This is a genomic window from Methanoregula sp. (assembly GCF_028712425.1).
GTDB lineage: Archaea > Halobacteriota > Methanomicrobia > Methanomicrobiales > Methanospirillaceae > Methanoregula.
Window position 1 is genome coordinate 111639 of the sequence record NZ_JAQTQD010000003.1, and the last position, 56123, is coordinate 167761.

Genomic DNA, 56123 nt, shown 5'->3' on the forward strand with positions numbered 1-56123 from the left:
TGAATACGTAAGGGAAGATAGTGCATCCTCGGTCTCCTGCTGCTGCGCCTTGGTGAATGACGAGCCATCTGGATTGAACAGTTTTATGCCGTTATATTCTTCGGGATTATGCGATGCAGTGATCATGCAGCCTGAAGTGGTGAAACGGGAACTGAATGCGACAGTAGGTGTCGGGACGATCCCGGCAACCTGGGCAGTTCCCCCATTGCTCATGATTCCTGAGATGACAATGTAGGATAAAAGGGGGCTTGTTGTCCGCGTGTCCATCCCCAGGATAACCTCTGACGATCCTGCCGCGAGAACATTGCCGACCCTGAATGCAGTATCTATGAGAGTCTGATCAAACCGTCTCCGTATTCCGGAAGACCCAAAGAGCATACTACCAGATAGGGGTTTTTATCTTAAAGGATTTATGTGTTCAATCCTCCCCGTTCGTACGCCCCCAGTCAGTCCTGGCAGGTGCGCCCGTAGGGGCACCAGTGTTCCAGTTCATAGAGACGTGCGATACCAGCAGTTGAAGGTCCGACGCAGATGATCCTCTTTTGTTCCTTATACTGGTCGATGATAGTCCCGGTTTCCGAATCGATAAGCCCCTCTCCATTGATGATGATTACGTCCGCACCAGAGAGGTCCTGCGTTACGTGACCGAAGACAGAACCCCCGGCTTTTCCCATTGCCCCGATACAATACAGGTTTTTACCGGCAAGTTCCCGGCGGATCTCGTCCAGGCATGTGGTATGGGAGGATGTATGACAGGGATGAAGAACCCGTGACATGCAGAGAAATCCAAGGATCACGTTGATAATGGCAACAGCAGCGCCACGGACAGCTGCTGAATCCAGCGGTGCCCCGAACATAAATGCGATCTTCGTTGGCGCCCGTATCGGGTCGAAGGTGGTGAAAACCGCGCTTCTCCCGCCGAACGTGGCAGACATCGGAGCACCCTGCTCAAACTGGCAGATCCCTGCACCGGGATTTACATCCAGGACGATTCCGGCATCTGCACAACCTCCGTGTTCGGTAAGTTCCTGAATTTTATTTACAGCATCGACAATAATATCCATTATAACCCCCCGTCCTCCTCTAGGAGGACAACCCGGGCAGGAGCCCCATCGATACCAGAAAGTTTCAGGGGCAGTGCGACAAGGGTGTAATCGCCTTCAGGCACGCGGGAGAGGTCGAGCAGTTCGATGATAAGGCAGCCCGAACCCAGGAGATCACGGTGTACCGAACCATCGCAATCGAACCGCTCGATGGAGAAGGAATCGATACCAACGCAAAGCGAGCCCTGAGAGATAAGATAGTGTGCTGCACCCGGAGTCAGGGAGGGATAATCCTCCCGGAATACAGAACATTGCGAGAATTCTGTCCTGAGCAGGATCCGTTTGCATCCATCGATCCTGCCCTCAAGATCTGCTGCATCGATAAGGGATCCTGCACCTGACACATCCAGCACCCGGCAGGGTCCTATCAGGTGCGACAGGGGCAGCTCATCAACGGTCGCACCCGTTTTCAGGTAATGGATGGGAGCATCGATATGCGTACCGGAATGGCTGCTCATTCGGAGTTCGGAGATCAAGTATAAGCCTGCATCCCTTTGGGAGAACCGGGGGGGCGTGTCACCCGGATAAACGAGGGAATCTCCAGCGAGTGTTCTGGTGATATCAATTATCGTCATCAGGTATCCGTCCATCCATACTCCCCGATCAGGGGGACAAACCGCACCCCTCCATGGGAGGACTGAACGGTTCTGCCATGGTGTTTTTTCAGGATTATGAGTTCCTGGATATCCCTCCCACCAACTGGTGCCACCAGGATCCCTTCTTCATCCAGCTGATTGATGAGGGGAGGGGGGATTTGCGGGGTGGATGCAGTAATGATGATCCTGTTAAAGGGAGCGTTCTCTCGGTATCCTTGCGTTCCGTCCCCCACGATAATGCTGACGTTTTTCAGCCCGAGGCTGGCAAGGTTCTTCTTCGCGAGATCCGCCACGGCATGAATGCGCTCGATCGTGGTAACGTGGTTTACGAGACGCGCGAGGATTGCAGCCTGGTATCCGCTGCCGGCGCCAATCTCTAAAACCCGGTCTTCAGGTTGTGGTTCGAGAAGATCGGTCATGAGGGCAACGATATAGGGCTGGGAGATAGTCTGCCCGTTTCCTATAGGGAGCGGAGCGTCAATGTATGCAGATGACGTATGGGGCGCGGGAACGAAAAGATGGCGGGGAATCTCCCGCATTGCATCCAGGACCCGGGCATTCGTGATCCCCCGTGCCCGGATCTGTTGCTCCACCATCCTAGAACGCTCGTCAGATCGGGGGAAGGTCTCCATAGGGACTGGTATTAGAATCCTGATTTTTCCGCCTCATCGATCGAGGCATCGATCTGTTTCTGCAGGGCTTCGGGAAGTCCGGAGATTTTAACATCAAGGAATCCGCGGATAATTGTCGCTGTAGCTTCATCCTCGTCGAGGCCACGGGACATCAGGTATTCGATCTCTTCGCGGGCAAGTTTCCCGACCGCCGCCTCGTGCGAGAGTTCTGTTCCGATAACAGATCCTTCGATCTCGGGTATCGCATAGATAACGCCGTCCTTGAGGATGAGACCCTTGCATTCAAGATGCCCGCGGGTGCTCGCTCTCTTTCCGGCAATGTGGCCGCGGGAGATGATGGTCCCTCCCTTGGTAATGGCACGGGTGACCAGTTCTGCACTGGAGCCCTTCCCCTCAAGCACTGCCCGGGACCCAAGATCCATGTACGAGCCCTCGGGACAGATGACAACGCTGCTGAACCGGGCAACAGAGTTCTCTCCTTTGAGGGTGGCTGTCGGGTACATCTGGATCTTTTTTACCGGCTGCATGCAGACATAATTGGAGAGGAAGACCCCGTTCTCTTCGACAATAGACGCACTGCGCGGGTAGACCTCGATATTCTCGCTCCAGTTGTGGATCATCGTGAAACTGATCTTGGCATTTTTGCCGACATAGAATTCCGAGATGCCATAATGGGCAGCGCCGTGGCCTACTTTTTCTCCGCTCGAGCAGCCGGAGATAATATGGAGCTCAGCGCCCTCTTCGGCAATGATGATATTATGGACATGCTGGATCTGCTCCCTGCCGAGGAAGAGGCAGGCCTGGATGGGGAAGATGTTGCTTGAGCCCTTGTGGGCAATAATAACATAGCCTTTCGGATCTTTTTGGGCTGCCACATATTTTGTTATGTCATCTTTATCCGGAGAAACGACCTTCCAGACATACTCCTTCAGCCAGTCATACTTCTCCATCGCCTTTTTGTAAGGAAGGACTTCGATCCCCTGTTCGGAACATTCCGAGTGGACGATATCCTGGTCCATCTGGAGGTAGCTGCCGCACCGGTTTTGCAGGGATAGATCAATCCCCGTCTGGGCAAGCCGTTCCTGGTCGGCCTTTGAGATCTCGGGTACTTTTACGGGTTGCGGCATTCAAGGCACTCCCTGTATCCTCTTTCTTTGATATCCTTCATGATCTCGCGGGGATTCCCGTGGCACTTGATCTGCCCGTCGCACATCACGTGGCCACGGTCTGTCTCGAGATAATCGAGGATATATCCCGTATGGGTAATGACCAGCCCGCTCTTCTGGCGCTTGACGATACGCTTGTCTTTTTCCAGAAGGGAACCGATTGCGTTGCCAATGAGGGAAATATTCTCGATATCGACACCGCTTTCCGGCTCGTCGAGCATGATGAAATTCGGGTTCTGGATTGTCAGCTGGAGCACTTCGCTGCGCTTGATCTCGCCACCGGAGAATCCCTTGTTGATGTCGCGATCCAGGAACCTGTCCATATTCAGGGACCGGGCCAGTTCCGGAATATTCTCGCTCTTGGCACGGGAAATTGCCGTGAGAAGTTTGCCCAGTTTCAGGCCGGAGATGGTCGGAGGACGCTGGAAGAGCATACCAATTCCGCGTTTTGCCCTCTCGTGGGCCTTCATCCTTGTCACATCTTCCCCCTTGAAGATGATTTTACCCTCAGTGATGACGTATTGGGAATACCCCATGATCGTCATCAGGAGTGTTGTCTTCCCCGATCCATTGGGGCCGAGAAGGACATGGGTCTCCCCCTCTCCGATGTGGAGGTTGATGTCGTGCAACACTTCCTTGTCGCCGACCTTCACATGCAGGTCTTCGATATCCAGCATAAGATAATCGTAGACAATATGTCCATTGCTGCATTAAACGCTTTTCACCTTGCTATTCCGCTGGACGGATATACGGACTCCCAACCAGAGTATCGATCTCATCATCACCTCTCCCCCACCTTTATTACGTCTGAAAGATTTGCCGGAATAACCGCCCTGGCATTACCCTTCAGGCAGGTTCTTCTTCACATATTCCCAAGTCCCCTTGCGGTCATACCGATGCTCAAGGATGTAGTTATGCACTTCTGCATACTTCAGGCGGGACTTCAGCATGTCGTTGTAAACCGGAACCCGCTGGTTGTAATTCCCTGCATCGCGGCTTTGGTAATACTGGTCCATCTCGACTTTCAGGGCATCGATTGACCCGGAAAGTTCCTCCACCCTTTGTTCAGACAGCCCGACTACCGAGTTCAGGTACAGCGACTCGCTGCAGCGTTGGTAGGGAATAGATCCCTCCCCAATCCTGATAACGAATGGATCCGAGGAAAGCGGTTTACCGTCGCCGAAGGTATCCGTTGGCACCCCGACAAAGGAGAGATTGGTGGTCTCGATGAATGCATACCCTGTTCCCTTGTATTCTCCTTCCGGACAGGCCACCCCAACCGTCATATGCGCTTCCGGTGTAAACGAAAACAGTGACACGTTGTACCCTTCCCGGGAAAGGAGCCCGGCGAGGAGAAGGCTCTTATCGTCGCAGTCGCCGGACTTGTCCACGTAGGTCTCGATGGGGAATTTCGGCGGGTTCTCGCTTAAGGATTCATACGGCATTGACTGGACGAAGACTGCCATGAGTTCAAGGTACTCATCATCATCAAGGTGCTGCTGGCTCCGTATTGAGCGGAATGTTGCCATGAGGGAGGAGTAAAAGGAGTCCTGTGCGGGATCGTTGATCATCGCGAGGTAGGTCTCCCGGATCCAGGTGAAATCTGAGATGTTCCCCCTCACAACGGTCTCCTTCTTCGCAGCTTTTGCCCCGTAATAGACTGCAGGATCAACGGAACCCGAAAGGGATATGGTGACATTTCCGAAAGGAAACGAGTAATCGGATGAGGGAAGTGGCAGGGAAGTTTCCTGTACTTCGATACGCGGGGGGACAACTCCGGCGCGGTTGACGATGAGGGTAACACCAATGGCTATTATCAGGAAAATGAGGAGAAGGGGGATGATATATCCCGTTATTTTGCCCGGGCGACTCATGATTACCCTTCAAGGATATCCGGTACGTCAGCAACTGACCTGATAATCATATCCGGTACAACTGCGGATTTATGCAGAAGATCTTCACGGAATTTCCCGGTCCTTACAAGAATCCCCTTCATGCCTGCCTGCTTCGCGCCCGCGACATCCGTGATGAGATCATCACCGATCATCGCGACCCGTTCCGGGGGGAGAGCCATATCCTTAAGCGCGAGTTCAAAGAACGTTTTCGAGGGTTTTCCCATCAGGATCGCGGTCTTTCCTGTTGCATATTCAAGTGCAGAGACAAACGGCCCCGCGGAGAGTGCAAGGCCGTCCTGTGCCATCCAGTACCGGTCTCTCTCAAGGGCGATGAGCTCTGCCCCCTCCATGAGGAGCCGGAATGCGGTATTAAGTGTGTTATAGGTAGCTTCCTCCCCGGCATCGCCAACAATCACATAATCCGTCAATCCCTGGACGTGACTGCCAATACCATCAAAGTCGCGGCTCACATCTCCCGTCACGAGAAGGTGGAACCGCGTTTTTCTGTTCTGTTTCATGTATGCAATGGCTGCCAGCGGAGGGGTAATAATATGATCTTGGGGGATATCGATGCCCATACCCGACAACTGTGTGCAGATCGTCTGCCGGCATTTCCGCGTGGTATTCGAGATACAGCGAAACGGAATATCGTGTTTTGCCAGGTATTCCAGTGTCGTACGGGCCCCGGGGATTGCTTTTCCTCCCTGGTAAATCACGCCATCAAGATCGATCAACAGACCATCTATGTTCATCCTATCATGGCCGGAAGAGGCCCGGCCTGTCGTTGGTAGTTGTGTGTTGAATCGCCCGGCAGATTAAACGTCTCTTTAGGGTCAATGGGATCTCCTGTCACTTTCACCCCGCCCGCCCGGATCTTTAAACCGTCATGTCACGAGGGAGTATCCGGAAGATGTCAGTCATACCGGCCTCCTCTCGAATCGGTGCACTCTGGCAGCAGCGGATGCAGTCAATGCGGGAATATTCCGTTGTCCGCGACGGAAATGCGTTTGAGGCTGGTTTCTCGCACTCCGTGATCTTTTCATCGGAATATGACCGGGCACGGATGTATCTCGACACCCTCCTGGACCGGCATGAAGGATTGGCATTCGAGACGATCTTTCGCGGCAAGGAGATTGTCAATGAAGGCGGTACCTGTTTTGCCCTTGAATCCCGTCAGGGGTATTCTTTCCCTTCGCTGGACAGCGACCAGCTGAAAGCCCGCCTTCTTGGAGACCTGACTCTTGTTCATGGCATCGGTCCTGCGATCCGGAAACGGCTCAATGCACGGGGATATCATTCCATCCCTGACCTCCTGGAGCACCCCTGTTTCCGGCAACAGGCAAAAACGGTCCTTTCCAGTATCTGTGGCGGGGACAGTTCAGCCATTATGGACCTTGCCGGCAGCCGGCATTCCCGGTCCCATCCATCGGTCCTGGGTGCAGCAACTCTCCACGAGCCGGAAGATTTTGTGTTCCTGGATATCGAGACCCTCGGTCTCTTCTCCCGCCCCATCATCCTCTTCGGTATTGGTGTTGTCGAATGCGGGCACCTCATCGTCCACCAGTATCTCCTGCGCGATATTGCCGAAGAGCAGGCAGCGCTTATTGCCACGATGGATCTTGTGTCCGGAGACCGGTCGGCCCTGGTCACATTCAATGGTAAATCCTTCGATTTCCCCTATCTTATGGACCGCCTCGCGTACTATGGTCTTGGCTATCCGGCCACCATCCCCCATTTCGACGTCCTCCATTTCAGCAGGCGCCGGTGGAAAGGCCAGTTCCCTTCCCTTCGCCTGGCAGTTCTCGAACGCGAGGTCCTGAATGTCTCCCGGGAAGACGATGTCCCCGGCCAGATGGTCCCGGAATTCTACGAGAGTTATCTACGGTCCGGCAATCCGGGTCCCCTCGTCCCCATCGTGGAACACAACCGCCAGGATGTGGTCTCGCTCGCTCTTCTCTTCTCGTTCCTGCTGGAGGAGGCATATGGCGGTTGCTGATCTCCTCCGGCTCCTTGATACCAATCCGGTCTTCCGTGCACGCTGCGTTCACCGCCAGGTCTACGAATCGGAATCCCCGCGCTACGGCTGCCTTGATGCCCCGTTGTCCCCCTCCCTTGCATCCTATCTTGACCAGTGCGGGATCCGGCTCTACTCGCACCAGTGCGAGACGATAAACCATGCCCGGGCCGGAAAAAATGTCATCCTTACCACCGCAACAGCCAGCGGCAAGACCCTTGCGTTCAACCTCCCGGTATTCTGCCATCTTGAACAGGATCCGGATGCCCGCGCCCTGTACCTGTACCCGACAAAAGCGCTCGCAAACGACCAGCTCCTGTCACTTGAACAGATGGCGCAGTACACGGGGATTACAGCAAAATCGGCGATCTACGATGGCGACACCCCCCAGTCAAAGAGGGCCGCGATCCGCGAACATTCCCGGGTGATCATTTCCAATCCCCACGAGGTCCATTATGTCCTCTCCTGGCATGCCAAGTGGCAGCCGTTCCTCTCGAACCTGGACTATATTGTCATCGACGAAGCGCACCGGTACCGGGGTGTCTTCGGTTCGCACATCGCGTTCGTGATACGCCGCCTCCTCCGCCTCTGCCGGCACTACGGCGCAAGCCCGCAGTTTATCCTGTCGACAGCGACGCTGGCAAACCCCGTGGAGTTTGCACATGCCCTTACCGGGCAGGATTTTGTGCTGGTCGATACCGACGGGGCACCCCATGGCAGGCGGAATTTTGTCCTCTTCAACCCGTTTTACGATGGGATCAGCGAACGCTCCGTCCACCAGGAAACCAAGGATCTCCTGGTCTCCTGCGTGAAAGAGAATCTTCAGACACTCTGTTTCACCGGGTCGCGCAAGATGGCGGAGCTGGTGACGGTCTGGTCGCGGGACGATGCCCGGCGCATATCCCAGAAACTTGCCGACGCGATCTCCGTGTATCGCGCGGGCTACCTGCCGGAAGAACGGCGGGAGATCGAGCAGCAGCTGAAGGAAGGAAGACTCCGCGGCGTGGTCTCGACCAATGCCCTTGAATTGGGGATCGATGTCGGATCTCTCGATGCCGTCATCATTTCCGGCTATCCCGGCACCATGATGTCCACCCGCCAGCAGGCAGGGCGTGCCGGAAGAAAAGGGGGCGAATCCCTTGCCTTTCTCATTGCGCAGGCAGATCCGCTCGACCAGTACTTCATGCACCACCCGGACCAGTTCTTCTCCCGCCCGCACGAACTGGCGATCATCGACACCACCAATGCCTATATCGTTTCCGGGCACCTGCTCTGCACTGCTGCCGAGCTCCCCCTGCGCGAGGACCGCGACAGCGCGTTCTTCGGGGAAAACCTGTCATGCCTCCTGCCGGACCTCGGGGCAGCGGGGCTCCTTCGGAAAACGATCCGCGGGTGGGTCTATGTCGGCCGCGGGAGGGCTGCCGATGCCGTCCGGCTGGACGGGATTCCCGGGGAGTCCTTCCGGGTCATGTGCCATGGCAGGCTCCTTGAGACCATGGACCGCGGGCAGGCCTACCGCGAAGCGCACAAGGGCGCTATCATGCTCCACCAGGGCGAGACGTACGTGGTCAGTGAGATGGACCTCGACACCCACACAATCCGCGTTACGGAGACAGATGTCGATTATTACACGCAGCCACAAAAAGAAATTGACATATCAATCATCGGGACGCTGGAGACCCGGACGGTCAACAACACCCCGTGCTTCTTTGGTGAAGTGGAAGTGACAGAGCAGTATACCGGCTACAAGATCAAACGCGGCGACACGATCATCGGCCTTGAGCCGCTCACGCTCCCGCCCCTGACCTTCCGGACAAAAGCCTTCTGGTTCATCCCGCAGGAATCCGTTGAACAGACTATTACAGAATCCGGTGGCGATCCTGGAGGCGGCCTGCATGGCGTTGAGCATGCAGTCATCGCGCTCATGCCGCTGTATGTGATGTGCGACCGGTGGGATATCGGCGGGCTCTCTTCCCCCTCGTTTGGAGAGAAGGGAGAGCCCGTGGTCTTTGTCTATGATGGGTACGAGGGGGGAATCGGGCTTGCCGAGAAAGCCTTTGGTCTCCTCCCCGAACTTTTTACCGCAGCGCACGAGCTGGTCCGCGACTGCCGGTGCGAGAGCGGTTGTCCATCGTGCATCTTCTCGCCCAAGTGCGGGAACGATAACCAGCCTCTTGACAAGGATGCCGCGGTGCTCATCCTCCGCGAGCTCAGCCACGGGCCGGGGGAAGCAGATAATGCTCCCATCGCGGCTGGAAAAAGCGAGGTTCAGGCCGCTTAATACTGGTAGTGTCAGTCCACCAGCACGACCCGGCTCTCAGGCGTCTCTCCCTCATCATCGAAGATGAAGAGCTCATCGATCGTTGCATTCAGGGCCTTTGCAACCTCGTGGGCAAGTTTTAAAGAGGGATTATACTTCCCCTGTTCCAGAAAGACAATTGTCTCTCTCCGCACACCGACCTTTTTTGCAAGATCATCCTGTGTCAGGGAAAGCTGAGACCGGTACTCTTTGATCCTTGTCCTCATGCACGCTCCCACATTCTGTCAAATACCTTAATCAACATCTCCTTTCCGGAAAAGCCATGCCTGGTAGACCACTGCAGAAAGGGCAAGGACGAGAATGGAAATGGTCAGCGCATTCTGTACACTAAGTCTGATAAGACCTATGTAATCCAGCCAGAAGAGGCTGAACATGAAAAGGAGTCCGGTTAGCCATGCGTAAGATAATCCATATGCTCCGATCTTCTTTGATCGTTCATCAGATTCCGGTTCATCTCCGTATTTCCGGTGATTGATAATGCCGGTCATCGCAAAGACAATACCTGCAGCTATGAGCATCGATCCAATATTTGCCTCACCTTCTGCCAGTACAACTGAGACAATACCGCTGATCAGCATCAGTGCTCCTATTATCATCCGGTACATGTTTCTCGGTTTCATCTTCTCAACTCATTTGTTATTTATTTCTAACATTATTGCTTATTAATGTTATCTAAATCTAACACCAAATGAAATCTACAGATTATTATGTTAGGTTTTTCGAACAGGTATCGCGGCCCGGGTTCCAACCCTTTATACGGTACCGCACGTCAAGGGTACACAGGCCTATGGATCACGAGATCAACTTCAAGGAAACAATTGCCCACTCCCCCATTGTCTTCACAATTGGTGTTGCCGGTGACAGCGGATCGGGAAAGACCACGTTTACAAACGCGATCCGGCAGATATTTGGTCCGGCGCTGGTCTCCACCATTACGCTGGATGACTACCACAAATATGACCGGGAAGAGCGGAAGCAGCGGGACATAACACCACTACATCCCGATGCCAACAACATTGGCCTGCTGGAGGATCACATTGCACAACTCAGGCAGGGGCATACCATCCAAAAACCGGTGTATAACCACGAGACCGGGACGTTCGATCCCCCCATACCGTTTGCGCCCCGGAAGATCCTCATCCTCGAAGGCCTGCACACCCTCTTCACCCCGCGCCTCCGTGAACTCATAGACTTCTCGATCTTTGTCGACCCGGAAAAAGAGGTGAAATATGCCTGGAAACGTCTTCGCGACAGGGAACGCCGCGGCTATTCCGACGAGCAGGTAACCGAAGAGATCCTCCGGCGCGAGAAGGATTACGCGGAATTCATCGCGCCCCAGCGCTGTGAAGCCGATGCCGTGATCCGCATCGCTCATTCAAAGTACGGAAAGGACCTCGGCAAAGAGCGGAACGTGTACAATATCTCCCTCATGCAGAACCGGATGAGAAAGACCATCTCGGATATCGACCTGAGCATAGACCTGTACTCCCTCCTCTCCTTTCACGAACGGGACTTCTTGATCGAGTTCACCACGCAGTTTGTCGACTGCGCACGGATGCGGGCTCTCACTTTTGACGGCGAGATGAATTACGAGACAATCCATAAACTGGAAAAGACCATCGAGTACCAGACCGGCGTCCATCCCATCGCCATGTTCGAGGGCAGGAAAACCGTCACGCCCACCGATATCGTCCAGCTCATCCTCTCCTGGCGGATCATCCACCGGCGGGTCTTTATCCATGAACGCGCTTGAACTTCGCGGCAGGGCAGGTGTTTTTTGCGGGTGAACGGGGACCAGCAAAACGTTGTTCTGATCCCGCACCCAACTCTCTCTTAAACCGGCCTATGATCTCGCTCCTTCATGTCGATCCCGATGCCGCGCTCCAGAAGAACCTCAAGGATTACTTTGAGAGTTCCGGCGAGATCTGTGTAACTTCGGTTGCTTCGGCGCGCGAAGCCCATTACCTGCTCCGCTCGCAGCGGTTCGATATCATCATCGCGGAATACCAGCTCCCGGTGACGAACGGGCAGGCCTTTCTTGAAGCCCTGCGGCGCAGCCGGAAGAATTCCACGCCCTTCATCTTCTTTGCAAAGAAGGCCGACAACAAGGCGGTCATCAATGCCCTCAACACCGGCGCAACGCATTTCGTGCTCAAGGGACGCGACCCGGCAAAAGAGTTCATGGTCTTAAAGCATTTCATCAGCCAGGCCATCCAGCAGAACCGGCTTGCCGAGGCCCTGCGGGAGCAGGAGACGCAGTACCGGAATGTTGTCGAGGACCAGTCGGAGTTCATCTTCCGCTTCCTGCCGGATGGCACGATTGTCTTTGTCAACGAGGCGTACTGCACCTATTTTAAAAAACCGCGCGATGTGATCCTGGGGCGGAACATCCGTGACAGTATCTCACCGGATTACCGGGAGACCTTCTTCTCCCAGTTAGAGGAACTCACCCGCGAGAACCCGGTGCGTTCCATGGACTCGCGCATGCTTGCAGCCGACGGGTCCACGCTCTGGCAGCAGTGGAGTTACCGGGCCATCTTCTCCGATCTGCCGGAGCCCACGGGATACCAGGCAGTCGGCCGGGACATCACGGCACAGAAGAATGCCGAGGCAGCCCTTGTGCAGGCCCACCGGAACCTCGGCGTGATGAACACCATCACGCGGCATGACATCCTCAACCAGCTCACCGCGGTATTCGGCTATCTTGAGATCGCCCGGGATGCCAGCGCTGATGAAAAAGTTATCGAATGCCTCAATAAGGCCTTCCATGCAGCCGAGACCATCCGGGGCCAGATCACCTTCACGAAGGAGTACCAGGAGATAGGGAGCAATGCAGCCCAGTGGAAGAGCGTGGAGGCGCTGGTCAAAAAGGCTGAGTCCTCGCTGAACCTTGGGGGTGTCTCGGTTGAGTATTCTCTTGAGAACCTCGGTGTCTTTGCCGATCCGCTCATCGAGAAGGTCTTCTACAACCTGATGGAGAACTCGCTCCGGCACGGGAAGAAGGTCACAAAGATCCTGCTCTCCTGGCGCGAAGAACCCGACGGCCTCGTTATCGTGTACGAGGATGATGGCGTGGGCGTCCCGGAAGGTGTCAAAGAGAAGATCTTCCGGCGGGAATATTTCCAGAACACCGGTCTTGGCCTGTACCTGATCCGCGAGATCCTTTCCATCACCGGCATCCGGATCCGGGAATGCGGTGTCGAAGGAGAGGGCGCCCGGTTCGAGATGAAAGTCCCGCACGGGAACTACGGGTTCAGGACAGAAGGGGACGTCCTGTTACAGGACGGATAAAAAGAGATCAGGGAAGGATCGCGGAACGGACCGAGAGGAAGACCGGTCCCCGTACATCCACTTTCTTTTTGTTGTCGGTGATGAAACGCATCGCGTACTCATCGACCTTCAGGTTGATATCGCTTGGGAGCTTTGCCATCTTGACCTGGACAGTTGTCTCCTTTCCGCACCGGGCGGCCTCCTCGATCCGGGCGGCAGCAAGGGCCGATACCGCGGAAAGGTAGGAGAGGCCGGTTGGCACTCCCCCGGTCCGCACCTGCTTCCACTTCTCGGCATCCGGGACCCCGAGCACCGATCCATCGTGGACGAAGATCTCGTTTGCACAGGCCGGCCCGCAGAGTTTCGCATTGGCTTCGGTCTCTTCGATAACAACCTTCACGCGGGTGCCGCCCAGCATTCCTTCCCATGCATCGAACGAGCAGGGCCCCTGTGCCGAACCGTTCGCTGCCGCAATCTTCGCGATCGCTTTTGCGAGCAGTTTGCCTTCAGGGGATGACGGCTCCTCGCGGAGGTGAACTGACCGTGCGATCTCCCGGTCCGAGAGCGGGCGGGAGAAGAACTGCGGGTACACGAGCTGCCGGACATCGTTTGCCCCGTACGCAATCATCGCGAGCCTCTCAACGCCAAGCCCCAAGTTCATGACCGGGACGCCGACGCCGTATTCCGCGAGCGCCGAGGGGGAGTACATGCCGAACGTCGCCACCTCGACCCAGCCATGGACCGGATGCCGGGCGTAGACCTCGGTCTGGGTATCCGGCATGTAGTATTTCGAGCGCTTCTCGTCCGGCTGGAAGCGGAAGTCCGTGTATCCAAATGCGGAAAGGAGCGCTTCACTGACCGCTTTCCCGTCCTCGATCGTCACATCGTCCCCGGCAATGATACAGGATGCCGAATGGTAGGTCATCAGCCGTGTCGGCCCCTCGGCCTGCTCGCGCCGGAAGCAGCGGTCGACCGAGAACATGCGGATGGGAAGCGGGCTCTTGTCCCAGATCGATCCGAGCGTTAAGAACCAGCCGCTCGTCATGTGGCTCCGGAGCGTAGAGCGCGAGGACTCGGGGGCGAGCTCGCGGAACTCGGGGAAGACCTCGTCAAGGATGTGGACAACCACCCCGTCGTCAGCCTCCAGCACTTTTGAGAGTTCGAAGGTCAGTTCGTCGCCGTCGATCTCGGACTTCTTGTACGCGTGGAGCGTCTCGCGGAGTTTCTCCTCAATCGCAGGAGCCATCGTCTTGCCGAGAATCCCGTTGATCTTATCGAGCCGGTCCCTTGCGATCCCCACGTTCGGACGCGGGAGGCCGCCAAGATAGAAGACCCGGTCGAGCACGGCCATTGCCTCGGGCCCGAACTGCCGGTAGATATCCTTCTCATCGATGATGACCGGGACTTCTGCCTCATCAAAGCCCATCGAGAGGTAGGTCTCGCGGAGCCTGTTAATCGTGGCAAAGACCGGGTGGGCCTGCGCCCGCTTGTACACCCGGCACGGGTACGTATCTGCGTGCGCTGCGGGAGTCAGGACCGATGGGCCCTCGTGCCATGCCCCTTCGAAGTTCTCGTGCGCTTTCTGTTTCCAGTCTTCGGGATTGAATCTCATGTTTCTCGCTCCAGGACTACCACTCTGCTCAGTTCGTTCTCGTCCTTGTACCGGTAATCACACGCGGCCGCGACCTTCTCCGCAAAGGCGCGGACAAACGCATGGTCCGGCATGTTCTCTCTGACCAAACGGTTTCTACTGTATCCCAGATACATGTATCCTTTGATCTCAACGAACCGTGCTCCCGAATCCTGCAGGATCGCGGCATAGCGCTCAGGAGCGAGATCATTGAGCCCCTTCACGAGCGTGATCCGGACCACCGATCTCCGCGAACCGAGGAGACGGAGGCTCTCCTGCACGCGGTCCCAGTAGTCCCCGAGCGGCCGGCAGACGCGCTCGTAGGTCTCCCGATCGGGAGCGTCGAGTGAGACGTACATCTGGAACGGGTTGCACCGCTTCAGCATATCCGGGTTCGTCCCATTGCTGACAACGAATGTAGTGTATCCCTTACTGTTGAAGAGGTCGATCAGTTCCGGCAGCCGCGAGTAGAGCGTCGGCTCGCCGGAGAGCGATATCGCAACGTGCTTCGGGTCGAGCGCTTCTTTCCACCGTTCTTCCGTGACCGTGTTATCGAGCACAGCGTTGTACCCCGCAAGCGCTTTCTTCTGGAACCGGTGGATGCCGGCAAGGATGGTCTCGGGCGGGCACTCTTCCGCTTCCACCGGCTCGTGCTCGAACGAGCGCCAGCAGAAGAGGCAGCGCTGGTTGCACCGGAGGGTCGGCGTCATCTGGACGCAGCGGTGGCTGTCGATCCCGTAGAACTGGTGCTTGTAACACATATCCCCGCCGGCAAGTGCCCGTTTGCACCACATACAGGGCTTGAGTGCTGCTGTCGAAGTCTTGGAAAAAAACTGGTACCCCTGTTTTCTCAGGGGCTCACATGGATCGGATGGCATCGATCCCGAGCGTTTCGAGCGCTTCTTTTAAGGTGTTCTGTACCGCCAGAACGAGTGTCAGGCGCCGGTCCCGCACTTTCCCCTCGCTCTTTAAGACCTGCTCGAAGTGGTAGAACGAGTTGAAGGTGTCGGCAAGTTCGCGGGCATAGATGGCAAGGAGGTTCGGGCGGAGCTCGGCAACAACCCTCTTGATGATGCCCGGGAAGCGGGCGATCTGCTTTGCGAGCGCGATCTCCTGCTCGGTCTCAAGCTCGAAGCATTCGGTAACGTCATCGGCTTTTTCGAGGATGCTGCATGCCCGGGCATGGGCGTACTGGATATAGGGGCCGCTCTGCCGCTCGAAGTCGAGGGCTTCTTTCCAGTCAAAGACCGTGCTCTTCTCGGGCGAGACCTTCACGATGTCGTAGCGGATCGCGGCAAGCCCGACAGATGCAGCGATCTTCCTGCGTTCGTCTTCGGGAAGTTCCGGTCTCCGAACCGTGACCTCGTCAAAGGCACGCTTGCGCACTTCGGTGATGAGGTCGTCGGCCGAGATGAACTTGCCGGCCCGGGTGCTCATCGATCCCTCGGGAAGCGAGACAAACTCGAAGAAGACGATCTCGGGAACCTTCTCGCCCAGCACTTTCATGGTGCACTGGAGCTGTGCTCCGATCAGCTTGTGGTCCGCACCAAGGACATCGATAACCCGGTCGAAGTTCTTCCCTTTCCATGCATGGAAGGCAAGGTCACGGGCGGCGTACACCGAGGTGCCGTCGCTCCGGCGGATGACATACTTGTTCTCGAACCCGAACTCCGAGAGATCGAGGTAGAGCGTCTCGTCCTCGCGGGCCTGCGGCTTCTCTTTGAGCCTGCCGATGATCTCTTCGGTGCTCCCGTTCCGGATGAAGTCGCTCTCCCAGACGAACTTATCATGGGCAACATTGAGGTTCTTCATCGTGACCCGGAACCCGTCAAGGCAGCGGGAGACCTCCTTTTTGAACTTCTCCACGGTAGCGGGATCGCCGCTCTCCACGCGCTGCATCAGGAGATTGACCTGCTGCGTGATCCCCTCGTCTTTCTCGATCTCGCGGTTTGCCGCGATGTAGATCCGGGCAATGTGGGCATCCTCTTTCTCGCCCGGCAGCTGCGTACTGTCCAGGTTATTGAACCCCCAGACAACGATAGCGATCTGCCGGCCCATGTCATTGACATAGTACTCGACTTCCAGCGGGTACCCGGCCTTCCGGAACGCCCGGGCGAGCGTGTCGCCGATGATCGAGTTCCGGATATGCCCCACATGAAGCGGACCATTCGGGTTTGCACTCGTGTGTTCGAGCACCACCCGCTGCGTTTTTGTCTCCAGGTTCCCGTACCCTGGCTTAACCGCAGCACGGATCACGTCGCTGACATAGGCTTTCCCGAAGATGAAGTTGATGTACGGCCCTTTTGCCTCGATGGTGACCGTGGATAACTCCGGCCGCTTCTTCAGTTCTGCAACCAGATCCTGGGCAATTTTTACCGGTGCCTGCTTCCGCTGCTTGGCTAACGAGAAGGCAACGGTGGATGCAAGGTCTGCGTGCTCTCCTCCTTCAGCCAGGAGCGCATCGGTCACGCCGGCGGTCTCCCGGATAGCGGTGTCTATCGTAGCGAACATGTCATCGGGCATTTAGTATCCCGTCCTGTAGCGGAGAATGGCGGCGATCCCGCCGAATGCCGAGAAGAGGATCGAGCCCTCCTCGAAATCGTCCGATATGAGCTCGACCTTGGAGCTGCTCTGGTCGGCGATCCTGGTCAGCTCGTCCACGATATCGATCTCCTCTTCAATGATAAGGGGCGCCGAGCATTTCGGGCAGTTGCCAAGAGCGATATCGGCCACGGTCTTGCCCGGCTCGATATTGATCGTCTTCTCCGTGGTGTAATCGCAGGTCTGGCACTTGATCTTCAGCCGCGATTTCCGGAGTTTCGAGGAGAGGAGGAGGGTATCGACGGCCCCGATCTCGAGGTTGTGCCGGATGCTCTCCTCTCCGTAGGCAGCGAGCGCGTCATCCTTGACAAGTTCTTTCAAGAACTTCTCCATGATCGCCTTCTCCTTAATGACGGTCATGCCCTTTAAGGCGTCCTTTGCCGCGTCCACGAGCTCCGCGAGCCCGTCCTCGTTCGTGTAGGCAACATCGAAGAGCCCGATGATCCGCTTCTGGACCTCGTGGTGGAGGTAGGTGCCCTTCTCGAACTCCTCTTTCGTGGGGCTCGGGCCGCCGATCAATACGCCCTTGAACCGCTCGAAATAATCCTTCTCGGCAAGGAAGATTGCGCTTGACCGCTCGCCGACTTTCGTGTAGAACTCGTCAATCGCGATCTCGCGGAGCCGGCCGAACCGGGCTGCCGACTGGCCGCCTTTCCGCATCTTGCCGGGCACGGTGGAGTTTGCCCCGCCTATGGGCTCGATCCGGTTCCCGCGCAAAAAGCCCCAGTAGGCCTCACGCTTGTCGAGAACGAGGAGGCCGTACACGTACTTCTCCTCGAGCATCTGGAGGAGCGGTTCGAGCTCGAAGCTGGAGCTGCACCGGTACATGTAGAGGTTGATGGCCTCGGGCGGTTCGATGATGGTGCACTGGAGGTCGCTCCGGTCACCGTAGGTCCTGACGGTGCCGCAGAAGACGGCCATGCCCTTCTCGGGCGGTCGCTTGTAGTACTTGAGCCGGGAGAGGATCGAGGAGATGGCGCTCTGGACGTTTGTCCGGGTCTGCTTGCTCTTGATGTTCGCGCACTGGCCGAACTCGTCCTTGAGCTGGCCGGTCACATCGTAGATCTGCTTGTCGGGAGGGATGTAGAGGGTAATTAACTCCGTCCCGTCTCCCTGCTGCGACTGGAGTTTCTCCAGCGTCTTCTTGAACTCATAGCGCTTCCGCGCATCGTCCATCTCCACAACTTCTTCTGCCATTGTCGGACTCAAACCTCGTTAAAGCTTAGAGCTATTCACCTGCTGGGGGCATAAATTTGCGCCCATTGCATAATGATCCGCGAATCGACATCAGAATTTATGCCATGATCCCCTGAAAATTCCGTGAATGTCTTCGGCTCTCCTGCCTTATCATAGAATGCCGTCCCACTTTCGAAAGGAATGATGGGATCGGTTGCATTATGGAAGATCCAGACCGGGCGGGGCGAGATCTTCGCGAAATAGGTGCTGGGCTCGAGCGATGCGGCGAACCGGATGGGATCGCCGGAATATCCCTGCGTCGTGAAGGCATCGAGGATGCCCCAGTCCGATGTCGATATCCCGACGTACCCTGCAAAATCCTTGTCAACGCCTGTGGCAATTGCCGCATATCTCCCGCCATTACTGGATCCGACCGCATACACCGGCACGGAGAAGCGTCCCGAGAGCATCTTCCGGGCATTGACCAGATCGCAGATGGTCAGGTAGTACTGCGGCCATTCGCCGGATTGGAACTTCGTGAAGTCCTGCTGGATCAGCTGCTGGCCAAACGGTATCCCGTCTGTCTCCCCCCCTCTGCCCCGAATATCCACAAAGAGGAACGCATATCCTGCCTGTGCGTACTGCAACATCCGTGCCTCGTGGCCTTCCGGCTTCTCACCTGCTCCAGGGACGTAGACTATTGCGGCTTTTGGCTGTTTCGGGGCTGAAAGATACGTGACCACATCGCCGGTCTGCGTATGCATTACGATCCGGGTTTTCGTGTACGTCTCGTTGGAGAAGAGGACATCCTCGCTCGTTGTAACTGGTGCGCACGTGACCGAGAGGGCACCGCTGCTGTCCACGGAATACGAGGCCTTTGTTCCGGTGCCGGAACACCCGGCAAACGCTGCCGCTGCGATAAGGACTGCTGCCAGGACGAGGGCGGGAACAGCTCGCATTCTTCAGCACCCCAGGCAGCGCTGTATCAGGCAGATGGTCTTCCCGTCAATGATCCTGCCGTCGCGGATCATTGCCGGCAGGTCTTTTATGGCAACATCGATCACTTCGATTACTTCGTCCTCGTCCTTCCCGTATTCCTGCGAGGGCGAGAGGTCGCGGGCCTCGAACAGGAAGATCTTCTCGTCCGTGAACCCGGGCGTCGTGTAGATGAATCCTTTTGGCACGATCGATTTTGCCGCAAACCCGGTCTCCTCGATCAGTTCCCGACCGGCCGTGGCAAGGGGCTCCTCTCCCTGCTCCATCGTCCCTGCCGGGGCCTCGATGATGTACTGGTCGATGGCGTACCGGTACTGTTTCAGAAGTTTGCACCGGTCCCCGTCAATGGGAAGGATTGCAACCGCGTTACTCGGGTGGACGATCACCTTCTCGCGTTCAATCCCGTTGGGGAGCCGGATCTTCTTAGTCTCGATCCATAAACGCCTGCCGCGGAAGATCTCAGTCATCTCATCCCTCGTACTCGATGGGATCTTTCATGCCGAGAGCAGCAAACGCCTCCTGCCGGAAGTGGCACGAACCGCAGGTGCCGCAGGCTTTTCCCTCATTCCGGTAGCAGGACCACGTATGCTCGTACGGCACGCCGAGTTTCATGCCCACGCGGAGGATATCGGTCTTTGTCATCCGGATGAACGGAGTCTTCAGCGTAATCTTTGTCGTCTCCTTTGTCCCGAGATCGATGACCTTCTGGAATGCATCAATGAACTGCGGCCGGCAGTCCGGGTACCCGCTGTAATCCAGCGACTGGACCCCGATATAGATTGCTTCGGCGCCGTTTGCCTCGGCAAAACTCGTGGCAATGGAGAGGAGGTTCGCGTTCCGGAACGGGACATAGGTATTGGGCACCAGTGTACGGTCTGGGTCGAACGCCTCCATAGCCATCTCCCTGTCCGTCAGGCTGCTTGTGCCGAACTGCGAGAAGTACCCGACATCAACTTCAATCAATTCCTGTGCATCCAGGAGGGAGGCGATCTTCTTTGCGCAGGCCAGTTCTTTGCCCTCTGTTCTCTGGCCGTAATTCAGGTGCAGGGCGCAGATATCGTACCCCTCACTCTTTGCAAGGTAGGCGAGCGTTGAGGAGTCCATTCCTCCCGACAATAAACAGACCGCCTTCATTATTTCACTCCGATGATCTTATGCAACTGCATCTGCATCCGGGCCGGCAGGGTGTTCGTTAACAGGAATTTCGAGATCACCTTGTAATCCGTACCGAAGACCGGCGAGATGAAGATCTCGCCCGCAATCGGGTACGTGGCGATGACGCCCTGTGCATACCGGCAGTCCTCCTCGTCCTTGACAACAAACTTTACGCTGTCCTGCGGGCGGATCTTCGATAAGAGGGAAAGGTCGCTCTTCTCTCCCGACGACGGGCACTTGACATCCATGCAGACCGATACAAAGGGCTGGAGCCGGGAGAAATCGATTGTCCCGTTGGTCTCGATATCAATAACCGATCCCCGCTTAACGAGCGAGGCAAGGAGTGGCTCCAGATCATCAGCCTGGAGAAGTGGTTCGCCACCGGTAACGCAGACATAGGGAGGGTTGATGCGCCAGAGATGTTCAAGAACCATGTCCCTGCTCATCTCCCTGCCGCCGGTCCGCGATTCGGGCGTATCGCACCACCGGCAGTTCAGGTTGCAGCCTGCAAGCCGGATGAACAGGCAGGGCTTCCCCTGGTTCTTCCCCTCTCCCTGCAGGCTCCGGAATATCTCTGCGACCTTCATTCCTTCATTCCGTTATCTCGGCGCAGGATGTCGGAGACTCCCAGACCCGGATCTTCGTCACCCGTGCCTGGATCCCCATCTCGTGGCAGGTTTTGTGGATGTCGTCGCGGATGAGGACGGCGATCAGTTCGCTCGTGGGGTCACCGGGCGTCGTGATCACCGGGTGGAACTCGGCAATGCGGGGGATCATCGGGTCCTCCCTATTGAGAATGATCTGGTGGTCGTATTTTTCCACCACTTTCTTGATTAAGGAGTAATCGATCACGATCTGCGTATCCGGGGCCGGCTCGCCCTCCATCCAGACCTCGATCTTCCACCGGTGCCCGTGGAGGTTAGCGCACTTCCCGTGATAGTGGAGCAGGCGGTGGCTCGTATCAATCTGCACCTCTTTGTAGATGCCGGTCTTCATTGCTCAGCTTGGTGCGCCCATGGGGATAAAATGTTATTATCCACTAGAACCAATAGAGTAAGACAGGCAGGTGGGATGCCACAATTTATAAATCGATAACCCGCGTAGTACATTATCCCAGTGTGGGTTATCGATAACCACATAATCACATTACAGAGGCTATTTAATGGGACAGGGTAAATTCGCAGCCAGAAAACTGGTTCGGGACTCCAATAAGTTCCGGTGGGCAGACAAGAACTACGCCCGCCGCGAACTCAATCTCGATGTAAAGTCGGATCCCCTCGAGGGCGCTCCGCAGGCGAGAGGTATCGTACTTGAGAAGATCGGTGTTGAAGCCAAGCAGCCCAACTCGGCAATCCGGAAGTGCGTGCGCGTCCAGCTCATCAAGAACGGACGACAGGTCAGCGCTTTTGCCGTTGGCGACGGTGCCATCAACTTCATCGACGAACACGATGAAGTCGAGATCGAAGGCATCGGCGGCCGTCTCGGTCGTTCCATGGGAGATATCCCGGGCGTCCGGTTCGTCGTTACCAAGGTGAACAACGTCTGCCTCCACGAGATGGTGATTGGCAGGAAGGAGAAACCGCGCAGGTGATTTGGATGTCAGAAGCCGGAAAGAAACTCCTGTTCAACCTGTATGATGCCTCCGAAGTCAAGGTCACTGACCCCAGCCTCGTGCGCTACGTGAACCTCACGGCGCAGATCATCCCCCACTCCTGCGGCAAGTTCTCCCGCCAGGAATTCGGCAAGAGCAACATGATGATCGTAGAGCGGCTCATCAACCGCCTGATGCAGACCGAGAATAATACCGGAAAGAAGCAGCTGGCCATCCGGATCGTGCGGGATGCATTCGAGACCATCCACAAGAAGACCAAGAGGAACCCGATCGAGGTCCTGGTTGAAGCAATCGGCAACTCCGGTCCCCGCGAAGAGACCGTCCGCTTAAAATACGGTGGCATCAATGTCCCGAAGTCGGTCGACACCGCACCCATGCGCCGGGTCGACACGGCAATCCACTTCCTTGCCGAGGCAACCTTAAAGGGCTCCGGCTCCGGCAAGAAGCGCGCAAGCGCAGTCCTCGCTGATGAGATCATCGCCGCCTCCAAGGGCGACATGAAGTGCTACTCGGTAGGGAAAAAGGAAGAACGCGAACGGATCGCGAAGTCCGCACGGTAATCACATCTTTTTTTCGAGGTCATTTTCATGGTCCGCGGCAAAAAATCCATTGAGCGAGTAACCGAGCTCATGAAAGATCCGAAGCACATTCGGAACATCGGTATTGTAGCACACATCGACCACGGCAAGACAACCCTTTCCGACAACCTGCTCTCCGGCGCGGGTATCATCTCCGAGGAGCTTGCCGGCAAACAGCTCTTCATGGACTCGGACGCGGAAGAGCAGGCCCGTGGTATCACCATCGACGCATCCAACGTCTCGATGGTCCACGAGTACGATGGCCAGGACTATCTCGTCAACATGATCGACACGCCCGGTCACGTTGACTTCGGTGGCGACGTCACCCGTGCCATGCGTGCAGTGGACGGAGCAGTCGTCCTCGTGGACGCTGTCGAGGGCACGATGCCCCAGACCGAGACCGTGCTCCGGCAGGCATTAAAGGAGCAGGTCCGCCCGGTCCTCTTCATCAACAAGGTCGACCGGCTCATCAACGAGCTGAAAGTCGACGATCAGGAGATGCAGATCCGGCTCGGCAAGGTCATTGACAAGGTCAACAAGCTCATCAAGGGCATGAACGAGGAGGCCTACAATAACGGCTGGAAGCTCGACGCATCCAAGGGAACCGTTGCGTTTGGCTCCGCGCTCTACAACTGGGCAGTCTCGGTTCCGTTCATGCAGAAGAGCGGCATCTCGTTCAAGGTCGTATACGAGAAGTGTCGCGCAGGTGATATGAAATACCTGGCCAAGAACAGCCCGCTCTCTGAAGTGGTCCTCGACATGGTCGTGCGCCACCTCCCGAACCCCTTAGATGCCCAGCCCCGGCGTGTCAACGTCATCTGGCATGGCGACAAGGAGTCAAAGGAAGGAAAGTCCATGCTCGCCTGCGACCCGAATGGTCCGGTTGCCATGATGGTCACCGACATCTCGTTCGACCCGCATGCAGGAGAGGTCGCCACCGGGCGTCTCTTCTCCGGCTCTCTCAAGCGGGGCGACGGCCTCTATATCATGGGCGCAGCCAAGAAAGAGAACCGCCTCCAGCAGGTCGGTATCTTCATGGGCCCGAAGCGTGTCGAGGTCGATGAGATTGTTGCCGGTAACATCGCCGCGGTCACCGGTCTCAAGGACGCGATTGTCGGTTCAACCGTCTCCAGTCTCATGGAGATGACACCGTTCGAGTCGCTCAAGCACTACTCGGAACCGGTCATGACCGTTGCAGTCGAGGCAAAGAACATGAAGGACCTGCCAAAGCTCGTTGAAGTGCTCCGGCAGGTTGCAAAGGAAGACCCCACCCTCAATATCTCGATCAACGAAGAGACCGGCGAGCACCTGATCGCCGGTATGGGTGAGCTGCACCTTGAGATCATCACCGGTCGTATCAAGCGCGACAAGGGTGTCGAGATCATCACCTCCCCGCCGATTGTGGTGTACCGTGAGACGGTCACCGGCGTAGTGGAGAATGTCGAAGGCAAGTCCCCGAACCGCCACAACCGGTTCTACTTCACCCTCTCACCCCTCCCCGATGAGATCGTCGCCCTGATCAAGGCCGGCGAAGTCACGATGAACCAGCAGGCCCTTGAGCGCCGTGACGTGCTCATCAAGGCAGGCATGGACAAGGATGAGGCTAAGAGCGTCAAGGACATCAAGGGGACCTGCATGCTCATCGACATGACCAAGGGTATCCAGTACCTCAACGAGACGATGGAACTGATCATCGAGGGCATCCACGAAGCCCTTGCCGGCGGCCCGCTCGCGGACGAACCGGTCCAGAACCTCAAGATGGTCTTAACCGATGTCAAGCTCCACGAGGACGCGATCCACCGCGGCCCCGCGCAGGTCATCCCTGCGGTCCGTGGCGCCATCAAGGGCGGCATGCTCCTCGCAGGCGACTCGCTCTTAGAGCCAGTCCAGAAGATCCAGATCACCGTCCCGATGGACCAGATGGGCGCTGCCACCTCCCAGATCCAGGGCCGGCGCGGTCAGGTCTTCGATATGGAAAGCCTGGGTGACACTATCACCGTTGCCGGCAAGGCACCGGTCGCCGAGCTCTTCGGGTTTGCCGGTGACATCCGGTCTGCAACCGAAGGCCGTGCCATGTGGAACACCGAGTTCGCAGGCTTCGAGCTCGTCCCGAACAACATGGTCAAGGAAGTCGTTGTCGGCATCCGCAAGCGGAAGGGCTTAAAGGAACAGATGCCCCAGCCGAACGATTACCTCGCCGTATAGAACAGTCCCAAAACACCCATTACCCAGTCCCTTTTTTTCATAATTTTTCAGTTCAGGGTCGATGCCTTGGACGAGTAGATTCCTGAATCGTCTGATGGTTTCCCGTGCTACAACAGAGCAATGAACTCATCCCTGCTGATCTTTGCCTAGGATAAAATAGATGTAAGTGTTTTTGGTGTAATGATTGTCCCGGCATGAACGGGTACTGTAACAAGGCAGTCTTTTTCCTCATGGTAGAGATAATGGTGACTCCCTCTTGTATGGACGAGGGAAAAGCCTGCACGCTGAAGGGCTTTAAGTTCTTTGTCGCCCGTTACCCGGGGAAGTGTCATGCAATGACCGGGTCCTGAATGGTCACTTCTACTTCAACCGGCACCGGCTTTTTGAGAATTTTTAACGTCTCAATGTACCCGGCAATTGCTTCTTCGATATTTTTCCGGGCCTCGTCCCAGGTATCTCCCTGAGAAATGCAACCGGGAAGGGAGGGGACTGTCACGGTGAAGCCTCCGCTCTCATCTCTCTCCATCAGCACTGTGTAGCGCATCCGAGTCTGTTTCATGCGGGCCTCCCTTTTTTGCGATCAACCATTATCTTCGTGAAAGAATTATAGTATCTTCCGGTGATGGCCGGAGTTGTCCGGTAATCGCACGGATCGATCAGCTAACCGTGCCGGTCAAATAATTATTTAACAAAATTTATCCTAATTACTTTATTCCATGTTTGAATGTCTGTTTCTTCCAAAAACATTTCCCAATGTGCAGGAGCGTGCAGCATGATCCGGACTGCCCGCCCGCACCGTGCGCTGCCCGAAGCGATCGCGATTGCACGCGAGCGCGGGAAGGTCCAGGTTTCGATCCGGTGCCCAGAGGCCCGGTACCATTTCACGATTGACGCAACAACAACCGGCGCGTTCGTCCGCGTGAGGTTCTCGCCCCGGATCCTCGCGGAGGCTGCCGATATCGCGTTTGCGTTCCGGGGAGAGATCGTGCGGCTCCGGGCGATCATGCGGGACGTGGCCCTCACCCGCGAACTCTGGCTCCGGTCCAAGCATGGCACGTGGCGGTTCTTCCGCGTGACTGCAGACGGGATCGTTGAGATCGACCGGTCCGGGCGGGATCTTCCGGATGCAGAGGGGACGGGGTCCGGGCCGGTGAGGGTTTAACTGATTTCTCACTATTTGGATCGACGATGTCCATAATTTTCTGGCTTTGCTTCAACCCATTTCTTAATCTTTCCGCAGCGTTGACATCTTTTTTCCAATCTATAACATTGGACATATGTATATCGTACCCGTATTTTTTTCCCCATTTGTGAATTCCAAAAAAACACAAAATCTTACCTAATGAACCTCCCTTTCCCACATTAATCACCTTATTTCAAGTATCGTATTGAGTATCATAATAATTTGAAATCCGCAACCATTCGGCATAATGACTTTGATCAAGGACCTGCCCCCTTGCCTCCAATTGTTTCATCTTTATTGCATCGCGATATTCAGTACTTACATCTAAGACTTGTTCTCCTCCATTCAAATGGATAATATGTGGATTTGGAGAAATCGTAAATCCACCATAATATGTATCGGGAATATAAGTGATAATCGTCGGACGTGTTGTCTCAATAAAGGCATATCCTGTATCATAAAAATCATAATCTGGAGAACTTTTTACCCCGACTGTCATATGGTTTGAAAATTCAAAAAGAACCGTGTCAAAACCCAATTTATTCAATAAATAGACTAATAAGAGTGATTTATCCGCACATACGCCCTTATTGTGATGTAATGTTTCATACGGATAGTACCAATCCATTGAAGTTCCATAAAACTTATTCCAATTGTACGGAATATGCTGTACCACACTTATTGCAATTTTCGCTTGATCATTAGGATTGTTTGATTTTTTCCTAATTGCATCAATCAGCGGTTGGAGATTATCATTCTGATAATCATTCTCTAAAAGGGGCTGAATTACTTCTTTATCCGGATCGGAATAATATGAGTGACTTTTTTTAGAGAAATAATCTGCCAATCCACCATAAGTTGTGAAACTAATAGACTCTCGATTTCCATTAATCAGATAAGAAAATGACGTGGTTTTAGGGGATTGTTTGAAGTTAAGATTTTGTGTTGTTGGGATTGGTGTAAACCTGAACGCTTGCGGCGGTGTTGAAGATACTTCCGGAGCGGCCGTCACTGTAGAGGGAGGAATTATTGTGGATTGTGTGTTTCCTATCTGGAGGGAGTGGGTAATCGCATTTCCGTTATCCGATAGATGAGCCACACTCCCTATACTAATAATGAAAAATGATATCAGAATTATTCCAATAACCGCGTATGATACATTGGGGAAGAAATACCGGTCAGATCTCCATGTTTTTTTAAGAATATATTTGCCAACTCCAGCTCTCACTCTATTACTCAGATACAAAAGAATTGCCGAGAGGATTGCATAGAAGCAAAACTGGATGAAAAGATAAAAGAGAATATTTGTCGTCGAATCCGGAATTTTTGATGTTGCCAAGAAATTGGAAAGCAGGGGAAACGTAACCATCAGGAGCGCCATGATTTGATGTCCTGCTTCCCAGCATTTCATTGCATAGAGGAAATATGCGAGCAGGAAACACCAGAACCCGATAATAAAAAAGGTCTCGAATGTAGAACGGAAGTTGTCTAGCGGATAAAGGTAAGGCAGGTAACTCCCCCCCATAAAAAGTAGTGAGATTATCGTGAAATTTCGTAAAGTGATTTTTGCTTTGATCTCTCTCCATTTGTCCCGAATGATTCTATTTACTGCCTTGGAGGTATGTTTGGGTGGATCAGGTGGGATGTATGTCCCTTTACAACCGTGATTTTCAGGTAGCCGACACTCATCGCAAAATATCAATCCACACCGGTTGCACCTGAATGGAAGGCCGTAGAGATCTTTCCCACAGTTATTGCAGTACCGGTGATGCGGCTTATGATGTCCGTGGCAATGATGATTTTCAGGAAGGTGATGATCTGAACAAAAACTGTGTCCACACCGACGGCACTTATAGGGGAGTTCGTGGAGTATTTTTCCGCAAAAGTGGCAACGGTGCATTATACTTGAATCGCTTTTTTGTGACGATATAGATTCCTTAATTCAATCCTCGAATCACGGAAGATACAACAAGCATCTTTGATCCAATTGATATTGCGTTTCTGTCGGTGTTTCTCTATGTCGATGGTATATCTCCGCAGCATAAAAAACCACAATTACGTCGGCAACAATAATCGAATAATAACGTTAATCATGTGAGAAAATAATTTACGCAAGTTATGAAATTATACATCCAAACCTTTGTTTGTTTTATTCTTGGATTTGTTTTAATTTCTGGCTGTATTTCGGTACAACAACCCTTTTCGCCATATAAAGAAAGCACATCAACATTTACAACAACATCTGAAGTAACATCACCAGCATTTACATCCCCTGCAACGACGACAATACCATCACCAACATTCACAGAAAAAACGGTATCAACAACCAGTAATCCGGATTTCAAAACAAAAGGCTCTGTTGATAAAACCTATTACTACATCATCGACGGAATCCCAGGGTATATTCCCCTCAACATTTATACCGGAGTGAACGAATATATCGTCTCTTTTGGAGACATCTATACTCATGATGATTATAATCAAATCGTTGACAACGAGGTCCAGCGTGAATACATTACCCCAATGGTCAAAAATATCAAACTAGCTGCAAAAAATCCGGATGATGAAGCACGGATAGCAATCAGTCTCGTTCAACACATAAAATATGATGCGAATGCCCTCAATGAAATTCAGGTTAACAAATCTGAATCTGGCAAATATATCGGGCGTTATCCCTACACGATCCTTTCTCAAAACTGGGGCGGGATCTGCGGTGAAAAATCATTTCTTCTTGCACTTCTCTTAAAGGATCTCGGATATAGTGTTGTACTGATGGAGTTTGACGATGTTAGTCATATGGCAGTTGGAATTAAAGTGCCCTCGGAATATTCTTACAAGAATACGGGATATGCCTTGATAGAAAGTACCAGTCCAGAAATCCCAACATCGTACGAATACTCAGTTGATGGTTATAAAACACGGATGTCATTGCTAACACCCACAAAAATCATAAAAATCTCTGATGGAAAATCATTTGATTCAGTTAGTAAGGAGTTTGCCGATGCTCAAATTCAAGGAACAATTCACTTATCCGCGGCGGAAGTAATCGCAGCTAAAGATAACGTGACTTTTGATATTCAAAAACTCGAGGAACTCAAATTAACTGTAGATTACTGGCGAAGTCATTTGAATTTCGATTTGCAGGGTAAGCCCATAAACGATAATAACTACCTAAGATACTTGATGGCAGTTGGTGAATACAATTCTTATTATCAATACACCTATTTACCCAATTACAAAATGTTGGAGAGCTCTTATAAAATTTTCAAGGAAGTGTATTTACCAAAACAAAAATCTCTTAACGAAAAATACGGGATAACATCAGGCTTCAATATTGGATTATAAAAAAATGGCCGCATTGATAAAACACAAAAAGAAAGACACTTTTAAAATATTTTCAAAAAAAAAAAAACGAAAAAATTCACGACTCCCAAATTTTTTTTACAGGTATCTCGATACGGTATATATTCCCGGATAGGTAGGAGTATGGCCCGTTGTACCTCCGCCCCCGTATGTCGGTACTCTCATCTCCCCCGAGAGAGGCCTCTCTTCGATGAATACCCCCATTTTAGAGACCCGCCAATCCGGCCCCTTTACAGGCTCCGTTTCCCCCCATTTCCGGATCCAGAGGGAATAATTAAGAGAAAATCCTCATTTTTACGCCGGAGGGGAGCGGTAAATTTTTGCCACATTCTTTTGGCCGATCTGGAGGCGAAACGGGTTTTGGCCTGTGGCAGGGGGTCCGGAGATGACCGGCAGCCGCCAGGGGGGTTTATCGGGGATCGACAATTCTCTGTCGAAGAAACCATAGGTTTCTTCTCCTCCTCCCGGTCTGATGACCCGTCGGACGTCGGAGAAACCCGTGGGATTCTCCTCCAGCTTCTGGCATGATAGCGTGTGGCACGTCGGATCTTACTCCCATTTCAGAGATCCGCCAATCCGGGCCCGTAGAGGGTTCCGATTCCCCCCTTTTCCGGATCCAGAGGGAATAATTCCGGAAAATGAGGGAATAATTAAGAGAAAATCCTCGTTTTTACGCCGGAGAGGAGCGGTAAATTTTTGCCACATTCTTTTGGCCGATTGGCAGGTAAAACGGGTTTGGCCTGTGGCAGGGGGTCCGGAGACGACCGGCGACCGCTAAATCCCCTTCGGAGGGCGATCGCCGGTACCGACGGCGGAGAGGCACCTTTCCGTCGTAAAACGAAGGTAAAAAGAGAATACGATCCCCGCAACCGGGCAGGGCCCCGGGAGCGAACCCGGCCATTACCCGATGGTCGCCTTCTGGATCACAACATCCGTGACCGGCCGGTCGCCGGGTTTTGTTTTTGTCTTGCCGATCTTGTCGACAACGTCCATGCCCTCGATGACCTTGCCGAAAGCCGGGTGCCGGCCGTCAAGGAAATTGTTGTTGACAAGGTTGATGAAGAACTGGCTGCCGCCGGTGTTCGGGCCGGCATTTGCCATCGAGATGGTGCCGCGATCGTTTTTGTTGCCGGGCGGGAACTCGTCCTTGATCGTGTACCCGGGACCTCCCGTGCCGTTCCCTTTCGGATCCCCGCCCTGGATCATGAAGCCGTTGATGACCCGGTGGAAGATGATGCCATTGTAGAATCCCTCGCGGACAAGTTTCTCGAAGTTTCCCGCCGTGATCGGCATGTCGGATGCAAGATCGATCCGGATGGTACCCATATTCGTTTCAAGCCGGGCGATCTTCCCGGAAGGTGCTGGCGATGTCATACTATCTCGTACCTATGGGGGGTTCGGTTATATCAAAATACGCGGAAAAAACCTGCGCGGAAAAAATCGCAAAAATTGAAAATGCAATTTGGTATCAGATCATCGTGGCGCGGATGATCGTGACGTTCTGGAGCGGGCGGTAGTACGGGTGGCCATTTGTTTCCACCTTCGCGATTGCATCGACAACATCCATGCCTTCGGTCACGGTCCCGAAGACAGGGTGCTTGGCGTCAAGGTAATTATTGTTGACCGTATTGATGAAGAACTGGGAGCTGCCGGTGTTGGGGCCGGAGTTTGCCATGGCAACGGTGCCGCGGTTGTTTTTGTTGGTGCCCGTAAACTCGTCATCGATCAGGTACCCCGGGCCGCCACGGACGGTGCCGGTGGGGGCACCCCCCTGGATCATGAAACCATCGATAACGCGGTGGAAGATGACGCCATTGTAGAATCCTTTCTCCACCAGCGCTTCGAAGTTTGCTGTGGTGATCGGCTTATTCGGGCTGAGTGCGATGACGATGTTCCCCATCGAGGTCTCCAGCCGGACGTTCTTCCCTGCGATCGCAGTCCCTGCCAGTGCCACGGTTTCCGCAGGGGAGGGGACAGCCGCGGTTGTCACGACCGGTACCGGTGTAGCAGAAGGGGCGGATTCAGGAGCCACAACCGTAGCGGGCTGCGTGCATCCTGCACAGAGAACAAGGGCCAGAAGAAAAAGCCCGGCGATTGATAATGATCTGAACGGGGACATCCCGGTACACTGGGGTGCCCCGGAAAAAAGAGATTGCGGGATTGCCCCTGTGCCTGCCGGATTACCCGGACTTCGTCTCGTCGTCCTTGCGCCCAAACCAGAAGATGGCGCCAAGAGCAAGAATGATCGAAATCAGTCCCGTGACAAGGATGATCGTTCCCTGGGACGTGACCATGGAATAATCGCGTGCCGAGACATCGATCGCGAGGACCGCCGCCGTGTTGCCGGTGGAGTCATCCACAGAATCATCGATGGGGGCATAGGCGCTCATGAACGATCCGTACTTTGTGGTATACGGTTGTTTCGAGACGGTCGGGCCGGAGAGCGCGAGGAAGATCACGTCCTGGTCCGGTGCGGTGGACACCTCGCCGGTCCGCGTCGAGCCCTGCGGGTCCTGTACCATCAGGTCGTCCACGAGGAAGATTGCGGTCTTGTTCGGGTAGACCTTCAGGATATAGGCATTGAGGATGTGGTCATCCATGCTCCGCATGGTATTGAGTCTCTCAACGAGCGCCAGGTACTCCGGCGCGTTCTCGTTCCCCGGGGTGATGTTCGCAAGTTCGGCTCCATGGACCTGGGTCGCCATGACGCCCACGGTCGCTTTCATTCCCCTGTCGGTCAGGCTCTTGAGCGCATCCTGTTCGCTATTGTAGGCGTACAGGGTGAGTGCCCCGATGATGATGATCACGAGGATCGCTGCGAGATACTGGTGTGTGGATTTCTTGCATGAACAGGTCATTTCAGGTTCGCCTCCTGAGTGCGGCTCCCAGTGCAACCGCCCCTGCGATCCCACCAAGGATGATTGCATGAGAGAGCGGCGACGCGGGAGTTGGCGCTGGTGCCGGCTGCATCGTGACGGTCAGCGGGGTTGTTTGCCCGGATCCCACGATGACGGACTGGGTGGAATCAATATACCCGGTATATTTCAGCAGGACGGTGTGCTGGCCTGCCGCGATGCCGGTGAGCGTTGCTGGGCTGTAGCCCTTGAAGAGGTTGTCGATATAGATCTCGGCCCCGTCCGGGGTCGTGGTGATCTGGATAGAACCAGTTGCCGGGACCGGTGTCGGCGAGGGGCCGACCGGTGTCAGGGCAGCGTTGATGGAGGTGACTACGTTCGGCTGGATGTAGACGGTGTTCATCCAGTCATTGTAGCCGGATGCCGTCACCTTGAAGAGGTGGTTTCCGCCGCCGACATTGTTCAGGGTCAGGGTGCCGGACGAGGGGACCCTCCCCTGTTCAGCGCTGTCCATCGATACCATGGCTCCCGGGAGGGAGAGGACTTTCACGGTGCCAAAAGATCCCGGCGGCATGACAGCGTTGATGTTCTGGCTGCTGCCGGCATTAACATACACGGTTGTTACATAGTCACTGTATCCGGTAAGGGTGAGCCGGAAGGTGTGGCTTCCCGGGTACAGGGTGACGGTGACGGGAGCCTTCCCCTGGTAGTTGTTATCGGCGTAGACGAGGGCTCCCGTCGGGTTCGAGGTCACCGAGACCGTACCGGTGCTGCGGGGAGGGGGCGGTGACGGCTGGAGTGTCGGGTAATAAGTGCTGGTCTGCCCGGCTGTCACCGTGACGACCCGGGTGTCGGGTGTATACCCGTTCAGCGAGGCCTTCATGGAATAGGACCCGGGTGCAAGATTGGGGATGGTCACCGGGGAATACCCGTAGTAGTTACCGTTCATGTAGATTGCGGCACCGGACGGGCTTGACTGTGCGTAGATGGTGCCGGTGGTAACCGGCGGCGTTGTGGTCGGGGGTGTTGTTATCGGCTGGAGGTTTGCATTGACTGCCACATACTCGCCATCGGAGGGCATGTGGGAGGGTGCGCCGTTCCAAGTGGTGTACCCGGATTTTGAGACCTTGATGTTTGTCACCGGAGATCCGGTTGGCGAGACCCCGACCGAGAGGACACCCCCGGACGTTACTCCCTCGTAATTGCCGTTAAAGTACACCGAGGCGCCGTCAACATTGCTGTACACGTCAATGTATCCCTTACCGCCACCGGCCTGTGTCGGGGGAACCGTGACCGTGGGTTCGGTTGTCGGCGGCTGTGTGGGTTCTGTTGTAGGGACCGTGGTAGGAACCGACGTTAGTTCCGTGGTAGGCACAGCAGTTGGTTCTGTTGTCGGTGCCGTTACCGGAGAAAATGTTACGGGCGGCTCCGTTGTCGCGGTGGTTTCCGGATCGTCATCGGCTGCACAGGCCGGCCCAACGATAAATACACACAGAATTAGGATGATGAGAGAGGAATAAAGCGATCTCACAGTAATCTCTTCCTGTACTGGTACATCAGGAAAAGGCGCTATTTATGTGATCCGTTCTATCAGTTCCGGCGGAGGGCGGCTATCCCCTGCGCGAGCCGGTGCATCCCTTCATGGATCTGCTCTTCTGAAGCGGAGGAGAAGTTCAGCCGGATCGTGTCCGTGCCGCCCCCGTCCACGTAGAACGGGAGGCCGGGGAGGACAGCGACTTTCTTTCTCACGCCCTCATCGAAAACCTCGCGGGAGGAGAGGCCGGGCGGGAGGGTTGCCATCAGGAACATGCCCCCTTCCGGATTTGTGTGGATAATCTCCGGCATCAGGTCGTCAAAGAGCTCGCACATGAGCCGGCACTTGCGGCTGTACGCGGAGACGATCGTTTTGATGTGTGCGTCAGGGTCGCTCGTTGTCAGGTACCGGTGGAGGATCTTCTGGCAGAGGAAATTGGAATGGAGGTCAGCTGCCTGCTTGACGACATTGAACTGCTGAAGAATCCCGGACGGGGCAAACATCCAGCCGATCCGCATGCCCGGAGCAACGGTCTTGGAGAAGGATCCGGAGATGACTGCCTGTTCAGGGAGATACTTCTTGACTGGCAGCCGGGGCCGTGCATCGAAGAAGAGTTCGCCGAACGCATCGTCCTCGTAGAAGACGGGACTGGTACCTGAAAGGACCTCCGCGATTGCCTTGCGCTTCTCCTGCGAGTACGTCCGGCCCGAGGGGTTCTGGGAGTTGGGGATCCCGTAGAAGAACTTCGGCCGCTCTTTTTTGACCATCTGCGTAAATGCGTCCAGGTCCGGCCCGTCCTCTTCCAGCGGTACGGTGTCGATGACCGGCTCGTAGAGCGAGAACGCCTCGATAGCGCCGAGGTAGCCGGGCCGCTCCATACCCACGTGGTCGCCCCGGTTGAGGAAGAGCTTGGCAAAGAGGTCGAGGCACTGCTGCGATCCGTTGACGATCTGGATCTCTTCGGCAGTTGCCGGGATGCCGAGCCGGTGCCGGTACCGGTCCGCGATGTACTCGCGGAGGGGCAGGAAGCCATCCGTCGTGGTGTACTGGAGCGCCACCTTCGGGTCTTCCTCAAATATTTCGCGTGCTGCCCGCGCGATCCCTACGGTATCGATCAGTTCCGCCGAGGGAAGTCCCCCGGCAAAGGAGATGATGGAGGGATCGGAGGAGACTTTGAAGAGCTCTTCGAGAAAGGATTTCGGCGCCCGTGCGACCCTGTCGGCGAACTGGAACTGCATGGTAAGACCCGTGACCGTGGAAGATTGATCTTCCGGCCTGATATCTCTGGTTTATCGGACTGCCGGGGGAAAAAGGTATGGAATTGGTGACGATTGGAGATACTTCGTTTTAGATGCTGCCGTCAGCATAGCAATAAATACCATCACGCTCATATTGACTGACCAGTCAGTTTACATGGTGTTCCCGATGTTGTACCGGACTGTTCCCAAAACCGGCGACAAACTTTCCGCGCTCGGCTTCGGCTGCATGCGCCTCCCGCAAAAGGGCCGGAGTGTTGATGAGGAGCGTGCAATCCGCCAGATCCGGCACGCGATCGAGAGCGGCGTCAATTACATTGACACGGCGCCCGTCTACCATTTTGGCAAGAGCGAGCAGGTACTTGCAAAGGCACTGGCAGGAGGGTACCGGGAGAAGGTCCGGATCGCGACCAAGCTCCCGCACTGGGAGGTCTTCGAGCGCGAGGATATGGACCGGATCTTAAACGGCCAGCTCGCGATCCTCCAGACCGATCACATCGATTACTATCTCCTCCACAGCCTTGCCGGGAAGAGTTTCCAGATCATGAAGGATCTCGGCGTCCTGGAATTCCTCGACAGTGCAAAGAAGGATGGCCGTATCATCCATGCCGGCTTCTCGTCCCACGGGAGCCTCGAGGATTTCAAAATGATCGTGGACGCGTACGCATGGGACTTCTGCCAGATCCAGTATAATTATCTTGACGAGAAGATCCAGGCCGGAACCGAGGGCCTGAAGTACGCCGCCGCAAAAGGTCTCGCGGTCATGATCATGGAGCCGCTGCGGGGCGGCAACCTTGCCGGCCGTATTCCCGGGAGCGTTGAGAAGATCTGGGCGGAATCTACCGTGAAGCGGTCGCCGGCCGAGTGGGGTTTGCGCTGGGTCTGGGACCACCCGGAGGTGACCGTTGTCCTCTCCGGCATGAACGACGAAGCGCACATTGACGAGAACATCCGGGTCGCGGGCGAGGCATTGCCGGGATCGCTCACGCCCGATGAACAAGCGCTGATCGACCGGGTCCGTGACGAGTACCGGCGGCTCATGAAGGTAGGGTGTACAGGCTGCGGGTACTGCATGCCCTGTCCGGCCGGAGTCGACATCCCCGGCGTCTTTTCGAGTTACAATGCGCACGCCCTCTTCCCGCACGACCCGGCGGGGAAGTTCCAGTACATCGGGCGCCATGGCGGGCTCATGGGGGAGAAGACGGCAGCCGGGCTCTGCCGTCAATGCGGCAAGTGTGAGAAGGCCTGCCCGCAACACCTCCCGATCCCGGCGCTGATGAAGGAGGTCTCGCACGAGATGGAGGGGATGATGGACATCGCGGTCCCGGTCATGAAGGGCGGGCTCTGGTGCATCAACTGGGTCAAACGGTTCATTCTGGGTGAGAAGTCCCATGCGTGAACCGTCGCCCGACAAGCAGGAGGCGATCCTTGAGACGGCGCTCACGCTCTTCACCGAGCGGGGCTTTGCCGGCACGCCGACCTCGCTCATCTCGAAAGAAGCCGGCGTTGCAACCGGCACGCTCTTTTTTTACTTCAAGACCAAGGAGGAACTGATCGATACGCTCTACCGTCGGGTCAAGAGCGAGGCCGCAAAAGAGATGAGCCGGGGGATTGACAAAGAGAAGAGCGCAAAAGCAAAGCTCCGCCGGCTCGGGCGCAATGCGGCGGGATGGGGTATGAAGAATCCTGCGAAACTGAAGTTCATGGAGCAGTTCGCCCACTCCCCGTTTGTCTCAACGAGCGCCCATGAAGAGGGGATGAGCCATTTTCTCTTTCTGGAGGATCTTGTCCGGCAGGGGATACAGGACGGCGAGATCCGGAATGTCGAACCGTCCGGCCTCTTCTGCCTGATGGCATCGGCCCTCTCGGGCATGATCGCCCATGCGCTCTCCACAGGTGACAGAAAAGAGCGGGAACGGATCATCGAAGACGGCCTGGATTTCATCTGGTTCGGTATGAAAGCGTGAGGAGATGACAACATGACAACAGTTCTGGAAGCACGGGGCCTCTCGAAGGCCTATGGCGAAGTACAGGCAGTGGACACTGTGACGCTCTCGGTGAAGGAGGGAGCGCTCTTTGGCCTGCTGGGGCCAAACGGCTCCGGAAAGACCACGATGATCAAGATGCTGACCGGGCAGACGAAACCGACTGCCGGCTCGGCGACCGTTCTTGGCGTTGACGTGACCAAAGACCCGGTCGGGGTCAGGGCCCGTGTCGGGATCATCCCCGAGCAGGAGACCCCTCCCAGTTTCCTCTCCGCGATGGAGTACCTCCGGTTCGTTGCCGCGGTTCGGAAGATCCCGGACATCGAGACAAAAGCGGAGTGGTGGTTCGACTTCCTCGACTTTGCTGACAAGAAGAACGTGCTCTGTAAGGATCTCTCCCGGGGCACGCGGCAGAAGCTGATGTTCACCCAGGCCTTCATCCACGAGCCGGCTCTCGCCCTCATCGACGAACCGCTCATCAACTTCGACCCCATCATGCAGGACCTGGTCAAGGAGTATCTCGCGGACTACGTGAAGAAGGGAAAAACGATCTTCATCTCCACGCACATCCTCGAAGTGGCCGAGGAGATCTGCTCGGAGTTCGCGATCCTCCACAAGGGGAAGCTGCTTCACACCGGTACCGTTGCCGAGCTGACCGGCCGGGGCGACCACCTGCCGTCCTTCTTCCTCTCGCTTGTCCGGAAGGATCGCCATGTTTGAGCTTTTCATCGCCATGATGAAGGAGGAATGGCGGGTCCATTCCACGATGTTTGGCAGCCTCTCGTTTGCCCTCTTCCCGTTCATGATCTTCGGGATCGCGTTCATGGGTGCGTTCCTCGTCCCCCTGATGCGGACAACGCTTCCGGCCGGCAACCTCTCGCTCATCCTCCACGGGAGTTACCTGATGCTCGGGATCATGGTCGGGGGCTTCGGCCTTCTCGGGAACGAGGTGATGAACCGGCGGTTCGGGCAGGCAAGCTTGCTTGCCTACTCTGCCCGGAGCCTCCCGCTCTCGGAACGGTTCATCTTCTCAAACTTCGTGGTCAAGGACACGGTCTACTACTTCTTCCTCTGGGTGCTCCCGTTCGGCCTCGGGTACCTCCTCGCCACACCCTGGACCGGCGTTTCGCTCGCGAGTGCCCTCCTGCTCATCCTCACCCTGAGCCTCTCGTTCCTCTACGGCCTCTGCGGGATCTTCTTCCTCTCGACCGTATACGCCCGGTCGAAACCGGCGTTCTGGCTCTTCCTCTTCGCGTGCCTCGCGTCTCTCGCGGCCATCTCGCTTGTCACCGGGGCAAACCCGGCGCTCCTCTTCCCGCCCCTCCTGCTCGGGAGCGCGTTCACACTGGAGCACCTTCTTGTCTCCTGCCTCCTGCCGGCATTCCTCTTTGCCGTCTCCCTCTGGCTCTTCTCCCCGGAGTCCGTGGGATCCGAGAAGAATTACCGGGACGCGTTTGGCCCCTTACAAAAGCGCCTCTCCCTCCTGCCGAATCCCCCGCTTGCCGCCAAGGACACGCTTGACCTGTACCGGAGCGGGAGCATGATCGGCCAGACGATCTTCTCCTTCCTCCTCCCGCTTGCCGTGATCTGGTTCTTCCTCTCCCTCCTCGGCCCGTTCTTCCCGCCCCACGGCCTCCTCATGATCTTCGCGATCACGGCCGGTGTCATCGCATCGACCATGTACACGTGGGTCACGATGTTCGACACGTTCGGTCCCTATGCCTGCCTGCCCGTTGCGGTCAGCACGCTGATCGAAAGCAAGCTGACAACGTTTGCGATCCTCCAACTGATCCCCGCGGTCTTCATCGCCATCGTCGCGGTTCTCGCAGGCGAGGCTGCGTTTCTCCTCCCCGCGGTCGTGCTCGGCCTATCGGTCTCGTTCTACGCCGTTGCGGTCATGGCCTGGCTTGCCGGACTCTCCCCCAGTGTGATGGTTTATGACGTAAAGGTGCTCGCCTGGTATCTCGTGCTCACCGGGATCGTGCTGGTTCTCTTCACCGCGGCAGCCTTCGCCAACCCGTACTATGCGCTCGCCTCTGTGGTCCTTGTCCTCCCTGCGTGGTGGTTTGTGCAGAAGGCGAAGGTGCGGTGGGATGCGGTGGACCCGGCGCGGTTCTGATTTTTTCAGGTCCCTGTCTGTACCGAGAAGCCGGCAACAATTCTCTTTTTTATCTCTCTCGCCATACCAAGAGTATTGATATGAGTTCTCCTGAACGGTTCATCTCCCTTATCGCGAAGGGTCTCATCCTGCTTGGGCTCGTCGCGTTTGTCGTTATTCTGATCGGCTGGACACCTTCGGGTGCAGGTCTCCTTCTCCCACTGGTTGCATTCGTCCTCCTTGCCACCGGGTTTATCATACTGAAAAAGCCGGAATATCTTGGTTTGTCGCTGATCTGATTAGAGTGAGATGAATCCATCAGGATCGTTCGAAGAATTGCTTCGCAATTCTTCTCTTCCTCGACCTTCTGATGAAGGTCTTGGATAAGAAAAATAGAGAAATTTGTTTTCCCGGCCGAACCGGGAACATTATGCGGAGTCAGCGACTTCGATCTTGATGATCTCAGAATGGACGGATGCAATGGTCTTTGCCAGTTCCGCATTCTGGGCTTCCCGCACCACTTCGATCGCTTCGCGGATGTTTGCTATGGCTTCACCCTGGGTGTTGCCATACCCGCGTGCAGACGGAATCTCCACGCAACGGGCAGTGAAACCGCCCTTCTCGTGGCACTCCGTGATAATGGTGTAGTGCATGATCATATAAGATCGAGGGGCCTCTTTACAAAGTTTCTGGTCGGAATGGGCTAAAACCGGGTGTTTTTAGCCGGTTTGCGGGTCATCTCCATGGTTTTTCTGCGCTTCATACTCGCGGAGGTGGTCCTTTACTCCCGCTTCGAAATCATCGGGGAAGTGGCGGAATTCCTGCGCCACGAGCAGCATCCTTGCCGCATCCCCGACGGCCTTGTGTGGCTTGATGATATACCGGAACTTCTCCGGGATCCTGTACGAGAAATGCCGGGAGGAGAGTGTCCTGCCATTCAGGGCAAACCCGATGACAAGGGACATGCGGTCAAGGGAAACATCCTCTTTTAGGGAATACTGGTGCCGGATCTCGCCCTGGAGGTCGCGTATGACAAATCCGGTGGTACTGACCCGGGCACGCTGGAATGTCTCCATCTCGCGGCGCCGTGCAAAGAAGACCAGGGTGCCGATCTGTTTTGCATTCAGCGCCTGCATGAATGCCCGGACATCGGCATGGGCACCGGCAATGGCGTCTTTTGCGCGGCGTATCCCTTCTGCGTTGAGACGGATTTTCTCATCCGGCAGCGTCTCGCCGGGCCGGCTGAGGTTGAAGGCCCGCCGGTGCCCGTCCACCCTCTTTCCCACGTGATTGGTGACATTTTTCCAGAGTTCGACCTCAACATCGTGGCTGAATGCCCTGCCAAAAAACGAGATGGTGTCGGAGACCGGCTCGTGCAAAACAATCCCGATTTCGATGGGGATCTGCATCCCCTGTCGGGTGCCGCGGATGCCGGCAAATTCCATGTCAATGAAAGCAGTCTGGGGATCAGGCATGCTTTGTTCACCAGTCTGCCGGAGGGCTCACTCCTTCAGGGCTGGGATTCCTACATCCGCGAGACGGTCCTGTGCAATGGCGCAGTATCCACTGTCGATCTCGATGCCGATCCCCTTCCGCCCGCAGAGGATTGCTGCAACAAGCGTGCTCCCGCTGCCCATGAACGGGTCGAGCACGGTATCCCCGACATACGTGAAGAGCTTCATGCACCGGAGCGGGAGCTCGACCGGGAACGGCGCCGGGTGCCCGATCTTCTTCTTGCTCTCGCCGTTAAACGTCCAGAGCCCATTGGTCCAGGCCATGAACTCGTCCCGCGTGATATCAGACTCCCGCGTGCCGCTGGTCTTCTTCCAGCTGTCCTTGTAGAACACCACGATCAGTTCCACCGGCGCGATCACGTGCGGGGCCGAAGCGCTCATCCACGACCCCCACGCGGTCCGGCGCGAGATGTTCCCCTCGTTCCAGACGATCGTGGAGTGGTACGAGAACCCCGCTTCCTTTGCAATAGTCGTGAGATCTGCCCCCACGCTCTGGTGGCCGCCCTTGTTTTTGTCGAGCGGGATGTTTAAGCAGAAGCGCCCGTCGCGTTTCATCCACCCGTGGCACCGCTTCATCCACCGGGCCGAGAAAGAAAGATACTCGTCGTAGGTGACCCGGTCATCGTGGGAGTTGTACGGGATGTCCACGTTATAGGGCGGCGATGTTACCACGAGATCGATGCTCTCGTTCGCGATTGTCCGGGTGGCAAAAAGGTCCTCGTTGATGATCGTGGACCGGTCATCACGGAAAAAAACGGTTCCTGCCACAATGCCCTCCGTACTACTGGTTTGTCAGCGTGAGGTTTAGCGTTTCGCTCTTTTTATGCCCTGCTTTGGGAGAGGCAGAAACATCCTGGAATTATCCGGGCATTTCTATTCGATTGAACCGCATGGTTATACGAATAACCCCCGCCATCCTGCCAATATTATTAAGCACCTCCCCCATTTCAGAAGAGAGCATTCGTTTCTTTATTGAGGTGGAGAGATTTTGGTTTTACCGTACCAGAAGATAGCATCCCGAACCGGCATTGTTCTTGTTCTCCTGCTGCTCATTGTACCGCCCGTGTCGGCAGCCGTTGACAAAGCCACGATCACCCGGAGTACCGCCCCCGACCATACTGACCGGCCCGAAGCGATTCTTCTGCAAAAGACCCATATCGCGTACGTTGCCTGCGACCAGGATACCCGTATGAACGGGATCATCCGGTACATCGAGATCATCAGCAATGGCAGCGGGGCGTATCGTCTCCGGCAGATCCGGGACGATTATCTTGTCACGGCCTCCTCCATCCCCCTGATGCAGACCTCAGCCGAGATCGGGAAGGCCCGCGACAGTCTCGGCGCCTCTGCCCAAGAATTCTCGGATGAGACGCAGGCGCAGATGCTGTTTTTCAACGGGAGCGCGACACGGATGCAGGCCTGTATCCGCAGCATGGCAAACGCAAGCGCGGTCAGGAACGCGGGTAACCCGGATGCCGGCCTCTGGCTCAAAAACGAGTCCTCCCGGCTCGTGATCTTCAACCGGGAATCAACCGAACGGAAACGGACCATCGCAGAACTGGGGAAACAGGGTGCCAACACAACGGAAATCCGGAACATCTCCCTGTTGATCGATGCCCAGCGTCCCAACATCCAGGGCGCCCTCATGAACAAGTCTTCGGCGGCGCTCCAGTCCACCAACATCGTGATAAAAGACCTGAACCGCGAGTTCCGCTCGATCGTTACCGGCACGCGGGCTGCGCTTGCCATCGCGATGAAGCGCGATGCGATCATGGCGATGGGCTGATTGCCCGTGCCCCTCCCACATCCATACGTTTTTCCCTGAACCGCCTGAAATCTCTTCATGCAATCCCCGCCCGATCCTGCCCCGGCTATCACGTTTACCCCGATTGGAACGATCCACTCGGCGTTCACCGATATCGCGGGCATGCCCATCCAGCCGAATGGTGCCCGGGGCACACGGGGCACGGTCGAGGTATTCCCCTCCTTTGCCGGCGGCCTCCGGGATCTCGACGGGTTTGAGCGTATCATCCTGATCTATGCATTCCACCAGTGTAACGGGCACCAGCTGGTTGTCAGACCCTTCCTTGACACCACATCCCGTGGCGTCTTTGCCACCCGGTCGCCAAAGCGCCCGAATGCCATCGGCCTGTCGACTGTCCGCCTCATCGAAGTTAAGGGCGGAACCCTGACGGTTGAAGACATCGACGTGCTCGACGGCACGCCGGTGCTTGACATCAAGCCGTACGTCCCGGTCTTCGATGCGTACCCCGGCTCCCGCTGCGGGTGGTTCGAGAATGTTGCCTGCAATGCCGAGACCCACCGGTCCGATGACCGGTTCCGGTAGCTCCTGCAAAGCCTCATCATGACACCGGTCCAACAAACTCCCTGATCCCCATGCACTGGTACCCGCTCTCCGGAAAAGATGCCGTCCTCCTCCTGCTCGTCTTCGTGATGAGCGGGATATTCAGCCGGGTCCAGCCGTACTTTGTCGCCCCCTCCCTCATCCCGTACACGTACGCTTTCTTCCTCTTCCTCCTCATGCTGGCCTACTTCCCCCTTGTCCGGCCGAAAGACCCGCTGGGGCTGGGGAAGTTCCTTGCGCTCCTTCTCGGGGCGATTTACGCAGTTATGATCGTTCTTGTCGAGATCATTGGCCGGCACAATTATTCCTGGGGCAGCGTTGTTGTCCTTGCCGGAGCCGTCCTCTCCCCGCTCGTGGCAGCCGGGATCTACCATCTCCTCTTTGGGCGCCGTCCCCCGCGCTGAACGGCTTCCTGCCGCCTTCGATATCTATTTTCTCCTTGTGCAGCAAATCCTGTATACATGGCTTCTTTTGTCCACCGCATAGAAGTTCACTTCACGAAAGACCCCCGGCTGAAGACCCGGACGGACCGTGTCCGTTCGCTCGGGTTTCCGGTCGACGAGCTGCACCTTGCCGATGTCTATACAATAGTGACCACCGCCCGCGGCTTCACCCGCGACGAACTGGTACAGGTTGCGCAGCAGCTGGTCAACCCGGTGGTGCAGGAGTATACGGTGGACGAAGCTACCCTGCCGCTCTTTGACTATGCCATCGAGGTCGGTTTCCTCCCGGGCGTGACCGACAATGTCGGGACAACGGCCCGGCAGACCATCGAGGACTTCCTCGCGATGAAATTTGGCGAGGGGGATGCGGTGTACTCCTCGCAGCTCTATTTCGTGCGGGGCCAGATGCCGCGACCGGCACTTGAGAAGCTTGCCGCAACGCTTGCAAACCCGCTGGTCAACCGGGTCTATATCCGGACAAGGCAGGAGTACGGGCAGAAGGGGATGGACCGGGTCGTCCCCGCCGTCGAGCTCCATGAACTCTCCACTGCCGAACCGGTGGACCTTGAGATCAGCGACACAGAGCTGGTGAAGCTCGGGAAGGAGGGTATCCTGGATCCGCAGACCGGCCAGCGACGGGGACCGCTTGCCCTTGACCTTGCGCAGCTCCACACCATCCGCGATCATTTCCGCACGCTCGGGAGAAATCCGACCGATGTGGAACTCGAATCGCTTGCCCAGACGTGGAGCGAGCACTGCAAGCACACGATCTTTGCGTCCGCCATGGACGACGACGTGCCCCGCGGGCTGTACAAGACGTTCATCCAGGCGGCAACGAACGAGATCCGCGAGGCCGCAGGGGAGAAGGACATCTGCGTCTCGGTCTTCTCCGACAATTCCGGCGCGATCGTCTTCGACGACGAGTTCATTGTTACGCACAAGGTCGAGACCCACAACTCACCCTCCGCCCTCGACCCGTTCGGCGGGGCGCTCACCGGCATCGTTGGGGTGAACCGCGACACCATCGGATTCGGCCTCGGGGCAAAGCCCTGCATCAACATCTACGGTTTCTGCGTCGGCGATCCGGAGACCGGCCCCTCCCTCTTCCGCGGGAAAAACAAAACAAACCCGGTCCTTTCGCCCCGGCAGATCCTCGATGGGGTTGTGCGGGGCGTGGGGGTTGGCGGGAACTGCTCGGGCATCCCGACACCGCAGGGCTTCTGCTGGTTCGACAACCGGTACGCGGGAAAACCGCTCGTGTTCGCCGGGACCGTCGGGGTCATGCCCCGGGAACAGGGCGGGCGGAAGCTGCACGAGAAGACGGCGCACACGGGCGACCTCATCGTGATGGTCGGCGGCCGGGTGGGAAAGGACGGGATCCATGGGGCCACGTTCTCCTCGGAGGCGCTCGATTCCAAGAGCCCGGTCACCGCAGTGCAGATTGGCGACCCGATCACCCAGAAGAAGTTCTCGGACGTGATCGTCAAGGAGGCCCGCGATCTCGGGCTGTACCGGAGCATCACGGACAACGGGGCCGGGGGGCTCTCCTGCTCGGTTGCCGAGATGGCAAAGGAGTGTAATGGCTGCCACGTTCACCTCGACCGGGTCCCGCTGAAGTACCACGGCATGGCGCCATGGGAGGTCTGGATCTCCGAGTCGCAGGAGAGGATGACGCTCGCTGTGCCCCCGGAAAACCTCCGTGCATTCATGGACCTGATGGCATGTCGCGACGTGGAAGCAACCGTGATCGGAGAATTCACGGATTCCGGCCGGTGCGTGGTTGAGTGCGGGGGCAAAACTGTGATGGAAATCGGGCTTGACTTCCTGCATGACGGCCTGCCAAAGAAACACTTAACGACAAGTTTTGAAAGGAAAGCGAACCCTGAGCCAAATGTCCCCTGCCCCGATCGGCTCGATGCAACGCTCGTTGCAATGATGAAGCAGAAGAACATCTGCTCAACGGAGTTCGTCACCGTCCAGTACGACCATACCGTGCAGGGCGGCCACGTGCTCGGGCCGGTCCAGGGCAAGGGCCGGGTCCAGTCGGTCGCTACCCTGACAAAGGTGGTCCTGAACTCGAAGAAGGCGGTGGGGCTCTCGCAGGCTCTCTTCCCGTCCTACTCCGAGATCGATCCCTACCGGATGGCCGGGGCAGTCATCGACACCGCGATCCGCGGCCTAGTCGCGATGGGCGTGCCGCTGGACCGGATCGCGATCCTCGACAACTTCTGCTGGTGTTCATCGGACGATCCGGAGCGCCTCGGGCAGCTGAAACTTGCGGCAAAGGGGTGCTACGACTTCGCAAAGGCGTTTTCGACACCGTTCATCTCCGGCAAGGACTCCATGTTCAACGACTTCTCGGGATTCGATGCGGACAACAATCCCGTGAAGGTCTCGGTCCCGCCCACGCTCCTCATCTCGTCTATCGGCGTCCACCCGGACGCAGCAAAGGCGGTCTCGCTGGACGCAAAGATCGCAGGAGACCTTGTGTATATTGTCGGACAGACAAGGGTGGAGCTGGGCGGGTCCGAGTACTTCGCCCACCTTGGCAGCCCCGGCAATACCGTGCCGGTGCTGGACGCGGGGGCGGCAAAGGAACGGTACGCCCGCCTTGCCTCCGCGATTGCCCACGAGCTCGTGGCCTCGGCGTTTCCGGTCAGCCATGGGGGCCTTGGTGTAGCGCTCGCCAAGGTCGCCATTGCCGGCAGGCTCGGCATGGACCTCACGCTCCCGGTTCCGGACAGCATGCGGCCCGACTATTTCCTCTTCTCGGAGTCCCTCTCCCGGTTCGTGGTCACGGTTGCGCCCGACCACAAGCGGGCGTTTGAGCAGGCAATGGGGGCGGATGCCGTGCTGGTCGGCCGGACCGGCGGCAGCCGGCTGCGGATCAGCGGCCGCGTTTTGCTGCTCGATGTCGGCGTCGATGAACTGGCGAAGGCCTACAAGGCACCATTCGGGGGGTACTGAAAATGGCAGCAGCAAAGAGGAATATCCGGCGCCCGGCGGTGGCACCGAAGGCACCCGCAGCCCGCAAGATGATTCCCGAGAAGGCTCTTATCATGAGCGGATACGGGATCAATTCCGAGATGGAGACACAGGAAGTGCTGGCCCGGGCCGGCATGGCCTCCGACATCGTCCACATCAACGACCTGATCGCGGGGGAGCGGCAGCTCTCCGACTACCGGCTCCTCGTCTTCCCGGGCGGATTCTCGTATGGTGACGACACCGGTGCCGGCAATGCCTACGCAAACCGCGTCAGGAACAACCTCTGGGACGAACTCCAGGAATTCCTGGATGGGGACAATCTTGTGCTTGGCATCTGCAACGGGTTCCAGATCCTGGCAAACCTCGGGCTCGTACCCGCGTTTGACCGGAGTTATGCACGGGAGATTGCCCTGATGCCGAATCGCGGCGGAAGGCTGGAGTGCCGGTTTGTCACCCTGAAGCCGGAACACGAGAGCCACTGGACAAAGGGGATCGAGCGCATATGGTGCCCCGTCTCCCATGGGGAAGGGAACTTCTCGTGTTCAGCAGAGACGCTCAAAAAGATCAAACAGAAGAAGATGGTGGCGTTCACCTACTGCCGCGAGGACATGAGCCCGGCAAATGGCGAATACCCGTATAATCCCAACGGGGCGCTCGAGGATATTGCCGGCATCACGTCAGCCGATAAGAAAGTGCTCGGCATGATGCCGCATCCCGAGCGGGCCATGGAGTTTTACAACCTGTACGACTGGCCGCTGGTAAAAGAGCAGGCCCGGCGCGAGGGAAGGCCGGTGCCAAAAGAATCACCCAACATGCAGATCTTTAAAAATATCGTGGAATACTTCTCGTAATCCTGTTTTTATAGGGACAATCCCTCTTCCTTTGCCCTCTCACTCTTTGGTAAGGGTATAGACAATGACGGCGCCGACAAAGAGGATGCCGAGAATCAGGAGTGTGTCGAGCCAGTCGGGAAGGGAAGCCTCACCGGGTGGCAGCGGTGCCGGGGGCTGGTGGGCGGGTGCCCTGCTTTCCACGTCTTTGACTATCAGGTATGCTGTGGCGTTCTCTTCGCTTCCCATTGCTGCGCTGGACAGGGTGATGCGATACTTCCCTGGTTCGAGGCCGGGTTCTTGCAGAACGTACATCCACCTGTTCAGGCTGCTGCCGGGGAGGATGGCGATGTCTTTGGTGGTGATGGGTGCGCCGGACCCGGCATCGGAGATAACGGCATGGATCGCATCATCGCCCCGCAGGTTCGTGATGCCAGCAATGACGATCTTCTCGCCGGTTGTTGTGTCCGGAAGGCGCGAGCCCGAGGCAGGGATGATCTCGTCAATGTAGATGGCCGGTTTCTCGACCGAGAAATACCGGATGAGGAAAACATCATCCACACCTTCCAGCCGGGCTGAGGAAACAAGTGCCTCAGCCTCCTGCTGGACATTGCCCGGGAGGTCTTCCATCCGACCGAGGCGGGAGATGATCTTGCCCCGGTTCATGACTGTCAGGTTGCCCCCCGTGTCCTTCCCGGGCCCGATCTCAAACGAACGCGATTGCCCGGGGTCCTGGAGCACCACGGCATACTGCCCGTTCTGGAACTTCATCGTGTCGGTCGGCTTGTACACGAGGGAAAAGTTGCCATACCGGTCGGGAGTCACGGTCCTGACATCGAAGTACTCCCTCCCGATGATCCAGACGGCAACCGTGCTGTTTTTTGCGCCGATGCCGCTGACGACAAACGTGTCGCCCTTCGTAATGATCTGGGGGGTGCTGGCGCTGTAGTAGACCTCAGCGGCGGCAGGAAATGCGAGACAGGATGCTGCAAGGAACAGAACCAGAATGGGAATTGCAGACTTCATCCACCATCACCCCCGGGGAATAGTAATTCGTGTACCCTGTGCAGTTATACATTTTCGGGTTTGAATGAGGGGGCCTCACCGGCACCTCCTATTTTTTCAAAAAGTTGAGGCCGCCCTTCTTTCGGGATGCCGGTTCAGCAGGTGCCGGGAAGTCGTCCAGCCCGGCCGCGGATTTCTTGTAATCCTTCAGTTCATCGGCTATCAGGGGGAGGTGGGAGTATTTCTTCTGCGGGACCCGGATCTTCGGGGCGGGCGCCGGGGTTTCCTGTTCGCCGGGGCTGTCGGACCAGGGATCCCAGTCAGCAGCCGGCGTCTCCTCTACTACCGGGAGGGCAGAGCGCTTCTGGGTGAGGATCACGGACGGAGCGGGCGATGCCGCTGCGGGAGGGGCTGCCGCTGCTTTCAGCGCACCCCCGCACCGGTTGCAGAAGCCGGCATCTCCAGGATTGACAAAACCGCAGGATGCACAGGTTCCGGGCTTAGCAAAAGTTGTCCCGCACCGGGTACAGAACTTCGAGTTCTCGTCAATTGCCGGGTTCCCGCATGTTGGGCAGGCCAGGGATTTTTTCATCGGCCCACCGCACTTGTCACAGAACTGTGCAAGGGGATCGGCCACCTGTGCGCCACAGGTCCCGCAAACCGGATACTGCGGTTCCGGTTCATCCACGATCGCGGCCCCGCACCGGTTACAGAACCGTGATTCTCCGTCAGGTGCCGGGATACCACAGGAACTGCATTTTCTGGTCATGTTCTTCCTTAATGGATTTTCGGGGCAGCGGGATAAAACCTGTGGTTCCGTCGGTAATCCTGTTGTCACGTCCCGTTCTTTTGCAGGTCTGAGCACTTGCGCGTCCCGCACCAAAGGTTTTTCCCTGATTCCGGTCGAAACCTCAAAAAACGTCTCCTGAATTGTTCAGGGATTTCCAGGTTCCCATGACAACGATACACGACCTTCTCCGGCAGTACTGGGGCTCATCCTCGTTTTTGCCGCTCCAGGAAGAGATCATCATCTCCGTTCTTTCTGGCAACGATACCCTCGCGATCATGGCGACCGGTGGTGGAAAGTCGCTCTGTTACCAGCTCCCCGCCCTGTACCTGGGCGGCCTCACGCTGGTCATCTCTCCTCTCATTTCCCTGATGAAGGACCAGGTTGACGACCTGCAGGCCCGGGGGATTCCGGCGGCGGCATGGAACAGCAGCCTTGACCTGAAGGAGCGTTCACAGATCACACAGGGGATATCTGACGGGAGCCTCCGGCTCCTCTTCATCTCACCGGAGAAATGTATGCAGCCGGGCTTCCTCTCGTCGATTGCTTCCGCCCGCGTGCGGCTGATCGCAATCGACGAGGCTCACTGCATCTCGGAGTGGGGCCACAACTTCCGGCCCGAATACCGTCAGCTTGCCCGGATCAAAGAGGTATTCCCCGGCATCCCCCTCATCGCCCTGACGGCAACGGCAGTCCCCGGGGTACGGCGGGACATCCGGCAGCAGCTGAAGATGGGAAATGGCCGCGAATTCACGGGAAGTTTCAACCGGAAGAACCTCCGGTATTGCGTTGTCCCCAAGAAGAACCCGCTGGTCTTTCTTGCTGATTACATCGGTCAGCACCGCGGGGAGTCGGGGATCGTGTACTGCTTGTCGCGCGAAGAGACCGAGATGGTTGCCGGGGACTTACAACGGCGGGGTTTTTCTGCGGCTGCATACCACGCCGGACTTCCCCGGCAGGAGCGGGAGCGGGTGCAGGAGTCCTTCATCCGCGACCGGGTGCAGGTGGTCTGCGCCACAGTGGCTTTCGGCATGGGGATTGACAAGCCTGACGTGCGCTTCGTTATTCATTATGTCCTGCCCAAGACCCTCGAAGGGTATTACCAGGAGACGGGCCGGGCCGGCCGTGACGGTCAGTACAGTGAGTGCGTCCTCCTGTACAGCCGGGGCGATTACGCCCGGATCCGCTCGATGATCGAACATAATGATGACAGCGGCCAGCACCTGCGGATCTCGCTTACAAAACTCCAGGACATGGCCGAATACTGCGAGACGACCGGCTGCCGCCGGAAGTTCCTGCTCACCTACTTTGGCGAGGAATACCCGCAGGAGAACTGCGGCTCCTGCGACACCTGCGATCACCCCCCTGAGATGACGGACTGCACGGATGCGGCAAAGCTGATTGCAGGCTGCGTAACACAGCTCCCGCGGAGTTTCGGCATCGACCTGATCGCCGATGTCCTGCGGGGTTCAAAAAGCGAGAAGGCCCGGCAGTACAATCTCACCACACTCCCGGCGTACGGGACCGGCAAGAAGTACAGCAAAGCGCAGTACCGCACCTGGATCCAGGAGATGATACGGCAGGGCTTCCTCTGTCGCGAAGGCGACCAGTACCCGGTCATCCGGTGCACTTCCCGCGCCGACGAGATCCTGAAGAACCGCTGCCGCGTGATGCTGCCGGTGCCGGAGAATGGGCCGGGCCGGCGGAGTACCCCTGCCCCAGTTCTGCCGGTGAGCGGCAGCGAGGAACTGTTCCAGCGCTTAAAGGCCCTGCGCCGGGAGATTGCCGAAGAAAACCGCGTGCCCCCATACGTTATCTTCCCGGACCGGACCCTGCAGGAACTGGCCTCCCGCCGGCCGTCCGGCATGGAGGACCTCTCCACGGTCTTTGGCATCGGGGCGGTGAAGCGGGAGAAGTACGGGAAGGCATTCCTTCGAGAGATCGCTCACTATGAAGGATATCCCGCCGTGGAAGAAGGACATATCTGTTTCGGGCACTCATGATCAGGACATGAAATACACGGCGCGGCATATCCAGCGATTCCTCGAACAGGGCAAGATCGATCCTGCCCTCTGGAAGAGCCACTTCCCCTCGCTGCTTCCCTCCCAGGTGCCGGCCTGCAGCGACTGTGCGGAGTTCCTTTCAAAAGCCTGCCCCGGGGACAAGGACCCGGTCGGATGTCACCTCTCCAAGACCTCGGCATCGGAAGGGGACAGCCAGAAGAAGAAAAAACGCGATCCAATGCTCGGCGTTGGCGCAAAAGGCCTGGCAGCCCGTGGCACGGCACTCCCGAGAGACCAGTCGAAGATGTGAGAATGGCATCATCTGCCCGGGCCGGTTATCCGCTTTTTCTCTCCTTTTTTGAGCCGAGCGCTCTTCGAGTCAATCCTTCTTTTTGTTTATACTGTAGTTGATCCCCTCTCTTTCCTGTTTGAGACATTGTGAAATTTTCTTGTACGGGTAATACAGAGGCATCGCCAGCGCCCCCGCCCCTTGGGGCGGGCTGGTGCAAGGGGGGCGATCAGCACAAGGAGACAAGCTTCCATACGAAAAACGCAACATGGAATATAGATGGGGGCTGATGCCCCCATACCCCCATTTGTGATGAACGGCTGCCGAAGTCGAAGAACGCTTCCGCGTTCTTTCCCTCTCATCCCAATGGGATTCGATGCCCCGAAGGGCGCCTCGCGGCGGCATCTACTCCTATTTTTCCGTCGAAAACGTCACAGCACTTTCCCCCCATCTTCCGTAAACCTCCCGGCAGTTCATTGGAAAAAACCAACACGAAAAACCGGCACTCCACAATACCCCCCAACCCTCTTGCCCGCTCCGATCAGGACATATGGGAGAAGAGCTGACACACTGTCTTGATCACGAACCATGACCAGAAAGCCACGAACACGACACGGTGCCCCGGCAGTTGACATGGAGGCGATTGCCTGGGATGCCATGAAGAGATACGGTTTCCGGCCGCAGTTTTCCAATGCCGTGATGCGGGAAGTCGGGAGCATGGAGGAAGGCGACCAGAAATGGCCACGCCATTCCACAAAAGACCTTCGTGCCCTCCTCTGGTCATCCATCGACAACTTCGACTCCATGGATCTTGACCAGATCGAGTATTGCGAGAAAGAGACAAACGGTGAGATCCACGTGCAGGTCGCCATTGCCGATGTCGACAACCGCGTCCCGAAGAACTCGCGGACCGACCGGCATGCCGCCCTCAATGGCGCCTCGATCTACCTTGACGTGGCAACGTTTCCCATGCTCCCCCTGAAACTCTCGGCAGGGATCACCTCCCTCCTGCCGGGGAAGGACTGTCTTGCAATGGTCGTGGACTACTGGGTGCTCCCGGACGGGAACATCCGGTACGGCACGGTCTCCCGTGCGCTGGTTGACAACAAGGCAAAACTGGTGTACGAGCAGGTTGGTGCCTGGCTTGAGGGAAAAGTTCCCGAGCCCGACAATGTCAGTATCATCCCCGGGCTCGCTGACCAGATCCGGCTCCAAAACGAGGCAGCGGTGCGCCTGCGGCAGAAGCGGACCGGGCAGGGCTCCCTTGACCTTGAGACCATCGAGGCCCAAGCGGTGTACGAGAAGGGAGAGGTCAGGGACCTGCTCCTCGTGGAGAAGAACGCGGCCCGGTCGCTCATCGAGGAGTTCATGGTTGCGGCAAACCGGACCATGATGGCGTTCCTCTCGGCAGCGGGTGTCCCCCGGATCGAGCGGATCGTCCGGGTGCCCAAGCACTGGGACGGGATCGTGCTTGTCGCCGCTGCCCTTGGCGAGGACCTGCCGGATCAGCCCGATGTCAAAGCCCTTGCCCGGTTCCTGGACCGGCAGCGCGAGAAGGACCCGGAGCGCTTCCCTGACCTCTCGCTGACCATCGTCAAACTGATGGGTCCGGGTGAATACGCTATGCTCCTGCCGAACAGCACCCCGATCGGCCACTTCGCGCTTGCAGTCATGGATTACACGCACGGGACAGCGCCCAACCGGCGCTATGCCGATCTCGTCATCCAGCGGCTCATCAAGTCGGTGATCGACCGGCAGGAAGTCCCGTACACGCCGCGGGAGCTCGAAGAGATCTGCCAGTGGCTCACCGACCAGGAGAAGCAGTCCAAGAAGGCGGAACGGTTCATGCGAAAGGCCGCTGCTGCCGTGCTCCTGCGCAACCGGATCGGGGAGATATTCCCCGCTCTCGTGACCGGTGCGTCCATGAAAGGGACCTATGTCCGGCTCCTCGCACCCCCGGCAGAGGGCCGCGTCATCGAGAAAGAGCGCGGCCTTCGCGTGGGCCAGAAAGTGCGGGTGAAACTGCTCGGGACCGACCCGTACAAGGGATACATCGACTTTGCATTCGTTGACTATGCCTGATCCGGCGGGTCTTTGCTCCCCTTTTACCGGGAGAGGATGCGCCGCATGACCGCCTCGATATCCCGGCGGATCGCCTCCTCGATGTCGCTCTCGAAGGGGCGGTAGTCTGCCCGCGCCTGGGCGAGCTCCCTTGCCCGTTTCTCGACCGGGGCACGGAGGCTGACCCGTTTTTTCACCACGTCCTGCTGGATCCGGGCAAGCCGGTGGATCCCCTGCACGAGTTCGGCCTCGACCGGCCGCATCTGCGGCTGGAACCGGTGGACGAGCGCCCGGATTCCGGATCGGTTAGGGCCTTTTGCGGGATCGAACAGGAATGCCTTCTCCAGCCGCTCCCGCCAGGAGATCAGTTCACCGGAGACCCGCGGGTCAAGCGCGGAAACGCGCCGGAGTCTCCCGGGTGTCACGTCCGCGGCGGTAACAATGCCTGCATGTGCCAGTGCCGCCATCTGTGCGGGATTGATCCGCGAGAGGCTGCCCGACGCGATTGCGTACCGCTCCAGAAATCCGCTGATCTGCACATCGCGCACGGTCTTCTCGAGTGCCATAACGCCCCGCTGGAACTCCCGGTCGATCCGCTCGTAGGTGCGCTTCAGTTCGCGGAGCCTCGCGAGCTGGGCGGAAAATGCCGCATCCCCGGCCTCGTCTGTCCATTTTTTGCTCCAGAGCCGCCACATGTATTCGGCCGTTTCAAGGCGGGACCAGCGTTTCTTCCGTTCCGCCTCCTCCCCGCCGGGCACAAAGAAGAGGGCGATGGCGACAAGGCCGATGAGGAGGATCACGAGAGGGTCGGTGACCAGTTCCCCGATGGCAAGGACCAGGCAGGCAACCGCGAGGATTATGCCGGAGAGCTGGCGGAACTTCCGGAACTGCAGCGACCGGCTGACGGATGGCGTGAGCGGTGCGGGCTGCACGTAATACATCCCCGGTGTGACGGACGGCAGCGCCCCCGGCGAGGGAATAGCCTCAGCCTTCTGCCACTCGCGCCGGAGGTCGATCTTGGTGATGCTGTCTGCCGAGAGGAAGAGCAGGACCCCGGACTGGGATTCAAGCCGGCACCACGGGCAGGACGAGAGGCCGGCATAATAGTAGTGGACGCCGTCCGTGCCGCACCGGCGGAGCCTGCTCTCGAAGGGGTCAAGGGCGTCCCACCACTCCTCAGCGCTCGGCCGGCCGGAGTCGCGCATGCCGGCTTCGGCAAAAGCCCGCTCGAAGAGCGTGGCAACCGTATCCGGGACAACCGCAAGGCCCACGGAGTTGGGCGGCGGTGCCATCAGGCGCGCCTTTGCGTTCCTGCCGTACGGGAACCGGAACTCGGCGATGGCCTTCTCGATGGGCATGTCCTCTTTCCCGGAATAGACCCCGGCATACGGGTGCCTTCCCAAAAAGAGGAGCTGGAAGATCAGGACGGCAAGCCCGAAGTTGTCCTGGTTGGTGGTGCGTTCGAGCCGGTACGTGTCCGTCTTCTGGAGCTCCGGCGGGGTGAAGTGCGCAACGCCTACCTCGCAGTAAAACGTCCGGCCCCCTGACCGCACCTGGAACGAGTCGCAGTCGATCAAGCGGACACAGGCCGTATCGTTCACAAGGATGTTGCCCTCGTTGACATCCCCGATGACATAGCCGTACTTGTGGATGACGCAGAATGCAGCCGCAAGGTTCTTGGCTGCCCGGACGAGGAAGCGCCAGTCTGCATGGGGGAAGGTCTCCTTGCGGTGAGTGGGCCCGTACACCTTGTGGACCGGCTCCGCGTCGGTGATCCGGGGCATCAGGAAGCCGACTACCGGGCCTCCGGGGCGGCTCATGAGGACATCGGTCGGCCAGGCCGAGATCGCCTCCAGCTCATCGTTGCAGCCCCGGGCCATCAGCCGGAGTTTCTCCTGCTTGTGCTCTTCGAGCGGCTTCTTGTAGATCTTGGCTACCGTTGTTGTGGGGGACGAGGCGAGCTCGTACACGTCACCCTCGCCGCCGCTCCCGACCCGCTTGCCAAGGCGGATGGTCTTACCACGGCTGTCGTAAAACGTGGAGAGGGGGATCGTTGTTGCCATAATCATCCCTGGTTGCGGGTGGCGAGGACAAGGGTTTTGTCATCGTCGCTCCGTGCGCTGACATCGTCGCGGAGGAGGAAGCGCCTCAGCTGCCCGGCAAAGTCCGTAAATCCGCTCGCCGGGTCGTTTTTCAGCGCAAGGAAGAGCGGCTGGAAGAACCCGGCATGCGCCTTCTTCTGGGCAAAGGAGAGGGCGAGGTTCTGGAGGCCGTCGGTGAAGAGGGCGACTTCCTCCGGTGTGGAACCGGCATGCAGGACGTTCAGGCGTTCCAGGTACGCCTCGTCCGTGATAAAGAAGGTGGTGTTGGCGTACTCGCCCTGCTCGGGCCAGAAGATAGTCTGGAACTCCTCCCCCTCGCGGACCACGATGGCCCCGTCGCCGATCTGGAAGAAGAGTGCGTGCCCGTTGCCGGCTATGGCTCCAAGGAACGTGCAAGCATAGTCCCGCACCTTCCTGCCATTCCCTTCGGCCTCCGCCGCGATGGCGTCCCGGGACAACGTGATCCACTGGCGGACGATCTCGTCGGTGATATGGGAGATATCACCGTCCTGCCGC

Annotated in this window: 56 protein-coding genes and 1 pseudogene (2 of these 57 cut by a window edge); 22 read left to right on the forward strand and 35 right to left on the reverse strand. The window is 57.0% G+C overall.

Annotated features, from left to right (window positions below; genetic code table 11):
- From PHF39_RS02475 to PHF39_RS02510, 8 genes are all read right to left on the reverse strand, one after another.
- Positions 1-378, reverse strand: the 5' portion of a protein-coding gene (locus tag PHF39_RS02475; RefSeq protein WP_300219823.1) for a phosphopentomutase/phosphoglucosamine mutase. Its footprint begins 873 nt before the window's first position; 378 of the gene's 1251 nt are visible here — the first part of the coding sequence; the start codon lies at positions 376-378; its stop codon lies off the left edge, out of view.
- Between the two features lie 68 nt (positions 379-446).
- The gene (locus PHF39_RS02480) at positions 447-1064 is read right to left on the reverse strand and encodes a hypothetical protein (RefSeq protein WP_300219825.1); all 618 of its coding nucleotides are present in this window, start codon (positions 1062-1064) and stop codon (positions 447-449) included.
- Positions 1064-1693 (reverse strand): cyclase family protein, encoded by a 630-nt coding sequence (locus PHF39_RS02485; RefSeq protein WP_366144154.1) that lies wholly within the window; start codon positions 1691-1693, stop codon positions 1064-1066. The genes PHF39_RS02480 and PHF39_RS02485 overlap by 1 nt, the downstream gene beginning before the upstream one ends.
- Positions 1678-2295, reverse strand: coding sequence for a protein-L-isoaspartate(D-aspartate) O-methyltransferase (locus PHF39_RS02490; RefSeq protein WP_366144155.1), 618 nt, complete (start codon positions 2293-2295; stop codon positions 1678-1680). The genes PHF39_RS02485 and PHF39_RS02490 overlap by 16 nt, the downstream gene beginning before the upstream one ends.
- Positions 2296-2342: 47 nt before the next feature.
- A complete protein-coding gene (locus tag PHF39_RS02495) occupies positions 2343-3458 on the reverse strand; it encodes a SufD family Fe-S cluster assembly protein (protein WP_300219829.1) in 1116 nt (371 codons plus the stop codon).
- Positions 3443-4174 (reverse strand): ABC transporter ATP-binding protein, encoded by a 732-nt coding sequence (locus PHF39_RS02500; protein ID WP_300219831.1) that lies wholly within the window; start codon positions 4172-4174, stop codon positions 3443-3445. Before PHF39_RS02500 ends, PHF39_RS02495 begins: the two co-directional genes overlap by 16 nt.
- A gap of 162 nt (positions 4175-4336) precedes the next feature.
- The gene (locus tag PHF39_RS02505; RefSeq protein ID WP_300219833.1) at positions 4337-5371 is read right to left on the reverse strand and encodes a hypothetical protein; all 1035 of its coding nucleotides are present in this window, start codon (positions 5369-5371) and stop codon (positions 4337-4339) included.
- A gap of 2 nt (positions 5372-5373) precedes the next feature.
- Complete coding sequence (locus PHF39_RS02510) at positions 5374-6144, reverse strand: TIGR01458 family HAD-type hydrolase (protein WP_300219835.1); 771 nt, start codon at positions 6142-6144, stop codon at positions 5374-5376.
- Between the two features lie 158 nt (positions 6145-6302).
- On the opposite strand from PHF39_RS02510, the gene PHF39_RS02515 reads away from it, so the two are divergent.
- Both PHF39_RS02515 and PHF39_RS02520 read left to right on the forward strand, forming a co-directional pair.
- Positions 6303-7388, forward strand: a complete 1086-nt coding sequence (locus PHF39_RS02515; protein ID WP_300219837.1) for a ribonuclease H-like domain-containing protein — start codon at positions 6303-6305, stop codon at positions 7386-7388.
- A complete protein-coding gene (locus tag PHF39_RS02520) occupies positions 7375-9687 on the forward strand; it encodes a DEAD/DEAH box helicase (protein ID WP_300219838.1) in 2313 nt (770 codons plus the stop codon). The genes PHF39_RS02515 and PHF39_RS02520 overlap by 14 nt, the downstream gene beginning before the upstream one ends.
- 11 nt (positions 9688-9698) lie before the next feature.
- Here the strand turns inward: PHF39_RS02520 and PHF39_RS02525 are convergent, their stop codons facing one another.
- Positions 9699-9932: a helix-turn-helix transcriptional regulator gene (locus tag PHF39_RS02525; RefSeq protein WP_300219840.1), complete on the reverse strand. Its 234-nt coding sequence runs from the start codon at positions 9930-9932 to the stop codon at positions 9699-9701.
- Between the two features lie 27 nt (positions 9933-9959).
- Positions 9960-10346, reverse strand: a complete 387-nt coding sequence (locus PHF39_RS02530) for a hypothetical protein (protein WP_300219841.1) — start codon at positions 10344-10346, stop codon at positions 9960-9962.
- Between the two features lie 167 nt (positions 10347-10513).
- On the opposite strand from PHF39_RS02530, the gene PHF39_RS02535 reads away from it, so the two are divergent.
- The gene (locus tag PHF39_RS02535; protein WP_300219843.1) at positions 10514-11479 is read left to right on the forward strand and encodes a phosphoribulokinase; all 966 of its coding nucleotides are present in this window, start codon (positions 10514-10516) and stop codon (positions 11477-11479) included.
- Between the two features lie 92 nt (positions 11480-11571).
- Positions 11572-13017, forward strand: a complete 1446-nt coding sequence (locus PHF39_RS02540) for a PAS domain S-box protein (RefSeq protein ID WP_300219845.1) — start codon at positions 11572-11574, stop codon at positions 13015-13017.
- Between the two features lie 7 nt (positions 13018-13024).
- Here PHF39_RS02540 and sepS read toward each other — a convergent pair whose 3' ends face one another.
- From sepS to PHF39_RS02585, 9 genes are read right to left on the reverse strand one after another with little or no spacing between them, the layout of a single operon-like run.
- Positions 13025-14608, reverse strand: a complete 1584-nt coding sequence (gene sepS, locus PHF39_RS02545) for an O-phosphoserine--tRNA ligase (protein WP_300219847.1) — start codon at positions 14606-14608, stop codon at positions 13025-13027.
- Positions 14605-15504: a 4-demethylwyosine synthase TYW1 gene (gene twy1, locus PHF39_RS02550; protein ID WP_300219849.1), complete on the reverse strand. Its 900-nt coding sequence runs from the start codon at positions 15502-15504 to the stop codon at positions 14605-14607. Before twy1 ends, sepS begins: the two co-directional genes overlap by 4 nt.
- On the reverse strand, positions 15485-17149 hold the full coding sequence (gene argS, locus PHF39_RS02555) for an arginine--tRNA ligase (protein ID WP_300219851.1): 1665 nt from the start codon (positions 17147-17149) through the stop codon (positions 15485-15487). The genes twy1 and argS overlap by 20 nt, the downstream gene beginning before the upstream one ends.
- Complete coding sequence (prf1, locus tag PHF39_RS02560; protein ID WP_300219853.1) at positions 17150-18424, reverse strand: peptide chain release factor aRF-1; 1275 nt, start codon at positions 18422-18424, stop codon at positions 17150-17152.
- Between the two features lie 35 nt (positions 18425-18459).
- A complete protein-coding gene (locus PHF39_RS02565; RefSeq protein ID WP_300219855.1) occupies positions 18460-19362 on the reverse strand; it encodes an alpha/beta hydrolase in 903 nt (300 codons plus the stop codon).
- Positions 19363-19365: 3 nt separating this feature from the next.
- A complete protein-coding gene (locus tag PHF39_RS02570; RefSeq protein WP_300219857.1) occupies positions 19366-19866 on the reverse strand; it encodes an NUDIX hydrolase in 501 nt (166 codons plus the stop codon).
- A 1-nt stretch (position 19867) separates the two neighbouring features.
- Positions 19868-20533 carry a 7-cyano-7-deazaguanine synthase QueC gene (gene queC / locus PHF39_RS02575; protein ID WP_300219859.1) on the reverse strand — a complete coding sequence of 222 codons (666 nt, stop codon included), beginning with the start codon at positions 20531-20533 and terminating at the stop codon, positions 19868-19870.
- Positions 20533-21141: a radical SAM protein gene (locus PHF39_RS02580; protein WP_300219861.1), complete on the reverse strand. Its 609-nt coding sequence runs from the start codon at positions 21139-21141 to the stop codon at positions 20533-20535. Before PHF39_RS02580 ends, queC begins: the two co-directional genes overlap by 1 nt.
- 4 nt (positions 21142-21145) lie before the next feature.
- Complete coding sequence (locus tag PHF39_RS02585) at positions 21146-21550, reverse strand: 6-carboxytetrahydropterin synthase (RefSeq protein ID WP_300219863.1); 405 nt, start codon at positions 21548-21550, stop codon at positions 21146-21148.
- A gap of 166 nt (positions 21551-21716) precedes the next feature.
- Here PHF39_RS02585 and PHF39_RS02590 point away from each other — a divergent pair, with 166 nt between their 5' ends.
- The 3 genes from PHF39_RS02590 to PHF39_RS02600 are packed head-to-tail and all read left to right on the forward strand — an operon-like array spanning position 21717 to position 24949.
- A complete protein-coding gene (locus PHF39_RS02590; RefSeq protein WP_015286779.1) occupies positions 21717-22145 on the forward strand; it encodes a 30S ribosomal protein S12 in 429 nt (142 codons plus the stop codon).
- 5 nt (positions 22146-22150) lie between these two features.
- Complete coding sequence (locus PHF39_RS02595) at positions 22151-22726, forward strand: 30S ribosomal protein S7 (protein ID WP_300219865.1); 576 nt, start codon at positions 22151-22153, stop codon at positions 22724-22726.
- A 27-nt stretch (positions 22727-22753) separates the two neighbouring features.
- A complete protein-coding gene (locus PHF39_RS02600; RefSeq protein WP_300219867.1) occupies positions 22754-24949 on the forward strand; it encodes an elongation factor EF-2 in 2196 nt (731 codons plus the stop codon).
- A 146-nt stretch (positions 24950-25095) separates the two neighbouring features.
- On the opposite strand, the gene PHF39_RS02605 is transcribed toward PHF39_RS02600, so the two are convergent.
- Both PHF39_RS02605 and PHF39_RS02610 read right to left on the reverse strand, forming a co-directional pair.
- A complete protein-coding gene (locus tag PHF39_RS02605; protein WP_300219868.1) occupies positions 25096-25281 on the reverse strand; it encodes a type II toxin-antitoxin system HicA family toxin in 186 nt (61 codons plus the stop codon).
- Positions 25278-25508 carry a type II toxin-antitoxin system HicB family antitoxin gene (locus tag PHF39_RS02610; protein WP_300219870.1) on the reverse strand — a complete coding sequence of 77 codons (231 nt, stop codon included), beginning with the start codon at positions 25506-25508 and terminating at the stop codon, positions 25278-25280. The genes PHF39_RS02605 and PHF39_RS02610 overlap by 4 nt, the downstream gene beginning before the upstream one ends.
- Before the next feature lie 213 nt (positions 25509-25721).
- On the opposite strand from PHF39_RS02610, the gene PHF39_RS02615 reads away from it, so the two are divergent.
- Positions 25722-26111 (forward strand): hypothetical protein, encoded by a 390-nt coding sequence (locus PHF39_RS02615; RefSeq protein WP_300219872.1) that lies wholly within the window; start codon positions 25722-25724, stop codon positions 26109-26111.
- Positions 26112-26325: 214 nt separating this feature from the next.
- Here PHF39_RS02615 and PHF39_RS02620 read toward each other — a convergent pair whose 3' ends face one another.
- On the reverse strand, positions 26326-27513 hold the full coding sequence (locus PHF39_RS02620; RefSeq protein WP_300219874.1) for a hypothetical protein: 1188 nt from the start codon (positions 27511-27513) through the stop codon (positions 26326-26328).
- 279 nt (positions 27514-27792) lie between these two features.
- Positions 27793-28032, reverse strand: a pseudogene (locus PHF39_RS13920) (AN1-type zinc finger domain-containing protein); the annotation flags it as partial.
- 218 nt (positions 28033-28250) lie between these two features.
- Between PHF39_RS13920 and PHF39_RS02625 the strand changes: the two are divergent.
- Positions 28251-29477: a hypothetical protein gene (locus tag PHF39_RS02625; protein WP_300219876.1), complete on the forward strand. Its 1227-nt coding sequence runs from the start codon at positions 28251-28253 to the stop codon at positions 29475-29477.
- 918 nt (positions 29478-30395) lie between these two features.
- Here the strand turns inward: PHF39_RS02625 and PHF39_RS02630 are convergent.
- The 5 genes from PHF39_RS02630 to PHF39_RS02650 form a co-directional block, all read right to left on the reverse strand.
- Positions 30396-30869 carry a peptidylprolyl isomerase gene (locus PHF39_RS02630; protein ID WP_300219878.1) on the reverse strand — a complete coding sequence of 158 codons (474 nt, stop codon included), beginning with the start codon at positions 30867-30869 and terminating at the stop codon, positions 30396-30398.
- A gap of 94 nt (positions 30870-30963) precedes the next feature.
- Positions 30964-31614 carry a peptidylprolyl isomerase gene (locus PHF39_RS02635; RefSeq protein ID WP_366144156.1) on the reverse strand — a complete coding sequence of 217 codons (651 nt, stop codon included), beginning with the start codon at positions 31612-31614 and terminating at the stop codon, positions 30964-30966.
- Positions 31615-31675: 61 nt separating this feature from the next.
- Positions 31676-32353, reverse strand: a complete 678-nt coding sequence (locus tag PHF39_RS02640; RefSeq protein ID WP_300219880.1) for a hypothetical protein — start codon at positions 32351-32353, stop codon at positions 31676-31678.
- A 1-nt stretch (position 32354) separates the two neighbouring features.
- Positions 32355-33881 (reverse strand): PEGA domain-containing protein, encoded by a 1527-nt coding sequence (locus PHF39_RS02645; RefSeq protein ID WP_300219882.1) that lies wholly within the window; start codon positions 33879-33881, stop codon positions 32355-32357.
- 59 nt (positions 33882-33940) lie between these two features.
- Positions 33941-35122 carry a PLP-dependent aminotransferase family protein gene (locus PHF39_RS02650; protein WP_300219884.1) on the reverse strand — a complete coding sequence of 394 codons (1182 nt, stop codon included), beginning with the start codon at positions 35120-35122 and terminating at the stop codon, positions 33941-33943.
- Between the two features lie 187 nt (positions 35123-35309).
- Here PHF39_RS02650 and PHF39_RS02655 point away from each other — a divergent pair, with 187 nt between their 5' ends.
- The 5 genes from PHF39_RS02655 (at position 35310) to PHF39_RS02675 (ending at position 39522) form a co-directional block, all read left to right on the forward strand.
- The gene (locus tag PHF39_RS02655) at positions 35310-36539 is read left to right on the forward strand and encodes an aldo/keto reductase (protein WP_300219886.1); all 1230 of its coding nucleotides are present in this window, start codon (positions 35310-35312) and stop codon (positions 36537-36539) included.
- The gene (locus PHF39_RS02660; RefSeq protein WP_300219888.1) at positions 36532-37107 is read left to right on the forward strand and encodes a TetR/AcrR family transcriptional regulator; all 576 of its coding nucleotides are present in this window, start codon (positions 36532-36534) and stop codon (positions 37105-37107) included. The genes PHF39_RS02655 and PHF39_RS02660 overlap by 8 nt, the downstream gene beginning before the upstream one ends.
- Positions 37108-37119: 12 nt before the next feature.
- Entirely contained in the window at positions 37120-37845 is a 726-nt protein-coding gene (locus PHF39_RS02665) for an ABC transporter ATP-binding protein (protein WP_300219890.1), read from the forward strand.
- Positions 37838-39244, forward strand: a complete 1407-nt coding sequence (locus PHF39_RS02670) for a hypothetical protein (RefSeq protein ID WP_300219892.1) — start codon at positions 37838-37840, stop codon at positions 39242-39244. The genes PHF39_RS02665 and PHF39_RS02670 overlap by 8 nt, the downstream gene beginning before the upstream one ends.
- Before the next feature lie 80 nt (positions 39245-39324).
- On the forward strand, positions 39325-39522 hold the full coding sequence (locus PHF39_RS02675) for a hypothetical protein (protein ID WP_300219894.1): 198 nt from the start codon (positions 39325-39327) through the stop codon (positions 39520-39522).
- A gap of 129 nt (positions 39523-39651) precedes the next feature.
- Here the strand turns inward: PHF39_RS02675 and PHF39_RS02680 are convergent, their stop codons facing one another.
- The 3 genes from PHF39_RS02680 to PHF39_RS02690 all read right to left on the reverse strand — a co-directional run bounded on the left by PHF39_RS02680 (position 39652) and on the right by PHF39_RS02690 (position 41505).
- Complete coding sequence (locus PHF39_RS02680) at positions 39652-39876, reverse strand: type II toxin-antitoxin system HicB family antitoxin (RefSeq protein ID WP_048111464.1); 225 nt, start codon at positions 39874-39876, stop codon at positions 39652-39654.
- A gap of 66 nt (positions 39877-39942) precedes the next feature.
- A complete protein-coding gene (locus PHF39_RS02685) occupies positions 39943-40698 on the reverse strand; it encodes a hypothetical protein (RefSeq protein WP_300219901.1) in 756 nt (251 codons plus the stop codon).
- Between the two features lie 27 nt (positions 40699-40725).
- Positions 40726-41505, reverse strand: coding sequence for a site-specific DNA-methyltransferase (locus PHF39_RS02690; protein WP_300219902.1), 780 nt, complete (start codon positions 41503-41505; stop codon positions 40726-40728).
- Between the two features lie 220 nt (positions 41506-41725).
- Here PHF39_RS02690 and PHF39_RS02695 point away from each other — a divergent pair, with 220 nt between their 5' ends.
- Genes PHF39_RS02695 through PHF39_RS02715 form a run of 5 tightly spaced genes read left to right on the forward strand, consistent with a single transcriptional unit; the run spans position 41726 to position 47381 of the window.
- A complete protein-coding gene (locus PHF39_RS02695; RefSeq protein ID WP_300219904.1) occupies positions 41726-42523 on the forward strand; it encodes a hypothetical protein in 798 nt (265 codons plus the stop codon).
- A 57-nt stretch (positions 42524-42580) separates the two neighbouring features.
- Entirely contained in the window at positions 42581-43084 is a 504-nt protein-coding gene (gene tsaA, locus PHF39_RS02700; RefSeq protein ID WP_300219906.1) for a tRNA (N6-threonylcarbamoyladenosine(37)-N6)-methyltransferase TrmO, read from the forward strand.
- Between the two features lie 50 nt (positions 43085-43134).
- A complete protein-coding gene (locus PHF39_RS02705) occupies positions 43135-43506 on the forward strand; it encodes a hypothetical protein (RefSeq protein ID WP_300219908.1) in 372 nt (123 codons plus the stop codon).
- Positions 43507-43563: 57 nt separating this feature from the next.
- Positions 43564-46512 carry an AIR synthase-related protein gene (locus PHF39_RS02710; RefSeq protein WP_300219910.1) on the forward strand — a complete coding sequence of 983 codons (2949 nt, stop codon included), beginning with the start codon at positions 43564-43566 and terminating at the stop codon, positions 46510-46512.
- A 2-nt stretch (positions 46513-46514) separates the two neighbouring features.
- The gene (locus tag PHF39_RS02715) at positions 46515-47381 is read left to right on the forward strand and encodes a phosphoribosylformylglycinamidine synthase subunit PurQ (RefSeq protein WP_300219912.1); all 867 of its coding nucleotides are present in this window, start codon (positions 46515-46517) and stop codon (positions 47379-47381) included.
- A 39-nt stretch (positions 47382-47420) separates the two neighbouring features.
- Here the strand turns inward: PHF39_RS02715 and PHF39_RS02720 are convergent, their stop codons facing one another.
- Entirely contained in the window at positions 47421-48386 is a 966-nt protein-coding gene (locus tag PHF39_RS02720; RefSeq protein ID WP_300219914.1) for a hypothetical protein, read from the reverse strand.
- A gap of 88 nt (positions 48387-48474) precedes the next feature.
- Positions 48475-49134, reverse strand: coding sequence for a zinc ribbon domain-containing protein (locus PHF39_RS02725; protein ID WP_300219916.1), 660 nt, complete (start codon positions 49132-49134; stop codon positions 48475-48477).
- A gap of 185 nt (positions 49135-49319) precedes the next feature.
- On the opposite strand from PHF39_RS02725, the gene recQ reads away from it, so the two are divergent.
- From recQ to PHF39_RS02740, 3 genes are all read left to right on the forward strand, one after another.
- Positions 49320-51155 carry a DNA helicase RecQ gene (gene recQ, locus PHF39_RS02730; protein ID WP_300219918.1) on the forward strand — a complete coding sequence of 612 codons (1836 nt, stop codon included), beginning with the start codon at positions 49320-49322 and terminating at the stop codon, positions 51153-51155.
- A 7-nt stretch (positions 51156-51162) separates the two neighbouring features.
- Positions 51163-51465 (forward strand): hypothetical protein, encoded by a 303-nt coding sequence (locus PHF39_RS02735; RefSeq protein WP_300219920.1) that lies wholly within the window; start codon positions 51163-51165, stop codon positions 51463-51465.
- A 567-nt stretch (positions 51466-52032) separates the two neighbouring features.
- On the forward strand, positions 52033-53526 hold the full coding sequence (locus PHF39_RS02740) for an RNB domain-containing ribonuclease (protein ID WP_300219922.1): 1494 nt from the start codon (positions 52033-52035) through the stop codon (positions 53524-53526).
- Positions 53527-53549: 23 nt separating this feature from the next.
- Here PHF39_RS02740 and PHF39_RS02745 read toward each other — a convergent pair whose 3' ends face one another.
- Complete coding sequence (locus PHF39_RS02745) at positions 53550-55568, reverse strand: hypothetical protein (RefSeq protein WP_300219924.1); 2019 nt, start codon at positions 55566-55568, stop codon at positions 53550-53552.
- 2 nt (positions 55569-55570) lie between these two features.
- A protein-coding gene (locus PHF39_RS02750; RefSeq protein ID WP_300219926.1) for a PP2C family serine/threonine-protein phosphatase crosses the window boundary here: on the reverse strand, positions 55571-56123 show its 3' portion. 215 nt of this gene lie beyond the right edge of the window; only the last 553 of its 768 coding nucleotides appear in the window; its start codon lies beyond the right edge, outside the window; the stop codon is at positions 55571-55573.

Bases quoted from the DNA above. Each gene is read 5' to 3' on its own strand.
- PHF39_RS02485 (WP_366144154.1), bottom strand. From the start codon at position 1,693: ATGGACGGATACCTGATGACGATAATTGATATCACCAGAACACTCGCT.
- PHF39_RS02640 (WP_300219880.1), bottom strand. From the start codon at position 32,353: ATGACCTGTTCATGCAAGAAATCCACACACCAGTATCTCGCAGCGATC.
- PHF39_RS02600 (WP_300219867.1), top strand. From the start codon at position 22,754: ATGGTCCGCGGCAAAAAATCCATTGAGCGAGTAACCGAGCTCATGAAA.
- argS (WP_300219851.1), bottom strand. From the start codon at position 17,149: ATGCCCGATGACATGTTCGCTACGATAGACACCGCTATCCGGGAGACC.
- PHF39_RS02745 (WP_300219924.1), bottom strand. From the start codon at position 55,568: ATGGCAACAACGATCCCCCTCTCCACGTTTTACGACAGCCGTGGTAAG.
- PHF39_RS02595 (WP_300219865.1), top strand. From the start codon at position 22,151: ATGTCAGAAGCCGGAAAGAAACTCCTGTTCAACCTGTATGATGCCTCC.
- twy1 (WP_300219849.1), bottom strand. From the start codon at position 15,504: ATGCCATCCGATCCATGTGAGCCCCTGAGAAAACAGGGGTACCAGTTT.
- PHF39_RS02680 (WP_048111464.1), bottom strand. From the start codon at position 39,876: ATGCACTACACCATTATCACGGAGTGCCACGAGAAGGGCGGTTTCACT.
- recQ (WP_300219918.1), top strand. From the start codon at position 49,320: ATGACAACGATACACGACCTTCTCCGGCAGTACTGGGGCTCATCCTCG.
- sepS (WP_300219847.1), bottom strand. From the start codon at position 14,608: ATGAGATTCAATCCCGAAGACTGGAAACAGAAAGCGCACGAGAACTTC.
- PHF39_RS02510 (WP_300219835.1), bottom strand. From the start codon at position 6,144: ATGAACATAGATGGTCTGTTGATCGATCTTGATGGCGTGATTTACCAG.
- PHF39_RS02565 (WP_300219855.1), bottom strand. From the start codon at position 19,362: ATGCGAGCTGTTCCCGCCCTCGTCCTGGCAGCAGTCCTTATCGCAGCG.
- prf1 (WP_300219853.1), bottom strand. From the start codon at position 18,424: ATGGCAGAAGAAGTTGTGGAGATGGACGATGCGCGGAAGCGCTATGAG.
- PHF39_RS02635 (WP_366144156.1), bottom strand. From the start codon at position 31,614: ATGTCCCCGTTCAGATCATTATCAATCGCCGGGCTTTTTCTTCTGGCC.
- PHF39_RS02540 (WP_300219845.1), top strand. From the start codon at position 11,572: ATGATCTCGCTCCTTCATGTCGATCCCGATGCCGCGCTCCAGAAGAAC.
- PHF39_RS02585 (WP_300219863.1), bottom strand. From the start codon at position 21,550: ATGAAGACCGGCATCTACAAAGAGGTGCAGATTGATACGAGCCACCGC.
- PHF39_RS02590 (WP_015286779.1), top strand. From the start codon at position 21,717: ATGGGACAGGGTAAATTCGCAGCCAGAAAACTGGTTCGGGACTCCAAT.
- PHF39_RS02615 (WP_300219872.1), top strand. From the start codon at position 25,722: ATGATCCGGACTGCCCGCCCGCACCGTGCGCTGCCCGAAGCGATCGCG.
- PHF39_RS02675 (WP_300219894.1), top strand. From the start codon at position 39,325: ATGAGTTCTCCTGAACGGTTCATCTCCCTTATCGCGAAGGGTCTCATC.
- PHF39_RS02580 (WP_300219861.1), bottom strand. From the start codon at position 21,141: ATGAAGGTCGCAGAGATATTCCGGAGCCTGCAGGGAGAGGGGAAGAAC.
- PHF39_RS02720 (WP_300219914.1), bottom strand. From the start codon at position 48,386: ATGAAGTCTGCAATTCCCATTCTGGTTCTGTTCCTTGCAGCATCCTGT.
- PHF39_RS02655 (WP_300219886.1), top strand. From the start codon at position 35,310: ATGTTGTACCGGACTGTTCCCAAAACCGGCGACAAACTTTCCGCGCTC.
- PHF39_RS02715 (WP_300219912.1), top strand. From the start codon at position 46,515: ATGGCAGCAGCAAAGAGGAATATCCGGCGCCCGGCGGTGGCACCGAAG.
- PHF39_RS02685 (WP_300219901.1), bottom strand. From the start codon at position 40,698: ATGCCTGATCCCCAGACTGCTTTCATTGACATGGAATTTGCCGGCATC.
- PHF39_RS02650 (WP_300219884.1), bottom strand. From the start codon at position 35,122: ATGCAGTTCCAGTTCGCCGACAGGGTCGCACGGGCGCCGAAATCCTTT.
- PHF39_RS02520 (WP_300219838.1), top strand. From the start codon at position 7,375: ATGGCGGTTGCTGATCTCCTCCGGCTCCTTGATACCAATCCGGTCTTC.
- PHF39_RS02515 (WP_300219837.1), top strand. From the start codon at position 6,303: ATGTCAGTCATACCGGCCTCCTCTCGAATCGGTGCACTCTGGCAGCAG.
- PHF39_RS02625 (WP_300219876.1), top strand. From the start codon at position 28,251: ATGAAATTATACATCCAAACCTTTGTTTGTTTTATTCTTGGATTTGTT.
- PHF39_RS02670 (WP_300219892.1), top strand. From the start codon at position 37,838: ATGTTTGAGCTTTTCATCGCCATGATGAAGGAGGAATGGCGGGTCCAT.
- PHF39_RS02610 (WP_300219870.1), bottom strand. From the start codon at position 25,508: ATGAAACAGACTCGGATGCGCTACACAGTGCTGATGGAGAGAGATGAG.
- PHF39_RS02490 (WP_366144155.1), bottom strand. From the start codon at position 2,295: ATGGTGGAGCAACAGATCCGGGCACGGGGGATCACGAATGCCCGGGTC.
- PHF39_RS02725 (WP_300219916.1), bottom strand. From the start codon at position 49,134: ATGACCAGAAAATGCAGTTCCTGTGGTATCCCGGCACCTGACGGAGAA.
- PHF39_RS02605 (WP_300219868.1), bottom strand. From the start codon at position 25,281: ATGACACTTCCCCGGGTAACGGGCGACAAAGAACTTAAAGCCCTTCAG.
- PHF39_RS02705 (WP_300219908.1), top strand. From the start codon at position 43,135: ATGCACTGGTACCCGCTCTCCGGAAAAGATGCCGTCCTCCTCCTGCTC.
- PHF39_RS02740 (WP_300219922.1), top strand. From the start codon at position 52,033: ATGACCAGAAAGCCACGAACACGACACGGTGCCCCGGCAGTTGACATG.
- PHF39_RS02495 (WP_300219829.1), bottom strand. From the start codon at position 3,458: ATGCCGCAACCCGTAAAAGTACCCGAGATCTCAAAGGCCGACCAGGAA.
- PHF39_RS02735 (WP_300219920.1), top strand. From the start codon at position 51,163: ATGAAATACACGGCGCGGCATATCCAGCGATTCCTCGAACAGGGCAAG.
- PHF39_RS02630 (WP_300219878.1), bottom strand. From the start codon at position 30,869: ATGACATCGCCAGCACCTTCCGGGAAGATCGCCCGGCTTGAAACGAAT.
- PHF39_RS02530 (WP_300219841.1), bottom strand. From the start codon at position 10,346: ATGAAACCGAGAAACATGTACCGGATGATAATAGGAGCACTGATGCTG.
- PHF39_RS02525 (WP_300219840.1), bottom strand. From the start codon at position 9,932: ATGAGGACAAGGATCAAAGAGTACCGGTCTCAGCTTTCCCTGACACAG.
- PHF39_RS02505 (WP_300219833.1), bottom strand. From the start codon at position 5,371: ATGAGTCGCCCGGGCAAAATAACGGGATATATCATCCCCCTTCTCCTC.
- PHF39_RS02480 (WP_300219825.1), bottom strand. From the start codon at position 1,064: ATGGATATTATTGTCGATGCTGTAAATAAAATTCAGGAACTTACCGAA.
- PHF39_RS02500 (WP_300219831.1), bottom strand. From the start codon at position 4,174: ATGCTGGATATCGAAGACCTGCATGTGAAGGTCGGCGACAAGGAAGTG.
- tsaA (WP_300219906.1), top strand. From the start codon at position 42,581: ATGCAATCCCCGCCCGATCCTGCCCCGGCTATCACGTTTACCCCGATT.
- PHF39_RS02710 (WP_300219910.1), top strand. From the start codon at position 43,564: ATGGCTTCTTTTGTCCACCGCATAGAAGTTCACTTCACGAAAGACCCC.
- PHF39_RS02620 (WP_300219874.1), bottom strand. From the start codon at position 27,513: ATGGCGCTCCTGATGGTTACGTTTCCCCTGCTTTCCAATTTCTTGGCA.
- PHF39_RS02665 (WP_300219890.1), top strand. From the start codon at position 37,120: ATGACAACAGTTCTGGAAGCACGGGGCCTCTCGAAGGCCTATGGCGAA.
- PHF39_RS02535 (WP_300219843.1), top strand. From the start codon at position 10,514: ATGGATCACGAGATCAACTTCAAGGAAACAATTGCCCACTCCCCCATT.
- PHF39_RS02660 (WP_300219888.1), top strand. From the start codon at position 36,532: ATGCGTGAACCGTCGCCCGACAAGCAGGAGGCGATCCTTGAGACGGCG.
- queC (WP_300219859.1), bottom strand. From the start codon at position 20,533: ATGAAGGCGGTCTGTTTATTGTCGGGAGGAATGGACTCCTCAACGCTC.
- PHF39_RS02570 (WP_300219857.1), bottom strand. From the start codon at position 19,866: ATGACTGAGATCTTCCGCGGCAGGCGTTTATGGATCGAGACTAAGAAG.